Below are 48180 nucleotides of genomic sequence, written 5' to 3'. Positions count from 1 at the left end.
CTGCCGCCCGCGCCGCGTCCGCCGCCCCCGGCGCGGGGCGGCGGCGCGGGCGGGGGCTGAATCGGCCCCCCGCAAGATTCCCCGCGGGCGTGTGGGGGGCGCCCGCCCCGGCCTCCCCGGCCTCTCCTTCACGGCAGACACAGCGGCAACCACGCGGCGAAGCGACAACCAGCTCTACTCGGCCATGTCGACCAGCGCACCGCGCGCGCCGGTGCGAGGCAGCGGCCACGGCTTGACCCCGCCGGAGGTGTCCGTATGACGCACCACCGCGCTGGGTGCGACCGTCCGCGCACCGATCCACGCGAGCAAGTCGGGGATCTGCGATTTGAAGGTGTTCATGTTGTGCCCGGCGTCCGGGATCTTCCACGAGAAGAACCCGATGGGCGGCTGCGCGGCGGTCTTGATCTGGTCGATGGCGAAGCTCTCGTAGCTCTCCTTTTCCCCCGCGATGGCCAGGATCTCCACCGGCGAGGGATGCAGCCGGACATTGACCCGCACGTTGTTCGCGTCGTCGATGTCCTTGCGGCCCTTGAACAGGTTCTTGGTCTCGGCGTCGACCTGCGCCTTGTCGTAACCGCTCACGCTGGCCGCCTGCCCGTACCACTGCGGATGCCGGGTGACCAGATTCATCGCGCAGTAGCCACCGGACGACCAGCCCGCGATCGACCACGCGCGACGCTCGGGATTGAGCCCCAGCTTCTGGATACCCCACTCCCGCAGATCCGCGGTGAGGAAAGTGTCGTTCGCGGTCCCGTCGACCTCGTCGACGCACTCGGTGTCCCGTCCGACCCTCGGCGTCCCCGAGGGGTCCGGGATGATCACCACCGTCGGTGGCAGCGCACGTTTCGCGATCGCGGCGTCGAGCTGGTCGGGCAGCTGGTACGGACCCACCACCACCTCGGGCCCCGACGGGTAGTTCGGGATCCACTCGATGACGGGGAACTTCAGGCCTTTGTAGGTTCCGTCGAAGTACTGCGGCGGGAGATACACCGTGACGTCGCGGGTGACCCCGGTCCGGCGGCCGGTGACCTTCATGTGGACGACCGTGCCCTTGCCTTCACGCGCGCGTGTCGCGCCGGTGTCCCTCAGCTTCTCCAGGTCTTCGCCGTTGTGCGCCGCCTCGGCGTTGGTGCCCTGCGCGGAGTAGACGCCCGTGCCGGTCAGCGCGCCGACCGTCGGGAAGAACCCGCCGATCATGTTGCCGCCCATGGCGGTACTCAGCACGACGAGAACCACCGCGAGCAGGATGGTCGCGCTCCTGCCGAGTCGCTTGCGGCGCCACCGGTCCCAGAACCACGGCACCGCGATGATCGCGAGCACCGTCAGGACGATCACCACGATCAGATTGACCGGTGAGTCCAGTCTGATGCTGCTCAAGTGCATCGAACGCGTGTCCTTCCGGCGAGCCTCCTGCGCGCCCGGATGGCACAGGCCACGCCTCTATACCACGCCCAAGTGACCATTTTCGTTGCGATATCGTGTCCCGGGTCACACGGATGGCCTAGCGTGCGATCCCCCGACTCGTCGTATCAGTGGTCGCTAACATGGGTGAACACGCGGCAGCGAGGGGTTCATCCATGATCGATCACGACGACGCTCTCCGTGCCGTCGAGGGCAGCTTGGACCGGCCGTCCGCGGCCAGGGTGTACGACTACTTCATCGGTGGGGACACCCACTACGCGATCGACCGGGTCTTCGCCGAGAAGGTGCGGGAGCGGGTCCCCCTGATCGGTGACTACTGTCTCACCAGCCGCCAGTTTCTCGGCCGCGCGATCCGCGTCTGCGCCGAGGCAGGGATCCAGCAGTTCGTCGACATCGGTTCGGGCCTGCCGACAGCGGGCAACGTGCACGAAGTGGCCGACGAAGCTCGGCCCGAACGCGACACCCGGGTGCTCTACATCGACAACGAGCCGATCGCGCTCGCCCACTCGACCCTGCTGCTGGCGGACACCGCCGACCCGGAGCGCCACCACGCGATCGCCGCGGACTTCTTCCAGCCGGAGGACCTGTGGGAGCGGGTCAATGCCTCCGACATCATCGACGTGCGCCAGCCGGTCGCGCTGGTGATCAACGCCGTCATGCATTTCGTCAAGGACGAACAGGATCCGGACGCCCTGCTCGCGTTCTACCGCGACCAGCTGGCCCCTGGTTCGCTCCTGGTCCTCTCGCAGATGACCAACGAGAACCCCGCGAACGAGGACGAACGGCAAGCGCTGATCGATCTGCTGGAGTACTACGAGACGACGACCAACCCCGGTTTCCTGCGCACGATGACCGAGTTCGAGCGCTTCTTCGGCGGCTGGCCGATGCTGGACCCCGGCCTCGTCTACGCCCCGGCGTTCCACCCCGACAAGAAGACCGTGTTCGCGCACGCGCCGTCGGAGTCCCGCGTGATCGGCGGCATCGCGCGCAAACCCGCTCTCTGAGACCACCTCACGGCCGGCACATCCACCCGGGCTCAATCCCGGGGTGGACGCCCTGGTCGTCGCGGACGGGCACCGTAGTGATCGACAGACGCTGCGAAAGGGAAGCCCGTGGACACCACGACCAACATCGTGATCGGCCTGATCGTGCTGGCCTGGCTACTGTCGCGCCAGGTACAGAAGCGCCTGGTCCGCGAGGACCGCAAACCGATCGTCCTGCTGATCCTGCTCGTGCTCGGCCTGGTCCAGCTGGGCGTGTTCCTCAAGGTCGGCGCGGCACCCTCGACCGGGGTCGTGCTGCTGCTGGTCGTCAGCTTCCTGTTCGCGGCAGCCTTCGGGGTGATCCGCGCTTACACCGTCCGGCTCTGGCGGAGTGAAGGCCAGCTATGGCGGCAGGGGACCTGGCTGACCGTGGTGCTCTGGCTCGCCGCGATCGGCGTCCACATCGGCCTGGACTTCGTCATCGACGGCGCGGCGACCGCGAAGGGCTTGGGCAGTGCGACGCTGCTGCTGTACGTGGCGATGTCGCTCAGCGCACAGCGACTGGTCGTGCAGTCGCGCGCCAATCGCCTGGTCCGCTCCTGAGCTTCACGACGCCTCGCGCAGCCCCTCCAGCACCGTGTGCACCGCGTCCCGCCCCAGCTCGACTGCGCGGCGCAACACCGCCGGATCGCGCTCCAGCGCGACCACGTCCGGCGAGCCGACCGGCGGCCGGACGGTGAGCAGGCGCTCGTCGGTGGCCAGCATCCGCTCGTCCTCCAGATCCCGGCGGTACTGATCGCGCCACGCGTCGATCGCCCCCGGCGCGTGGCGTCGCAAGAACCGCGGCACGACGACATCCTGAACCCGTGGTGGCGGCAGCGGTGGCTCGTCGGCACGCCGCGTCCGCAGTACGAGAACGTCGGTTGCCCCCTGCGCGAGCGCCGTGCGAAAGGGCAGCGGCTCCGCCACGCCCGCGTCGACGAACCTGCGCCCACCCAGCGCGATGGGTGGACCGGCCAGCACCGGCATCGCCGACGAAGCGGCCAGCGCGATCTTCACCGCGTCGACGTCGGTGAGAAACGGGTGCAGATCGGTGGACTCGCCGGTGTCCGCGTCGGTCGCGAGCGGGTGGAAGGTGACCGGGTTGGCCAGGATCGCCGGGAAGTCCATCGGCTCCAGCACCGAGTAGACCTGGTGCACGAGGTATTCGAGATCGATCACGGACCGCCCGCGCAACGTGTGCAGCGGATTGATGATGCGGCGCATCACCTCGGGGTTCCACCAGGTCCGCACCCCCGTCGCGGACCGGCCACAGAGCAGCCAGGCGCCGTTGAGCGCGCCGGCCGAGGAGCCGTAGACAGCATCGAACGCGGGCGCCAGGCCCAACTCGTCCAGGGCGAGCACCATCCCGCTCGAATAGGTACCCCGGCTGCTGCCGCCCTCGATCGCGACGGCGAGCCGCCGCGAATCCGCCCGTTTCCCCGGAACGCTACCCGTCGCCATCCGTTCGGCGATCAGCTCCAGTACAGGGTGCATCCCTCCATCCTGGTCAACCGCCGCGTCCCGTCGACCCGTTTTGTCTTCGATCGCTCGACCAGGGCGATCAGGGAGAGTGATGTGCGTCCCGTTGCACTGCAACCAGTTGCATATCATGCTGGGGCGATGGCGCTGGAGCACGCGATCCTGGTCTCCCTGTCCGAGCGTTCGGGCTCGGGCTACGAGCTCGCGCGCCGTTTCGAGCGCTCGATCGGGTTGTTCTGGAACGCCACCCACCAGCAGATCTACCGCGTGCTCAAACGCATGGAAGAAGCGGGCTGGGTCGCTGTCGACCTGGTCGAGCAGTCCGGGCGGCCGGACAAGAAGGTGTACACGGTCAGCGCCGCCGGACACGCCGAGCTGGGCCGTTGGCTGGCCGAACCCGACCCGGCGGCAGGCACCCAGGAGCTCGCGGTCAAGATCCGCGGCGCCTCGTTCGGCGACCCCGGCGCGGTCGCGGCCGAACTGACCCGCCACCGCGACACCCACGCCGAGCGGCTCGACGTCTACCGCCAGATCGAGAAACGCGACTTCCCCGACCCAGCCGCGCTGCACGGCAGGTCCCTGCACCAGTACCTCGTACTGCGCGGCGGGATCCGTGTGGAAGAAGGCCAGGTCGAGTGGTTCACCGAGGTCCTCCAAGCCCTGCACCGCGACGCCGGCCACCACACGAAGGGCGCATCATGAGCCAGTACCCGAACCTGCTCGCCCCGCTCGATCTCGGCTTCACCACCCTGCGGAACCGGGTGATCATGGGGTCGATGCACACCGGCCTCGAAGACCGGGCCGCGCACTTCCCCCAGCTCGCGGAGTACTACGCCGAGCGGGCCCGCGGCGGCGTCGGCCTGATCGTGACCGGCGGCTTCGCGCCCAACCGCACCGGCTGGTTGCTGCCGTTCGCCTCGAAGCTGTCCACCCCGGCCGAAGCCAAGGCCCACCGGCAGCTGACCGCGCCGGTGCACGAGGCGGGCGGCAAGATCGCGCTGCAGATCCTGCACGCGGGCCGCTACTCCTACAACCCGTTGAGCGTGTCCGCGTCGAGCATCAAGGCACCGATCAACCCGTTCCGGCCTCGTGCGCTGACCGGGTACGGCGTGCTCCGCCAGATCCGCGCCTTCGCCGACTGCGCCGCCCTTGCTCGCGAAGCTGGCTACGACGGCGTCGAGATCATGGGCTCCGAGGGCTATCTGATCAACCAGTTCCTCGCCGAACGGACCAACAAGCGCACCGACAAGTGGGGCGGCAGCGCCGAGAACCGACGCCGCTTCGCGGTCGAGATCGTGCGCCGCACCCGGGAAAAGGTCGGGCCGGACTTCGTCATCATCTACCGGCTCTCGATGCTCGACCTGGTCGAAGGCGGACAGCGCTGGGAGGATGTCGTCGCGCTCGCGAAGGAGGTCGAGGCCGCGGGCGCGACGATCATCAACACCGGCATCGGCTGGCACGAAGCCAGGGTGCCGACGATCGTGACGTCGGTGCCGCGCGCCGCGTTCACCTGGGTCAGCGGCAAACTGAAACCACATGTCGGCATCCCGGTCGTGACCTCTAACCGGATCAACATGCCCCAGGTCGCCGAGGAGGCACTCGAGAACGGCGACGCCGACCTGGTGTCGATGGCCCGGCCCTTCCTCGCCGACCCCGAATGGATCCACAAGGCCGAAAGCGGCCGAGAGGACGAGATCAACACCTGCATCGCCTGTAACCAGGCCTGCCTGGACCACGCCTTCAAGCGCAAGCTCGTGTCCTGCATGGTCAACCCGCGCGCCGGGCACGAGACGACGCTGCAGCTGCTGCCCACTCGCAAGACCAAGCACGTCGCGGTCGTCGGCGCCGGTCCCGCCGGGCTCGCCGCCGCGACCGCACTGGGCGAGCGGGGGCACACGGTCGAGCTGTTCGAGGCCGACGACGCCATCGGCGGTCAGTTCGCGATCGCGCGGAAGATCCCCGGCAAGGAAGAGTTCGCCGAGACGATCCGGTACTACGCGCGGCGGCTGGAAGTCACCGGGGTGAAGGTGCACCTCGGCACCCGGGCCACCGCGGCGGACCTGCGGGACGGCGGATTCGACGAGGTGGTCCTGGCCACCGGCGTTGCTCCCCGGGTGCCGTCGCTCCCTGGCATCGATCACCCGAAAGTGCTGTCCTATGTGGACGTCGTCAAACACGGCAAGCCGGTCGGCGACCGGGTCGCGGTGATCGGGGCGGGCGGGATCGGCGTGGACGTCAGCGAGTTCCTCACCCATACGGACTCCCCGGCACTCGACCTCGACACCTGGATGGCCGAATGGGGCGTCACGGATCCGGAGCAGGCCGCGGGCGGCCTCGCCAAACCCCGGCCGGAGCCCGCACCGCGCCAGGTCTACCTGCTGCAACGAAAGCAGAGCGCGATCGGCGCGGGCCTCGGCAAGACGTCGGGCTGGGTGCACCGGGCCGCGCTGCGTGCCAAGCGCGTCGAGCAGCTCTCGGGCGTCACCTACGAGCGCATCGACGACACCGGCCTGCACATCACCGTCGATGGGAAACCACGCACGCTGGAGGTCGACACCGTCGTGGTGTGCGCGGGCCAGGAGCCGGTGCGGGATCTGGCGGACGACCTCCGCGCGGCCGGCCTGGCGGTACACCTGATCGGCGGCGCCGACGTCGCGGCGGAACTCGACGCGAAACGCGCGATCGACCAGGGCACCCGGCTCGCCGCGAAGCTCTAGTCGTGTACCACCGTCGTGACGTTGCGTTCATGTGCTGTCACGTGTGTTGCGCGCACTGGCAGGATTGAACGCGTGCGAGACGTATGCGTGATCGGGCTCGGGCTGATCGGTGGGTCGCTGCTCCGCGCGGCGGCCAGGACCGGACGGACTTCGTGGGGAGCGGCGGTGTCCGAAGTGGACGCCGACGCCGCGAGCAGAGCCGGCTACGACGTCACGACCGACATCGAGGCAGCACTGCACCGCGCGGCCGAGCGAGACGCGCTGGTCGTCCTCGCCGTGCCACTGACCGCGATCGAGGACACGCTCCGCCAGGTCGCCCAGCACGCCGCGCACTGCCTGCTCACCGACGTGGTCAGCGTCAAGGCGCCGGTTCTCGACGCCGTACGCCGCAGGACGCCCTACACCCGCTACGTCGGCGGGCATCCGATGGCTGGCACAGCGGAGTCGGGCTGGCTGGCAGGCAACGCGACGCTGTTCGAGGGCGCGGCGTGGGTGGTCGGTGTCGAAGAGGACACCGACCTGGAGGCCTGGGCCGAGGTGACGCAGCTGGTGCTGGATCTCGGCGCGCACGTGGTGCCGCTGCACGCCGAGTCGCACGACGAGGCGGTCGCCCGGATCTCGCACCTGCCGCATCTGTTCGCCGCGATCCTGGCCACCATCGGCGCCCAGGGCGGCCCATTGGCGATGTCGCTGGCGGCGGGTTCGTACACCGACGGCACCCGCGTCGCCGGGTCGAGCCCGGCCCTGGTCAAGGCGATGACCGAAGGGAACCGCGAAGCGCTGCTCCCGATCGTGGACGAGGCGCTCGGCAGGCTCGGCGCCGCCCGTGGCTCCCTGGCGTCGACCGGCGGACTCGCGGTGACGATCAACGCCGGGTACGAGGGGGCGCAAGCGCTTGCGGCCAGCCGCGACGTCGAACGCGCCGGTGTCCGGATCAGCCTCACCGCACCCGACGCCCGTGACGGCCTGGTGGCACTCGGCGAGCGCGGCGGGCGCATCACCGGCATCGACGACGGCTTCGCACTCGGTGAGGTGAGCTAGCGAGCGCTTCGCCGCCGAGCCACGCCGGCCCGGGGCGAAGCGCGGGAAAACTACTGACCCGCGGGCGGCTGCTGCCCGCCGGGCGGCTGCTCGTCCGGCTTGTCACCACCGAACTTGCCGAGGAAGTCCTTGGCCTTCTCGACCCCGCCGTCGATCTTGTCGGCCTGCCCGGAGAACTTGGACTTCGCGAACTCGCCCGCCTTGTCCAAACCCTGTTCGATCTTGTCGCCGTGCTCCTTGAGCGCGTCCTGCGCCTTGTTCTTCAGTTCGTCGAAGTTGACCATCGAAGGCTCCCTTCCAATCCGTCCGCGACGGTCCGGGATTTCCAGGCACTTCCATCCAACAACACTTCGCTTACGTCCGCCTGTGGTAGGGCAGGAACCTGCGGACCAGGCGCAGCGGGGTCCGCTCCACGAGATCCGGCCCACGCACCGCGTCGAAGGCCGAGCCGAGCTGATCCACGACCCCGGACAGCTGGGCGCCGTCAGGCAGCGGCACCGACTCCGGCTCACGCTGTTCCCGCACCGCCGCCGCCAGCTCCGCGAGCGCGGCGGTGATCAGGTCGACATCGCTCTGATCAGGCTCTGGCGCACCCCTCCCGATGGTCACGCCGACCTCGGTCACCGCGTCGGCGACCCGCTCGAGCGCGGCGATCACCGGCCACCACGCCAGCGCCTGCCGTCCGTTCGCCGACGGCTCCACGATGGCTTGCTGGAACGCCGTGCGCACGTCCGCCAGCGCCCGGTAGGCGCTGCGCCGGGCGCGCGAACGAGCCAGCCGCGCTTCACCCGAGGGGGTGAGCGCCAGCGCGGGCCCGACGTAGGTCGCCACGGTGTCGAGCGCGGTCGCGAGCCGTCCGCCGACCTGAGGCCGCCGGCTGCCCGGCCAGAGCAGATAGCCGAAGACCAGGACGATGACACACCCGAGCACAGTGTCCAGGAGACGAGTGAACGCCACCGACCAGTCGCCCTTGTTCGCCAGATCCATCTGCAGAATGATCAGCGGGGTGACGAAGGCGCTCTGGATCCCGTAGTTGCGGACCTTGCCGACGGCGACCCCACCCGCGAACGCCGCGATCAACACCACCAGCACCCAACCGTGCGCCCCCAGCGCCAGCACCACGGCGCCGATGCCGACGCCGGCCACCGTGCCGATGCCGCGCAGTACGGCACGTCCGAAGACGGAACCGAAGTCGGGCTTGAGCACGATGCCCACCGTCAGCGGAATCCAGTACGCCCGCTCGAACGGGACGAGCAGCGCGACGATTTCGGCGACCGCGACGCACAAGGTCAGCCGTAACGCCGCGATCCAGGTCAGCGGCCCCGCCGTGAGCGACCCCATCCATTCCCGCGCCCGCCGGTGCCATGGCACGGGTTCGCGCCGCGTCCGGTCGTCCCCCTTGCCGATGCGCTCCAGCCCGGCATACAAGGCCCCGAGGACCGCGTCGACATCCTCGTCATCCGGTGGCGTCGGCGGCGTGGGCAGCGGCTGCACGGCCAGCACCGAAGCCGCCGCGACGGTGAAGTAGTCGACAACCTCCCTCGGCGCACGCTGCCCGGCGTTGACCATCGCGACCGATGCTTCTACCGCGGGCGTGCTCGCGGAGAGCAGATTAAGCAGTTTCCGGTAGGTGGCGTCGCGGCCGGACAACCAGGACCGGGCCGTGAGCAGCCGGTCGTAGGCGGTGCTCATCGCGGTGGTGAGCTGGTGTCGCGCCATCCTCGACGTCGCTTCGTCGGCCGCCGACAACATCGCGGCCAGTTCGATGTAGACCTGCGCGACGGCATTGCGTTCCGAGCTGGTCGCACGAAACGTCCAGCTGGCCAGCGCGACGACAAGGCTCCACGCCGCACCCGCGCAGAAGTAGCCGAGGTCCAAGCCGATCTGCGCCCCCGTCGCCTGCTGGCCGGTGCCGAGCACGCAGAACACGAACATCATCAGACCGGCGACGGAAGCGTTGCTCCCAGCCGTGCTGATCAGCGCGGAGACCGCCGCGACCAGGATCACCGCGGGAATCGCCAGCCCGGGATTCGCCCCGGTCACCAGCCCGACCAGGTGCCCCGCGATCGCCGCCAGCGTCGCACCGCCGAGACGTCGCGCGCGGTACCGATACGGACCGGCCGATTCGGACAACACCGCGGGCAGCGCGCCGGACGAAAGATAGGCGCCGACAGCGATGTCGCCCACCGCGTAGCCCACACCGATCGGCACGGCCAGCGCGATCACGGCACGGGCGACCATGTTCCACGGCACCGGGACACTCGAGCTGCGCAGGAGCTGAACCAGCCAGTGCGGTGCGGCGAAATCCCGGCGCGGTGTGGTCACGCCCTCATCTTGACCTACTGGGCACCGGCCGGATCCCGTGTTGTGATGTCCGCGAAACCCACCACGGGAGGTCACCATGGCAGCTCGGACGTTTTCCTTCGAGGTCAACCGGACGAGCACCGCTCCGCCGTCCACTCTGTTCAAGCTGGAAACCGACGGCTCCCTGTGGTCGCAATGGGCGCGGCCGCTGGTCCCCCAATCACGCTGGGCTCGTCGTGGCGATCCCGAGCCGGACGGGGTCGGCGCAGTGCGGGAACTCGGCTTGTGGCCGGTGCTGGTCCGGGAAGAAACACTCGAGTACGAACCCGACCGCCGGCACGTCTACACCTTCGCCGGCATGGCGCCGGTCAAGGACTACCGCGCCGAGGTCTTCTTCACCCCGAGCGGAGACGGCGGCACGCACCTACGTTGGACGGGCTCGTTCACCGAGCCGCTCCCGGGCACTGGCCCGGCGCTGCTGACCGCGGTGCGCGGCGTGATCCGGTTGCTTTCCGCCCAACTGGTCAAGGCAGCCGAAAACCGGCACTGAGCTGGGTGCCACCCGACACATTCACTAACCAACTGCAACGTTTGCCCCCTCGCGGGCGTCCTCCTTCCGGGGATACGGATCGCAGATCCGGGAGCTATACCGGAAGATTGGGGACAGACAGTGAGATTTGCGGCGCGCTTGGGGGCGCACTGGCGAGTGGCGGCTGCTGTGGCCACCGTCGTGCTGACTCTGACCGCTTGCTCGACCCCATCGCCGGCTCCGGCGCCCGAACCGCAGCCGAGCGAGCACAACCAAGCTCCCGCCGCCGCACCCGCTCCCGCCTTCACCGCGCCCTACCCGTTCGGCACCGTTCAGCAGAAGGCTCCCCCGGTGGCGAACGGCGCCGTCCCGGTGGTTCGCCGCATCACCACCGACAAGCCCTACGTGTTCATCACCATGGATGACGGTGCGGTCAAGGATCCCGACGCGCAACGGCTCATCCAGAGTTCGGGCACCCACCCGGTGCTGTTCCTGAACCAGAAGTACGTCAAGGGGCATGAGGCGTACTTCAAGGGCATCCTCGACGCCTCGGGCGCGACTCTGGGCGATCACACGGTCGACCACCCGAACCTGCGGGGTAAGCCGTTCGAGTTCCAGCGCAAGGAGATCTGCGACAACGCCGACGACTTCCAGAAGGGCCTCGGCGTTCGGCCGTCACTGTTCCGGCCGCCGTTCGGAAACTACGACGACAACACGTTGCGTGCGGCCGCGACCTGCGGCATGCGCGCCGCGGTCCTGTGGTCGGCGTCGGTCAACGACGGACACGTCCAGTTCCAGGCGGGCACCAACCTCAAGCCCGGCGACATCGTGCTGATGCACTTCCGCAAAACGTTCAAAGAGGACTACAACGCCTTCCTCGAACAGGCCAAAAAGGACGGTCTCACACCCGTCCCGCTCGCCGACTTCCTCGGCTGAGCTCCTCGCTCAGCCCGCGCCGAGGCACAGGAACGGACGGCGCAGCGGGTCCACCGCCGTGGCCTCGGCGAGCGCCAGGGCGGGTGAGGTTCCGGAGGCCAGCCGCCGGTGCAGGTCGGCCATCGCGTCCGCGGCCGCCCGGTCACCGACCCTCGCGACCGCGCCGATCACCGTACGGCTGCCACTGGCCAGGAGCGTCCCCGCGAACCCCAGCGCCTCCTCACCGGGCCGGATATGGCTCATCGCAAGTTCACAAGCGGCCAGCACGACACGCTCCGGCGGGCGCGCCAACCGGGTCGTCTCGTGGGCGAAGAGCGGGCCGTCGACGAGCTCGAGCCTGGAGAACAACGCGTTCGCCGGCTCGTGCGCGCCGTGCGCGACCAGATGGGCCATCCCCGTTCCCTCGAGCGCGGCGAGCACGGTCTCACTGGTCGCGTTCGCGCCGTCCACCAATCGCGCGGCCGGATAGACGTCCCGGAGCTTGCGCACCTCACCCACCGAACCCGGCACGCCGGGACCGCCGGCCAGCAGCACCGGCCCCTGGGTCGACCGCTTGCTCGCACTCACCCACGCCGTGGCCGAGGGCGCGATCGTGACGGGATGCCCGCGCAGCGACGGCAAGGCGCCCCACGGCAGCGCGTACAGCTGGCCGATCGGGACGATCACGAGCTCACGATCACCCAGGGTCTTCGCGAGCGACGCGGAAATCAAGCCGTCCAGCTTGTCCGCGCGACGCCGTGCAGACGCCGCGACGGTCTCCGCCAACGGTGTGGGCAGGTGATCGGGCGCCAGCGCGTCCAGGTCGGCGTGCAACTGCTTCGCCGTCTCGATGATCTCGGCAAGCGGCCCGAGCTTCAGCAGGCGGAAGGTGCCGCGGTCGACGACCAGCGAATACAGCTGGCCGTTGTAGCCGACGAGACTGACCAGCACTCGCTCGCCCAGCTGCTCGACCACTTCGTCCGGCGTGCACACCGGACGAGGTTTGCCCCACTGGCTCGTGTACCAGCCGAGCCTGCTCGCTTCCTGCTGCAACGTCGCGTACCGCTGTTCGAGGGCCTTGACCGGCTCGCCCTCCAACCGGTTGCGCTGGATCGTGCGCTGCACATGCCGCATCTCGGTGATGTGTTTGGCCAGCACCGGGTCCTCGATCACCGGCAGCGGCTCGTAGCGGTAGACCTGGGCCCGCGTGCGTTCCAACCAGGCGAACATCCGCTTGGCTCCCGGAGCGTTGCGACGCGCCCGTCGCAACACGAGCTGCAGGGCGAGCTTGCCCAGCTCCTGACCGTGCACGGCGGTACCGCAGACCAGGTCGAGTCCGCCCATTCGGTCCCTGATCGCCCCCAGCTCACGCAGCCCGGCACGAGCCTGTGCGAGTGCCGAGCGAGGGCGTTCGGTCGCCACCGCCAGCTCGGCGCGGCACAACCGCAGCAGCATCCGGTGGTCGATCGGCGTGGTCTCCCGCGGCTTCGGGACCTGCGCCAGCAGCCGCTCGGCGACGTCGACCTGGTTACGCCTCAAGTAGAGCCGGACAGCGAGCAACCTCGCAGCTGCCGCCTCGTCGCGCATGCCCAGCTCGTTCAGCCGCTCCGCGAGCCCGGCGAACTCGGCTGGTAGCCGCGTCCCTGGCTTCGACCGTTCCGACGCCAGAATCTCCGAAGCGTCCGCGCGCAGCCGGGTCAGCGCGGCGATCTCGGCCCACCGCGCGTTGCCACGGCGCAGAAACCTCCGACGCGCAGCTGACGCGAACTTCCGGGCCAGCGAGTAGTCGTGCTCCAGAATCGCCGCGGCCGCCCTGGCGACCTCGGCCTCAGCGACCTGCTGGATCGAACCCGCGCTACGCAACTGAGGCAGTGCTTCGTCGAGGTGACGGGCAGCCTCTTCGCTCAACCCAGCAGTCAGCAGTGCCCGAGCCTGATCGAGTCGGATGAACGGAAGTGAACCCGGCCCGGCCGCGGCGAAGATCCGCGCCGCCTGCTCGTAGTGATGCAGAGCCTGTGGCACGTCGCCTGCCAGCTGCGCGGAGTCGCCCAACCCCTGTCTCACCTTGGCTTCCAACAGAGTATGACGGTTTTCGACGGCAAGCTTGAGCGCACGTCGGAGGTCGGCGAAAGCGGCCTCGGGATTGTTCATCTGGACGTGGACCATGGACCTGTTGAGCAGATTGCGCGTCAGCAGAAACCCATTGTCGTCGACTTCGGCTTCCAGCGAGGGGAAGATCGCTGCGAAAAGAGCAAGCGACTCTTCCCACCGTCCGGCGCGCATGAGGACGAGCGCACGCTGCAGCTTCACCGTCAGTCGTAAGACACTGCGCGGTTGTCCCGGCGGCAACCGCGACCGCACCTGCTCGGCTGTCTCAAGATGAGCTAGCCCGGCCTCGGTCGAAATGACCTCGGCATCGGCAGACGCCAGGCTGATCAGGATCCGAGCCTGGAGCTCGAGGTGCTCAGGACCAGCCCGGTCGACTCGCACCAACTGGGACAATGCCTTGTTCAGGAGCCGTGCCGCTGGTCCAGGACGCATGTCGGAGGCGACCGCCATCGCGCGACGATGGAGATCAGCCGCTGCTACGACGGCCTTTTCGGCGGAAAGAAGCGACACTGACACGCGCCCAATGGGAGCACACCCCAACCAGAGGCGTAACGCCCGTCCGGGTTTTAGAGAACTACCGTCGGCGTTACGACCGTTCGGCGGCATGACACGTCGCCCAAATGCACCAGGATCTGTGTCGTGCCTTGTGGTACGTCTTCCAGGACGAACCGGCCACCCTCGTCCGCGGTCGTCGACGTGGTTCCGTGTTCGGCGACTCTGACCTCGACCGCGTATTGCCCGGCCGGCACCAGCCACCCGTCGATTCGGTGTCGCTTGCCGATCTTGGTGAGATTGATCATCACGGTCAGATCACTGACGGTGAACGTGATCGTCCCGGTACCGCTGCCGCGCACTCCGGCATGGGCATCCATCCGCTCCCAGCGGGCAACCTCGACATCGAGATCTTCCAGGGCGAGCGCGAACTGGACCCGCTGCACCAGATCGTCCGGTGGCGGGTCCAGTTCATCCAGGAAACGGTCGATGTCGGCGAGCAACATCTCGTCATCCGGAAAGGCCTTCCCCTCCGCCGCACCGATGTCGTTCATCGGCTTCCCCCTTCACTGGCGAGCAGATCGCGCATCGAGTCGAGGCAACGTCCCCTGGTCGGTCCAACACTGCCGCGTGGCATTCGCATCGCCTCCGCGACCAGCTGGTACTCGGCTCGCCCGGCCAGCACTGTCAGCCGGAGCAGCTCCTGGCAACGGTGCGGCAACCGGACGAAGGCGCGCCAAACCCGCCGATCGCGGTCGGCTCGAACAGCTTCGTCCTCGGGTGCCGGCTGAGTACTGGGCATGGATTCGGCCAGCTCGTCGCTCAGCGGCACGGGCTGAGCACGGCGGCCGTACGGATGGGTCGCCTCGCGCCGGGTCGTGGTGATCAGCCACGCCGCCAGCGCCCTGGGGTCGCGCAGCTTGTCCAACTGGCTGAACAGCGCGAGCCACACCGTCTGGACGACATCTTCGGCAACTACCCGGTCCAGCCCGTTCGCCCGGGCAACGTGCCAAACGAGCGGGGTCAGCTCTTCGACCAGCTTGTTCATCGCCTGGCGGTCCCCAGCGCGCGCCGCGTGCATACACGCCGCGTGCAGCTCAGCGCCGGTCAAACCTTCCCATGGCGGGTCTACTTCTGCTGTTCGCACGTCCGTCACCGTAGCTGCCCCACTTCGGAAGTGTCTTCGGGTCGGCGCTGGCCGTATGTCGTGTCCTTCTGGGGGAAGGAGCGTGCTGCTGGCTCTGGGATACATCGATCGCTTACTTATCCGTCTTTCGGCCCAACGCCGGTTGCTGCGAGGCACCGACCGGCGCGGGTGGTGTGGTCCCGCGCCGGTCGATACTTCCTCCTCGGATCCACTCCCCCGCAGATCCCGCCGGGCGTCCCCTCCCCCGAAGGCACGCCCGGCCAGGCGTGTCCGGCAGCCCCCTCGGCTACCGGACGACGCCGGTCTTGTTCAGTTCAGTGGTACCTCAGTTGCTCGGCGGCGTGTGCGGGTCGTACGTGCCGTTGGTCTGCGATCCGCCCCCGCCTCCGCCGGTCTTCGGGTCGGTCGAGACGGGCGGCACGGTCACCGGGACCGGGTTCTCTTCGGAGTTCTTGTCGGTGGGCATTGGGCCCCTCCTTCCCTCACGCCCATTAGGACGCAACGAAGGGCCCGCTAGATACACGCAGCGGAGACTTTTTTGAAGAAAACCCGAAATCTGCGTCAGGTGGGTGACACGGTCAGCCTCGTACCGCCCAGTCCGTCACCCCAAGAACACGCGCTGTCACCGCCCCGAGGTGCTCAGCCCACCGACGATAACCAGTCGGACCGGGGTGAAACCGGTCGTCGGCGAAAGCCGCGGCCTCGAGAAGATCCGGCGACATCGGCGCGTACTCGACCGCAGGCAAAACGGCCAGCTCGGCGGCAGCGGCATCCAGGGCGCCGGAGCGTCTGGCGAGGACACTCCGCAACGGCCTGGGCAGTACGGGAAAGCTCCCCATCGGCGGTACACCGGCCAGCACAATCGGAATGGCCCCCAGCCTCCGCCGAAGCGAGACAACCACTTCCAGCAGATCTCGCCGGTAGCGAGCAGCCGAGTGCAGCTCGATCGTGTCGTTGACCCCAAGCGCGACCACTACCACGTCGGCCGGCTGGACCAACGGCACCAGCTCGTCCCGGACGACGCGGGCGTTCGCGCCCGTCCTGCCCACCGCCTGCCACGCCACGGGACGGCCACCGTCTGCGAGCACGCGAGCAAGCTGCCCCGTCAACGCTTCTTCGTGATTGCCTGCGCCCACACCATCGACGGTCGATTCCCCGACAACGGCGAGCCTGATCGGAACACCCGAACCTGGTACGAACCCACGAGCCGGTCCCGCCGCCCCAGGAAGCCGAGGCGTCGAACGTCGAACCCGGACAGCCTGCGCGACCAGTACCGGTGCGAGCGCGACCGTGGAAAGAATTCGGACAGCGGACATGATCCGACTTTAGACACCCGACCGCGAACGAGCCGGTGACCTGGGCCTCTCCCTGCCACCAGTCCGCGCGTCCGTGTCGGCTAGCTCGGCCCGGCACCTCGCTCGCGGTGCCAGCGGTCGAACATCTCGGTGAGCTCTCTGGTGATGAACGTCAGGAAATCGCGCATCTCGACCAGGCGTTTCCCTGCCGGCGTGTCCGCACCGAGCGCGTCGATCCCCTCCTCCGCGGCGTCCCGCCACATCAGGATCAACCGGTCTCGTTTGAGGAACGTGGCGTACCAGAGGTCGTCGTAGAGGCGATAGTGGTCGCGGCGCTCGCCCGGCTCCCGTTCTTTCCCCACGAGACCGACCTGCTCCAGATAACGGACCGCGCCCGAGATGGCGGCCGGGCTCACGGACAATCGCTCAGCGAGGTCGGCCGCGGTCAGCCTGCCCTCGTCAGTCGTCATCAGGGCAGCGAAGACCCGAGCAGGCATGCGCTGCATACCGATCTGCGCGAGCGTCAAACCCATCTTCTCGACGTAGCGGCGGACGGCGTCCTCGTCTCGCTTGGTGTCAGGCGTCGTCATCGCCCCATCCTCTCTTACCCTCCCCCGCAGATCACCTGATCTAGACATTTTCTTAACTTCACAACTTCATGAATTGAGTGTAGCTTCTGGACCATGGGAAACGCCATATCGATCTCCGGCCTGCACAAGTCGTTCGGCCGGACGAAGGCCCTCGACGGTCTCGATCTGCAGGTACCCGCCGGGGAGGTGCACGGCTTCCTCGGTCCGAACGGTGCCGGGAAGTCGACCACTGTCCGGGTCCTGCTCGGCCTGCTCCACGCAGACTCCGGCGACGTCCGGCTGCTTGACGGCGACCCGTGGAAGGACGCCGCCGCACTGCACCGGCGACTCGCCTACGTCCCTGGAGACGTCAACCTCTGGCCCAACCTCTCCGGGGGCGAGGTCATCGATCTCCTGGGTCGCCTCCGCGGCGGCCTCGACCAGAAACGCCGCGAAGAACTCATTGAACGCTTCGACCTGGATCCCAAGAAGAAGGGGCGCACCTATTCGAAGGGCAACCGGCAGAAGGTCGCGATCGTGGCCGCCCTGGCGTCACGAGTCGACCTGCTGATTCTCGACGAGCCGACCTCAGGCCTCGATCCGCTGATGGAGGCCACCTTCCAATACGCGATCCAGGAGGAGCGCGAGCAAGGACGCACGGTCCTGCTGTCCAGTCACATCCTGGCCGAGGTCGAGGCGCTTTGCGACAAGGTGAGCATCATCCGCAATGGCCGCACCGTCGAGTCCGGCACACTCGCCGACCTCCGGCATCTGACCCGTACGTCCATCACCGCGGAACTCGCCGGGCCACCGAACGGGCTGGCGAACCTGGAGAACGTGCACGACCTCAAGGTCGAAGGCAACCGGGTCCGTTTCGACGTGGAGACCCGCTCTCTCGATGACGCGCTCCGGCACCTCACGCAGGTCGGCGTACGCAGTCTCGTGAGCCAGCCGCCCACGCTCGAAGAGTTGTTCCTGCGTCACTACACGGCGGAAACGAGCGCGAAATGACCGCCACGTTGGATCGCCCCGCCCACTCGGATGCCGTACCAGCCCACGCACTGGCCGGTACCTGGCAGCTCACACGCCTCGCACTGCGACGAGATCGCATCGTCCTGCCGATCTGGATCGTTCTGCTGAGCATCGTGCCTGCCAGCACTGTCAGTACCTACGAGCAGTTCTATCCGACTGCGGCATCGCGAGCCGCTTTGTCAGCGAGCGCCAGCACCAATCCATCGTTCGCCCTCCTCTATGGACCGGCTTTCGACCTGTCCACCGCAGGTGGGTTCATCACCTGGCGCATGGCAGGTTTTCTGTCCGTGCTCATCGGGCTCATGGCCGTTTTCACGGTCACCCGCCACACCCGCGCGGAGGAAGACAGCGGCCGGGCGGAACTCCTCGCGTCAGCTGTCGTCGGCCGCTATGCGGCACTCACGGCGGCGGCTCTCGTTTCGGGTGGCGCGAGCATCTTGATCGGGTTTGTCCAGGCCATCAGCATGGCAGGTGCGAAGCTCCCGGCAGGCGGCTCCATCGCGTTCGGTGCCGCGACCGCGTTAGCGGGTCTGGTGTTCACAGCTGTGACTTCGATTGCCGTCCAACTGGCGGAGTACTCACGGACGGCGAACGGCATCGGCACGGCCTCGGTGGGCATCGCGTTTCTGCTGCGCGCCGCAGGCGATTCGACCACGGACGCCCGCTGGCTGTCCTGGCTATCTCCGATCGGCTGGGCACAGCAATTGCGCCCGTTCGCCGGCGAACGTTGGTGGGTACTGACGTTGCCTATCGCCACCACCTTGCTGGCGGGCACGCTGGGATATCTTCTGTTGCCCCGGCGCGACTTGGGGGTTGGGATACTTCCGCCACGCCCCGGGCCGGCGACAGCAGCAGCCTCCCTGCGCACACCTCTGGCTCTCGCCTGGCGACTGCAGCGAGGGCCGTTGTTCGGCTGGGCAATCGGTACGGCCGTCGGCGGTGCTGTCTTCGGCTCGATCGCCAGCGGAATTGGTGACCTTGTCGGCCAAACCGAACAGACTCGCGCGATCTTCGAACGGTTAGGCGGCTCCTCGGCTCTCGTAAACGCATTCCTCGCTGCTATGGCCGGTATTTTCGGGATGATCGTGTCGCTGTATGGGGTGCAGGCAGCTCTCAGGATGCGGAGCGAGGAGATCTTGAACCGAGTGGAACCACTCCTCGCCACAAAGGTCAGCAGATTACGTTGGGCTGCAAGCCATCTGATCTTCGCATTCTTGGGAACCGCGTCGCTGCTCCTCGTTGCCGGCCTGATGCTCGGTCTGTCGAACGGCTTCCGCAGTGGGGACGTCGGCGGGTCGGTCAGCGACATGATGCTCGCGGTTCTCGTGCAGATTCCCGCCACGTGGGTCATCGCCGCACTGACGGTGTCGATCTTCGGACTGCTTCCGAAGTTCTCCACCGCCGCATGGGCTGTCGGCGGCATAGCACTGCTGATCAGCCTGCTGGGGCCGGTCGTGAACCTGCCACAGGTGCTGCTTGACATCTCTCCCTTCCAGCATCCGCCGAAACTGCCCGGTCAGGCCTTCACCGTCGCGCCGCTGTTGTGGCTGCTGGTGATAGCTGTGGTCGCGCTCGGCGCCGGACTTACGGGCTGGCGCCGCCGCGACGTCGGCTGACAGAAAGGTTGCCGCCGGAGAGGCACCCTGCCCTGCGGACGCGTCTCCGGCAACGACCTTGCCTCACCTTCAGAAGTAGCAGCTTTTCACCGATGACTACAAACTTGACAAATCGCGAGCGGAAGAAATTGGTCACCCTGTTCGCCGACATCCCCAGCTCAGCGCACATGGTCTTGACTTTTTCGCGCCACCTCACCCGATCGTGTAATCGCTCCCAGGGTTGGGACCGCCGTACGTTCGGGGCGTGTCCATTACCTCTTCCCTCTCCTTGAGCGAGCTCAGCAACGACGAGCTCGCAGCTGCGCTGACCGCCTCCGAATCCACTATGTCACGCGAGTACGCGAACAATCTTGCCCTGGTTCGCGAAGCGGACAATCGAAAACTGGCCGCCGCCAAGGGCTATCGAAGTACCACCGCGCTGCTGACGACGGTCGCCCGCGTTTCGGTGGATGAAGCCAGAACACGTGTACGTCTTGCCAGAAGACCACAGGAAACGGTGGAGAATGCCCTTGCGCAGGGCCGAATATCGGCGGCTCATGTCCGGGCGATCCACTACGTCCTGTCGAAAGCGCCGGCGACGATCGCCGACAGCGATCTGGCCGAAGCCGTATCAACCTTGGTAGAACTGGCGGAACAGTCGACGCCGACGATCGTCCGCAAAGCCGGGCATGACCTGGCTGGCTATTGGTCCGTCGACAGCCAACCCGCGGAAGATACCGAGACCGAACTCGCACGTCCGCGTCGAGCGTTTTGTTCACATCGGTTGCTGGACGGCCGCATGAAATTCAACGGCATGTTTGACCGCGAGACCGCCGCACGCCTCGAACTGCTCTTCCAGCAACTGGCCGAGCCAAAGCCACGAGATGAATTCGGACGCGCCGACGAACGCAGCCAGTCCGAACGGGAGGGTGATGCCATCGCTGAGGCTCTCGCACTCGCGGTACGCGTCACCGAGTCGGACCAGGCACGGAGCGAACACACCGTGGCGGTGACCATCCCGTTGGCGGAGCTGGAAAAGCGAGCCGGCGCGGCATTCACCTACGGCGTCGGACACACCACCGCCGCTCAGCTTCGTCGGATTTGCTGCGGTGACGTAAAAGTCGTACCCGCGGTGTTGGGGTCTGACGCCGAGGTACTCGATCTCGGCCGGAGCACACGGCTGGTTACGACAGCTCAGCGTGCGGCCTTAGCCTTACGTGACAAGGGATGTACCCGACCGGGATGCCGTCGCCCGGCGAAGTGGTGTCGCCCCCATTTCATCCTCCATTGGATGGACGGTGGCTCCACCGACTTGGTCAACCTCGCGCTCGTATGCGAGGAACACGAACGCGAACTGCACCACACGGACTGGGAGGTCCGCTTGGTCAATGGCCGCGTCGCGTTCATTCCGCCGCGCTGGCTGGATCCGAAACAGCAGCCTCTCTACAACACTGCACATGAAGTCCAAGTCGCAGCGTGAGCTTCCGAGGACCACGTCAGCGCGAATGAACCTTGTGATCTGCTTCGACGACTAGCTGCGCCTGCGGACCGACAGCACCGCACGCGGGTCCGCCAGGGTGGAGTGCCACAGGCATGACTTCAAGTGCTTGAGGTTTGTCGGTGCCGAATGTCACTGTGACGCGAACCTGCTGCATGGGAAGCCCCGGCACGTCCGCGAATCCGTGGCGGCCGCCGGTCGGCTCCACCTGAGCCGAGCAGACGCTGGCAGGGTCGTTTCCTCCGCAGCTCGGGTGAACCGGCCCGGTCGACTGTGTCAGTTCGACCTGCCTCGTGACGCATTGTCCCTGCCAACAGGTTTCGACGATAGCTCGTGTGATCCCAGGTGCCGCGCCTGCCGAGATGTCCAAGCTGATTCCGGCCGGCGCCCCTATATCCGGACACATCGGTGCATCACCCGAACCGGCTGGGTGACCACAGCCGACAGCGACTGCCACGACAAAGACTGGCCCCACAAGCTTCCGCATACCGAGCAGACGGACCTGGAGTACACGCAGGTTGCATCCAGCGAACTCAGGGGTCGACCATCGCCAAGCGACTGGACGACTTCGTCCGACCCGGGCGCCCGGTGCAGCCGTCGTCGGGCTGTCAACGAGCGGGGAGCACGGTCAGCTCGACGATCCGAGTGGTTGTCCTCGGCGGAAGCCTAGCCTGATGGGTCACCGTCATCGATCCCTGCGAGGCATGAGACAAGCCAACCGCCGAATTGCCGAGCGGCATTTGACTCGCCAGCCATCCAAGATCGGCCGGGATCCACTCAGGCTTCGACTGCGGTGGTCCGCAGACCGTCGATGACGACGTGCAGCAGATGTCGGCTGTCCGGCGAATAGCGCTCCACCGCAAGGCATCCGACGATGAGTGCCCGCAGATCGTCACCGTCGATGTCCGTACGCACAGCTCCGACTGTCTGCGCTCGCTCGAGCAGGGCGTCGAGGGCGGCACGGAAGTCGTCGCCGGCCTCAGCCTTGAAGCCGAGCCCGCTCGACTCGGCCAATGCCTCGCAGATGGCGCGGTTCACCGACGCCTGGCGAATGACACGCTGGAAGTAGTCGAAGAACGCCTCGCCTGGATCATCTGCGGCCAGCAGGGCCCTGGCCTCCTGTGCGAACTGGTCGATGCGCTCCAGGACAACAGCCTGGAAGAGGGCTTCCTTGCTGGGGAAATGCCGGTACACCGTGCCCGCCCCTACGCCCGCGAGACGTGCGATCTCGTCGAGCGGAACAGCGAGGCCCTCCGCGCCGAACGCCTCTTCCGCGGCCGCCAGAACGCGAGCACGGTTACGTCGCGCGTCGGCACGCAGAACAGCTTTTTCCATCGAGGCCTCCTGGTCTCGTTGACAACCGGAACGGGCGTTCCGTATCGTCGGAAGCGGGTGCACCGTTCCGATTCAACACTCTGTCTCCCTGGAGAATTTCCGATGACCCGAACCGTGTCCGAAATCGCTCAGCTTGTCCGTCAGGGCATGGAATCGATCGATGCTTCCCCGATGGCCGAGCTGTTCGCGGAAGATGCCGTCTACGAGTTCCCGTTCAGCTCGGGCGGCATGCCACAGCGATTCGAAGGACGAGACGCCATCATGACAACTCTGGCCGCCGGTGGTGTCCGCGCCCGTCAGCTGGGCCTGGAAAAAGTGCAGGTCGCCACACACCTCACCGACTCGGGCTTCGTCGTCGAGCTCATCGCCGAGGGACGTTCCGTGGATGATGGGACGCCGTATCGCTTCCCGTCGTCGGTCGGCGTCCTGACGGTGGCGGACGGCCAAATCACCCACTATCGCGATTATCCGAACTATGCCGGAGCGGCAGAGGTGATGGGGGCTGGGGCGAAGCCACGGAGCGATGCTCATCAGGTGTTCGACAAATTCCTCACCGCTTCTGTGGAGAACCGCTGGGACGACGTGGCGGATCTCTACGCGGAGGACGTCGTGATCGAGCTGCCCTTCACCATCCCCGGAGTACCGCGGGTGACGCAGGGCCGTGAAGAGCTGCGCGCCAGGTTCAAAGCCGTAGGCGAGGCACGCCGCCTGATCAAGGCCGAGCACGTAGTGGTGCACGAGACCGTCGATCCCGCGGTCATCGTCGCAGAATTCGATCTGCACAACGAAGTCCTGTCGGACGGTTCGACGTTCACTTCGTCTTACGTGATGGTTCTGACCGCCCGCGACGGCCGCATCGTGCGTTCCAGGGACTACACCGACACCGCTGCGGCGATCGAACGGACCGCTGCGTTCAGGGCGTCGCTGTCTGGGTCGTCGGCGGACTGAACAGCCGCTGCAAGGTGCCGGTCGCCTGATCCCACACCCCAGGTACCAACAGCACCGCGAGGACCACGAACACCGGGAAGATCAGTCGTTTCTCGACCTTCTTGCCGGTCCGGAAACGCAACGGGCGTGGCGGCCGGATCTCGTACCAGGTCTCCCCTGCGATCGGAAGCGGGAAGAGGAACGGGCAGCCTGACTCCGTGAGCGCGTCTCCCAGGCAATGGGTGATGCACCCTGCCGCCACCGCAAAACCCAGCCAGCCCGAGATCTCCTGCAGTTGTGCGGCGTGGTCGGGCGGGGCGGTCCAGACCCACCAGGCGACGGCCGCCCCGCTCACCGGCAGCAACCAGTCTCCGAGCGCACCTTCCGCGAGCAGCAGCCCCAGGACCACCACTCCGAAGACCGCCCATGGCCCGCCGGCGGAGGTTCCCGCCGCGGTCGCCGCCCCCAGCCCGGCCGCGAAGAGAACCGTGTGCGAAAGGTGGCGGTGCTTTCCCGTCACGTTCTCGTCGCGCGGCCCCTTCGTCAGGGCGTACGTCGCGGCCGAGACCCGGCGAAGCAACCACGAGATCAGTCCCGTAAGCCATCCCAGCAGACGTGATGCCCTCGCTCCGGGATGGTCGAGGTCGGGCAGCAGGGCGAAACCGGCTGTGGTGGCACCGAAAACCACGGCTTGGTGCAGTGAGCCGGCACCTACGGTGGGCGCAAGCGCCAGCCCTGCGCACCACCCGGTCAGGGCATGCGTGCGCCCCATCATCGTGCTGCCCCCAGGAATCCCGCGTGCCGATCGGTCGCCAGACCGTATCGGGGGATCAGGCGGGCGGTTCCTCCGACACGCTCAGATGGTCGGCGACACCGGTGAGTTCGATCACGCGGCTGACAGCGGGACTCGGCACGACTTCCAGCGCGACGTCCTGCTCACCAGCTTGGCGTTGTGCGTGCAGCACCACGTTCAGCGCGGACGAATCGAAGAAGGTCACCCCGGTCAGATCGGCCACCACGCGTCGCGAGCGCTTCTCCGCGATCAGTCCCGCCAACGCCTCCTGCAGTTGCGGGCTGGTCAGCAGATCGAGTTCGCCGGTGACCACCACCCGAGGCTCGGACGCTCCGGTGTCCAGGGTGATACCGAACCCGGGCGGGGTGGCGTTCTGCTCGGCTGCGGGCATGCAGTTTCTCCTCGTCAGGCGCCGATACTGCGCCGGTACGCGCCTGTGGTCTCAAGCGGCAACCGTGTCACGGTCCCAGACAACTGGAGACCCAACCCTAACCCAGAAGGCGACTGCCCCGACGAGGCCCGCCATACTTTTCGGGCACAACGGCGCCACGGCGATCGGTTGAACGGTTGTTCAGCGGTCGTCAGCGAGCACTCAAAGCCTTCCGCTTTGCCCTGCGTTCACGCAGGAAGAGTTCCCGCCGCTCGATCTCGCCGAGCCCGCCCCAGATCCCGTATGGCTCCTGCACGGCCATCGCGTGCTCCCGGCACTGCGCCAGCACAGGGCACGTGTGACAAATCGCCTTGGCACGTGATTCCCGCCGTTCGCGTGCCGATCCGCGCTCGTTGTCGGTATGAAAGAAGAGGCTGCTGTCCGCCCCCCGGCAGGAACCGCGCAGCTGCCACTCCCACTCTTCCGCGACCACGTTGGGCAGCCGGCTCACGTCAGCCATGTCGTCCCCGCCTTTCCCAGGATCAACTCCTCGACCGGTACATGCCCGCCGGTGCTCCGAATCAAACGCGGGTTTGGTTTGCTCAGAGCACGGGCATTCGGTGTCCGGGGCATCCCCGGACACCTGCTGCCGCCAGCGCGAGCCGGAGAGAGGAAGACACGTGGAGGACGACTACGCCCCGCTCGACCACGAAAACGCCCAGGTCATCGAGGTGCGTACGGCTGCTATCCCGCACGTCGTCCCCACACTGCGGACCGTTGTGGCCGATATCGCGATGCGCCAGGACTTCGACCTCGACGCGGTTGAGGACCTCCGGATGGCCGTCGACGAGGCCTGTTCGCTCCTGCTGCCCGCCGCCAACGACGGACGGCTGACCTGTGTGTTCTCCTGGTCCGACGGGCGCATCGAAGTGACTGTTTCGGTGTTGTCGGAATCACCCGAACAGGGTGAGGAGAACGGGCTGTCCTGGCAGCTGCTCACCGCGCTCGCGACCTCGGCGCACCGGTCTGTCACGCCTGCCGAAGGCGGATATCGCTCCAGCGTCCGGCTGGTCCGGGAGAGTGCGGCGGCCCGCCCGTGACGGATCCGGTCGGGGAGAACGAACTCGACGTCACGCCACTGTTCGCCAAACTGGCCGAGTTGCCGGCGGAGGATCCGGAGCGCGAGGCGATCCGTGACCGCCTGGTCCGTGCCCACCTCGAGCTCGCGCGGAACCTCGCCCGCAAGTTCCGCAACCGCGACGAGGCGATGGACGACCTCGTCCAGATCGCGACGATCGGCCTGATCCACGCCGTGGATCGCTTCGATCCGGCCCAGGGCACCGACTTCCTGGCGTTCGCGGTACCGACGATTTCCGGTGAGCTTCGTCACCACTTCCGCGACAACAGCTGGTCGGTCCGCGTCCCCCGGCGGCTGAAAGAGCTGAGCGCGAGCATCTCCGCCGCCCGGGAGGAACTCACGATCCAGCTGTCGCGAGCGCCGCGCCCCAGTGAGATAGCCACGCACCTCGGCGTGTCGATGGAAGACGTCTACGAAGGCCTGCGAGCCGGCCAGGGCCGGTACGGCGCCTCCCTGGACAACCTGCTGGAAAACTCGGCCCACACCCGCTTCGGCGCCCCTGACGCCAACCTCGGCCAAGCGGAGCTCAGGGAGGCGTTACGCCCCCTGCTGGACGGCCTGGCCGAGCGGGAGCGCAAAATCGTCGCACTGCGCTTCGGGTCGGGAATGAGCCAATCGGATATCGCCCGCCGTGTCGGGGTGTCTCAGATGCAGGTTTCCCGGCTGCTGGCGGCCACACTGAAGAAGCTCCGCTCACGGCTGAACGAAACGGATATCACTGACGACATCTGATTGAACGCCGCTCGCGATGGGTACTTGCCGGGCGAGCACGAGACCCGCTGGGAGGTGTGGGAACGATGACGACGTCTCGGCTGCCCGCCGCCGGGCCCGTCTCGACCGCTGTCGTGTCGCTCCGCCTCCCGGCGGATGTGACCGCTCCGGCCATCGCCCGGCACGCTGTCCGGGACGTGCTGACGGGCCTGGGTGTGCACGGCCAATCGATGGATGACGTGCTGCTCGCGACGTCCGAGCTGGTGACCAACGCCTTCGAACACGGCGAGCACCCGGATCGGCTTGAGCTGCAGTGCACCGGTGAGCGGCTGACGCTGCGGGTGTTCGACTCCGGCAGCGAGGTGCCAAGGCTCAAGGAGCCGTCCCCGAAGGTGGCACGCAGCCGAGGACTCCAGCTGGTCCACGCCCTCGCCGAAGACTGGGGATATGAGCGGCGTCCCGGCGGGAAGATCGTCTGGGCCGTCTTCCTGCTTCCGCTTCACGGTCCTTGACGACCGGAAGCCCGCGCCACCCGAAGCAGGGCTTTCGCCTGCTCGGTATCTTCGATCCTCTCGCGGAACGACTTGCGCTCCAGCGCGTCGACGATCGCGGTGATCATCTCCCCCAGTGAAAAAGGCAGTTCGGCTTCGAGCTGCGCGGTTGCTTCGCTGGTCGCCGCCCATTCGGCGTCCAGGATCGGCACCAGGTCCCTGGCCTTGCCGGTGAGCGACACGATGCGCTGGCGGGCGTCGGCCCCGGAAGCGAGCGTGACCAGCCCGGCGCGGTTCATCTGCGCCACTGTCTGACTCGCCGCGGAGTGGGTGACACCTGTTTCGCGAGCCAGGTCGCGGATGGACAGGGCGCCGTGTGCGGCCAACGCACGCACGACGGGGCTGTATCGCGGTCGGTAGTCGGTCAGCCCGAGGTCGACGAGAAACCTCGCGACGTCGCCGTCGAGCAGCTCGAGCACGTGCCGTAGCCGCGTTCCCAGGCCCATCGAACTCGGGGGTTCGCCCATTCCCACGATCCTAGATCCGTGGTCCTGGCCTGCCATGGACCGCGACCGCGCTTCGCTGTCCGCATGTCGGACAGCGACCCGGTGATCGGCATGATGACGTCATGACCCCTGAGGAGCTTCTGACGACCACCCGCACCGTGCGCAAGCGGCTCGACCTCGAGCGCCCGGTCCCGCCCGAGCTGATCGAACAGGCGCTGACCGCCGCGCTCCAGGCGCCGGCGGGCGGCAACATCCAACGCTGGCACTGGCTGGTCGTGACCGACGCGGCTCAGCGAGCCGCGCTGGGCGAGTTGTACCGGCGAGGCTTCGAGAAGTACCGATCGTCCAAGCAGTTCGCCGGCAAGCAGTACGCGGACGACCCCGAACGTTCGAAGGTGCAGCAGCGCGTCAGCGACAGCGCCGAGTACCTCGCGGAGCGGATGGGCGAGGTCCCGGTGCTACTGGTCCCCTGTATCGAGGCGAGCGAGGGCGAACTGCCGGCGGGGAACCAGGCGCCGCTGTGGGCGTCTCTGCTGCCAGCGGTGTGGAGCTACATGCTCGCCGCGCGCTCGCTCGGCCTCGGTACGGCGTGGACCACGCTGCACCTGACCTACGAGAAGGAGGCCGCGGAAATCCTCGATCTCCCATCGAACGTCCACCAGGCCGCGCTCATCCCGACCGCGTTCTACACCGGCGACTCCTTCAAGCCCGCCGCGAGGGAGCCGCTGTCGAAGTCACTGCACCTGGATCGCTGGTAACGCGAGTGCGAGGGGCATGGGGCGTTCGCGATTCGGCACCGAGCATCAGCCGCCGAACGCCCCCGCCGTCCGTCCAGGTGGCGATCAACCCGCGAGGTAGCTCTCCAACCGGTCCACGAGCTCTTTCGGGCGGCTGAGCAGCACCATGTGGGAGCCGTCGATCTCGTCGGGTTCGACGCCGAGCCGTTCACGGGTGACGCGACGCAGGAACTCCGGCGGGAAGAACCGGTCGTCCCGGCACAACAGCGCCTTGGCCGGGACATCGGGCAGCGCCTCGAGCGGCCATGGCTCGTTCCCCTCGGCGCTGACCTGCGAGCGACCGTGGGCCAGGCACTCGGCGACGAGCGGCTCGGGCACATCGCCGAAGTAGGTCTCGGCCTGGCTCAGACCTTCGGGTCCCACGAACCCCGTGTTGCCCCACCAGTCGCCCGGCTTCTCCCCGGGCGCCGGAACCATCCCGGCGACGAACACGAGCAATCGCGCGGACACCTTCGAACACACCAGTGGCGCGGTGATCCCGCCGTAGGAATGGCCGACGACCACCGGATCGACACGGTCGCCGAGTGCCGCCAGCACGGCGTTCGTGAAATCGATCAGCCCGGCCGACCGGTCTTCGATCGGCAGATCCGGCGCCACGACGTCATGTCCTCGGCGACGCAGCTCCGCCGCGACCAGATGCCAGTCCCAGCCACTGCTGCCGCCACCGTGAATCAGCACGAACGTCGCCATGGCGATCCGCTCCTTCCCCAGGTCCGCAGCCCACCTTGCCGCACCGCGAGACCGGTCAGCAACGGCGCAGCATGTCCTCGAGCGCCGTCTTCTCGCCGGTCGTGACGGTCAAGCCGTAGTAGCGCTTCACCACGATCCAGTCCGTCGCGTAGGTGCACCAGAAGGACACCAGCGGCGGTTTCCACTGGTCCGGGGCCTTGTCGCTCTTCTCCCGGTTGACGCTGTTGGTGACCGCGAACAGCTGCGGCCTGGTCAGGTCGTTCGCGAACTGCTCCCGCTTCTCGTTCGTCCACGACTTCGCGCCGCTGACCCAGGCCTGGCCCAGCGGAACCATGTGGTCGATGTCGAGGTCGCCGGGTTTGGTCCAGGTCTCGCCGTCGTAGACGCTGGTCCAGGTGCCCGCGGTCGGGTTGCAGTCGGCACCGGCCTTGACGTCCTTGCCCGCCCGCTTGAGTACCAGCTCGCGGGTGTTGCAGCTGTTGCCCTGGCTGTCCCAGTGCGGGAACTTCTTCCGGTCGTAGCCGTCCATCGTGCCGCGCTGCGCCACGGTGAGTTCGGCCAGCTGCTTCCGCGCATCACCTGCGCTGGCCGGCGGGGGCGCCGACGACGAGGTTTCGGCCCCGACACCGCGGCCTGCCACCCAGAACGCCACGAGTGCGGCCACCAGCACCGCGGCGACCAGCAGGATCCGCTGGGTCATCGACGGCTTCCAGGTCCGAGACGCCACCATCGGGTCCTTTCACTCACGGTCCGCGACCAGCGAGTATGCCGCCGCGATTCCCGGAAACCGCGCCGACACGACGAGTTGGCGCGAACGTGACCGAGACCACCGAGCGCTCCGGTGTCACGTCCGGCTCCGAATCCCCGACTACCGAGCAGGTCCCGGAGGGAGCGATGCCGATGCCCGATCGGCCCCGGAAGTGGAACAAGCGTTTCGACACCTACCTGCACCGCAAAGCCGCGGAGCGGGGCAACGTGCTGGCCATGGCCGGCTTGGCCGCGATGCTGCGGGAGCAGGGTGAGCTCGCCGAGGCGGAAGCCTGGTACCGCAAAGCGGCGGCGGGCGGCGACCGCGTCTCGATGACCGCGCTCGCCCGCCTGCTTGCCGAGCGTGGAGCCCACGACGAGGCCGAGCGCTGGTACCACGAGTCCGCGGTCGCCGGCGATCCGCACGGAATGCTGCACCTGGGGCGCGCCCACGAGCGACGTCACGAGTTCGAGTCGGCCGAACGCTGGTGGCGCTCGGCCGCCGACGCCGGCGACGTCGACGCCATGGCCGCGCTGGGGCACCTCCTCATCACGCGCGGCCGCCCCACGGAGGCGGATGAGTGGTGCCGGCAGGCAGCCGAAGCCGGCAACACCGGCGCGATGCTGGACCTGGGTGTCCTCCTGCGCGAACAAGGCCGGGCTGCGCAGGCCACCCGCTGGTGGCACCGCGCGCTGGAGGGCGGGGAACTGGCGGCGACGTGCCTGCTCGGCCACCAGGCGGAACGAGTCGGGCGGCCGCAGGAGGCCGAGGACTGGTACCGGCGCGGCGCCGACGGCCGCAACCTGCAGGCGATGGTCCGGCTGGGCTTGTTGCTGCACCGGCGTGGTGATCTCGGGGAAGCCGAGGTCTGGTACCTCGAGGCCGCCGAACAGGGCGACGCGGTGGCGTTCACGAACCTGGGCGTCCTCGCCCGTCATCGCGGCGACGATCAGCAGGCCGCCGCCTGGTACCGGCAGGCGGCCGAGCACGGCAGCGTGCCCGCGCTGACTCACCTGGGATATCTCGCCGAGGCGGGCGGCGATGCCGCGCGGGCCGAAAAGTGGTTCCAGTCGGCGGCCGAATCCGGCGACGTCCAGGGCATGCTCGGCCTGGCCCGCCTGCTGGAGGCACGCGGCGCCGACGCTGCGGCGAGGGCCTGGCTGACCAGGGCGGACAACGCGCGGACGGACAGTGACCGCCGTTGATCGGCACTGCCCCGGTAGGGCTATTGTGTGATGCAGCTCACAGATTTACCGTGTTGCTGGATCCCACCGGCACGACATCGGTTCACCGGACAGACCCACCGGGAGGCGATGGGATGAGGCCACGCGTATTGGTCGCGGCTATCGGCAACATGTTCCTCGGCGACGACGGCTTCGGCCTGGAAGTGCTCAGCGAACTGGCCAGAGCGGACCTGCCCAACTGGGTGCAGATCGCGGACTACGGGATCTGCGGCACGCACCTGGCCGACCTGCTCGGCGACTACGACACCACGATCCTGCTCGACGCCACCCCGCACGGGCGGCCACCCGGTTCCCTGTCCCTGATCGAGGCCGCCTCCGAGGACCTCCCCTCGTCCGCCGCCGTCGACGCACACGGGTTGCACCGCGACGCCGTGTTCCGGCTGCTGCGCCTGCTCGGTGGCGACGCCGGACGGGTGCTGATCATCGGCTGCGAACCGGCCCGCACGACCGGCGGCGTCGGCCTGAGCCCCGAGGTCGCCGCGGCGATACCCGCGGCGGTCGCCGCCGTCACCGAACTCGCCTGGGGCGACGCGTCCGATGGAGCGCAGGCACGTTTCGGAAAGCTGGCCCCCGCCTAGCGACGGCCGCTCGCCCCTGAGTTGTCCACTGTGGACAACTCAGGCGTACGACCCCAACACCGGCAACGAAGAACGCCGGTGATCTGACCCACAGCGGTCCCGTCGATGTCCCCGAACCGCCCCTCTCGCCCAGCGGCCGACGCTTACGATGCCCGGACGCAAAACCGGCTGAACGACGAGGTGGCCCATGATCGGATTCGAGACGGACCTGCAGGATCTCAGGGACGCGAGCAAGGACCTGGGAGCGGCCGCCGACGCCGCGGCCGCGGCGTCGGCGGGTGTGTCCGGCCTCGACGTCCCCACCTCGTCCGGCGCGAGCGGGATCTTCGACATCGCGGGCATGATGCCCACCTACAACGCCTTCGGCCGGACGCTGGGGATGCCGGCGGTGGCCAAGGCCTACAACGAACACCTGCACCTGATCGAGGACCTGATCAAGAGGCTCCACGAGACCACTCTGGACACCAGCCACGCCCTCATGACGGTCGCCGAGCTGTACGAAAAGGCCGACCAGGACGCGAAAACGCGGGTACAGCGGGCTGCCGCGCAGCTGGACGAGAACTGAGAGGGACGGACGTGGACGGCTACTTCGGCGCGCTCGACGCTGAGACGACGTCGGGTGAGGACGGCAACCGGGCAGCACTGCTCGAAGGCATCTCGGACGACTTGCTCGACGGTGCGAACGACGCGCTCGACGCCATCGAGTACCTGCGCTACTCGGACTTCATGGCGATGAAGATGTACGACTGGGACAAGATGCGGCAGGAGGTCGCAGGCGCCTATCGCGAGTTCTCCGACGCGGACATCGATCGAGAGTCGACCAAGGGCCTACAGGAGATGATCAACCAGTTCGACAAGATCTGGAAGACTCTCCAGGCGGACTCCAAGACGAAGCTGGATCAGGCCGAGAAGCGGATGGAGTACTGGCGAGGCGAAGCCGCCAACGCCGTCAAGTCCTACATCAACGACCTGTCCGAAACCTACGCGCGGGTGGAAACCAAGATCACCGTGCTGGAGAGCGACGTGGTCGCGGCCCGCGAAGCGATCGCGACCGCCCGGCAGGACCTGTCCAACCTCGGCTCCGCTTTCAAGGAAACGGCGAAGAAGTTCCAGAAGGACAAGGCGCAGCAGAGCGACGCCGCAGCGTCCAAGGTGCTGGCCGCAGCCTTCGCCGGCGCGGTCACCGGTCTGCTCGCCGTCGCCACCGGCGGCGCGGGCGCCGCAGCGGGCGGGGCCATCTTCACGGCGGCGAACGGCGCGATGGTCGCCGGGAACGTCGCCGGGGCAGCACTCAGCCAGGTCGTCGCCAACAGTGCCGAAGTCAGCGGCGACAACGTGCTCGACATCTACGCGAGCTTCATGGACAACGTCGACAAGATCCGCTCGGGGATGGGCGACACCGCCGACGACCTTGCCAAGCACATCGGAATCGAGTCGCGGGACCTGCCGCAGATCCCGCCGCCACCGGACGTCAGCCCCGGCGACCACTTCGACCCGGGGAACTTCGAAACCGGCCATACCTCACGGCAGACCGAGAAGCGGGTCCGGGACTCCGGCGTCGACATCGCGCCCGACGGAACGGTCAGCAACGGCGGCAACGGCACCGCGGGATCCGTGCGTGAGTGAGGCCGGCCGGGAGGCCGCTCGTCACCTGGAGGAGGCGCGCGAGGCCATGGTGACCGCGTTGAACACGTTGTCGGCGGACGTGACGTCCCCTGGCGGCGCGGTCTCCCTGTCGGTCAACACCGACGGGGTCATGACGCGGCTCCGGCTGTCGGACGCGGTCACCGGGATGTCGGAGGCCGAGATCGCCGACCTCGTGATGCGCACCTACGCCAAGGCGCAGCGGCAATCGGCCGAACGCAGTGCCGAGTTGCTGCGCCCCTTGGGCAACGCGGGTTACCTGACCGACCGGCTGCGCTGGCGGTTGCAGTTCGAGCCCACGATGCAGACGGACGAAGAACCTCCCCGCACCGATCGGCCGCAACGGGTCAAGCAGGAAAGCCGGTACGAGTACTTGAAGGACCGCTCGGACAGCGTGGGGCGCCCGGCCGCGGAGAAGGCGGAAGCCCGGCCGGCGAGCGATGACGAGTGGTACGACAAGGGCATGCGGTTCGACCCGGCCTGGTGACCGGAACGAACCCAGGGACGGCGAGTTCGCGACTTCACGGGCTCGCCGTCCGCTTCCCTGGCGAGGCGGTCTGTCCAAACGGGACCGGCTGTGGCGAGCACCACGACCTTCGCCAAGGGGGCAGAAATAGAGAAAACCGCCTGTTACCAGGCGGTTTTCCCGTTTACTGTCTCAACCAGACGTGCGCCCGAAGGGATTCGAACCCCTGACCTTCTGATCCGTAGTCAGATGCTCTATCCAGCTGAGCTACGGGCGCGTGTTCAGTTGTGCAACCTAGCATCCGGCGAACCAGATACCAGCGGAGGCTCCGGGATTTGAACCCGGGAGGGGGGGTTACCCCCAACCGCATTAGCAGTGCGGCGCCATAGACCAGACTAGGCGAAGCCTCCCAGGCCCGGTGACCACTGCTCAGATAGGTTACACACCCCTCCGAAGGCCTCCAACAGCACCCCCCTCACGCCCGGCGCAACAGCCTGAGCAGGCGCGGAGATCGCCCGCCGAGCCCCTCCGCCTCGAACGCGGCGATGCCGACCCTGGGCAGTTCCCGGACGGCGGGGTAGACGAGATACCGGGGCACCCAGCGAGGCTGGAACTTGGCGTTGAACCGGTAAAGGCTTTCGATCTGGATCCACCGCGAGAAGAAGTGGATGACCTTCGCGGACAGCCGGGCGACCGGACCGGCCCCGATGCGCTGCCCCTGCTCCATCAGCGCCCGGAACGCGGCGAAGTTCAGCGAGACGCTCCGGATACCGCTGCCGCGGACGGCGAGCAGCAGTTCGGAGATCATCAGCTCGTTGACGCCGTTGTCAGCGGTCCGATCGCGACGCATGACGTCCAGCGAAAGGCCGTGCTTGCCCCACGGGACGAACTGCAGCACGCCACGGACGCGACCGCCCTGTTCGGCTGTCACCAGCACCGAACCGCGGTCGCCCATTCGTCCCAGCGCCATCGAGAACCCGCGTTCAGTGTCCGTGCCCCGCCAGTTCGCGGCGAGCACCTCCAGTTCGGCCAGCTCGCCTTCACGCAGGTCCTCGGCGCGCCGGACCAGCACCTTGTACCCGGCCCGTTTGGTCCGCGACGCGGCTTGCCGCACGCCACGCATGATCCGGCCGTCGAGGGTGAAGGTCTCGACATCGACCACCGCCTCGTCGCCGATCTCCAGCACTTCGAGGCCGAATCGGGCCCACACGGTGGCTCCCAGCTCCGACGCGCCCATCGCGGCGGGCACCCAGGCATGCCTGCGGCACACCTCCAGGTACTCCTCGATCGCGCCCGGCCATGCCTCGTGGTCGCCCAGCGGGTCGGCCGAGCAGAGCGCGACCCCGGCGATCACGCGGTAGGTGACGGCCGCCTTGCCGGACTTCGAGAACACCACGAACTTGTCCCGCCGCAACGCGAAGTAGCCCAGCGAATCGCGCTCGCCGTGCGCCTTGAGCAGGTCGGCCAGGCGCCGCACCTCGTCATCGGTCAGCCGAGGGGCCGGTTCGGCGGAGCGCAGCAGGAAGTAGGCCGCGAGCAGGAGAGCGCCGATCCCGAAGAGCAGGCCGATGGCCGCGGACAGGTCCTCCAGCCACATCGCATGGAACACCGCCGACCCGCTCGCGCCGAACAGCGCCAGCAGCGACTGCTCGACCCGGTCACCGAAGGAGAGCGGCTCCAGCACGTTACGCGAGGCGACCGACAGCAGCACCAGGTTGATGACGAACCCGGCGATGTTCAGCTGCAGGAACACCCGCACGGCACGCCACCGGCCGACGACAGGGTCCGGCTTCGCGATGAAGTAGCGGCGGGTCGCCAGCAGCCCGGTGAGCAGGATCACCGACACGATCCCGGCACCGACGACGTGTTTGAGCCCCAGATGCGCCGCGGTGAGCAGCACCGAACCCGCGACCGCGAGCTGCCATGCGCGACGCTTCCGCCGTCGCAGCCCGGCTGCCAGCATCACCAGCAGCACCCCGGACACCAGCGCGACCGTGGCCGCGCCGACCGTCGCCTCCTGCGGCAGCTCCAGCCATTCGGCCAGGTGCCCGCGCAGGTTCCGCCGACCGGCCGGGATCACCACCGACACGATGGCCATCAGCCCGACGATGCGCGTCACCCACGTGATCACCGCGACCGACGTGGTCCCCGCCAGCTGCCAGGTGTTGTGTGCGCGAGTCCCCGTCACCACGCCTGCAACACCGCGCGCGCCGCCATACTTCCCCCATCTACCCCTTGGCCAGCTCCACGAACGGCGTCAATGCCGCCGGATTCGCCAGCGCGTCCTTGCTCACGGCCCGCTCCGGAGCCACGCCGGAGAGGATTCTCTTCACCGGCACCTCACACTTTTTACCGTTCAGTGTGCGAGGGACTTCAGCCACCACGACGAACCGATCGGGTACATGCCGCGGGGAGAGCGCACCGCGCAGCTCCTTCCGCAACGCCGGCTCGACGTCGGACAGCTCCGCGCCCGCGGCGAGCACGAGGAAGCAGAGCAGCTGCCCGTCGTCGCTCCCGGCGGCCGAAGTGTCGACGACCAGCGAATCGGCGACCTGGTCGAACCCCTCCACCACACGATAGAACTCCGCGGTGCCCATGCGGACCCCGCCGCGGTTGAGTGTCGAATCACTCCGGCCGTAGATCACCGCCGAACCGCGGCCGGTGATCCGGATCCAGTCGCCGTGCCGCCACAAGCCGGAGTACATGTCGAAGTACGCCTCGCGCAGCCGCGAGCCGTCGGGGTCGTTCCAGAAGAACACCGGCATCGACGGCATGGGGGGGGGGGGGGGGGGGGCCGCCCCCCCCCCCCCGCCGGGGGGGGGCGCGCCCCCCCCCCCCCCACCCCCCCCCCCCCCCCCCCCCCCCCCCGGGGGCCCCCCCCCCGCCCCACGCCGACACCGCGGCCCCGAGCGCGCGGCACGACAGCTCACCGAGCCAGACCGGGACGTCGGGAGCGCCGGCGACGAACGCCGCGCACAGGTCCGTACCACCGGACACCGAGCAGATCTGCACGCTCTTGCCGACCTCGTCGACGATCCAGCGGAACCCCTCGGTGCTCAGCGGGGCGCCCGTGGAGCCGAGCACGCGCAGCGCGGTCAGGTCGTACCGCCCGGCCGGGTGGATCCCGGCCTTGAGGCAACTCTGGATGAACGGCGCGGAGGTGCCGAAGTAGGTCACGCGATGCTGTTCGGCGAGGTGCCACAGCACGTTCAGGTCCGGGTGTCCGGGACTGCCGTCGAACAGCACGATGGTGGAACCCGCCAGCAGCCCGGAAACGAGGAAGTTCCACATCATCCAGCCGGTGGTGGTGAACCAGAAGAAGCGGTCGCCCGGTCCGAGGTCGCTCTGCAGTACGAGCGCCTTCAGATGCTCGACGATGATCCCGCCGTGGCCGTGCACGATGCCCTTGGGCAGGCCGGTCGTCCCGGAGGAGTAGAGCACCCACAGTGGATGCGCGAACTCGACCGGCTCGAACTCCAGCTCCGCACCGGCGTGTTCGGCGAGCAATGTGTCCCAGTCGAGCGCGCCGTCGAGCCTGCCTTCGCCGGCGTAGTCGACGAGCACGGTGGCGGCGAGCGTCGGAATCTGCTCGCGCAGCCGCGTCACGGTGGACCTGACGTCGAACGACCGTCCGTTGTAGACATAGCCGTTGACCGCGATCAGGACCTTCGGCTCGATCTGGGTGAACCGGTCCGCGATCGCGCGGACACCGAAGTCGGGGGAACAAGACGACCAGATCGCGCCCAGGCTCGCGGCGGCGAGGAACGCGATCAGCGTCTGCGGGCAGTTCGGCGCGAGCGCGACGACCCTGTCGCCCTTGCCGACCCCGAGTTCGCGCAGCGCCGCCCTGGCAGCGGCGACCTTCGCCCGCAGCGCGCCATAGGTCAGCTGCCCGCTGACACCGTCCTCGCGGTGGAAGATCACCGCGAGTTCGTCGTCGCCCTTCGCCGCGCCCGCGACGCCGGGGCTGAGCGCGTGCTCGGCGTAGTTGAGCGTGCCGCCGTCGAACCACTTCGCCGCCGGCATCGCCCCGGACAGGACCTCCCGGGGCTGTTCGTGCCAGCGCACGCCGAGGAACTCGGTGACAGCGGACCAGAACTCCGGTACCTGCCGGACCGAGAACTCCCACAGCGAGGCGTAGTCGTCCACCTCGACGCCCCGTTCGCGGCGCAGCCACTCGCGGAAGGCCTCGATCTTGGTGTCGGACACATGGCTCGGGTCGGGGCGCCAGAGCACTTCTGGGGCGTCTGCGGTGTGTGTCACCCCGCGATGTTAACTCTCGCTAACCGCCCCAACCAGGTCTTCGGCCACGACCCGAAACCGGGCACCGTGGCGCGTTTCGCTCAGCGCAAATGCGCGTCGAACCAATCGAGCGTGCGCTGCCAGGCTTCCGCGGCGGCGGACGGATCGGCGTCGAAGCGGTGGTTGGCGCCGGGGTAGTGCACGACGTTGGTGACGACACCGGCCGACGCGGCGGCCTCCCGCAGCTGTTCGACTTCGGCACCACCCGCCTCGTCGCCGGCGTCGCCGTACATGCCGAGCCACGGGCTGGTGAGCCGTCCGGCGATTTCCATCAACGTGGGCAGTTCCGCGACGCCCTGGCCACCGACGCTCACCGCCGCCCCCAGTCTGCGATGGGACGCGACGACGAGTGCCGCGGTCCCGCCGAGGTCGAAGCCGACGACACCGATGAGATCCGCCTGCACCCCGCGATCGCTGAGCCAGGCGAGCGTGGAGTCGGTGGCATCGAGCAGGTCCTGCTGCGTGAGGTTGTCGCCGTCGAGATGCGGGGTGACGGTGAGCCAGCCTTCGCCGGCGAGGCTCATCACCAGGAGCCGGACACCGTCGGTGACGCCGTCCGCCTCGTGCAGCACCACCAAGCCACCGCGTACCGCGCCGACGGGCTGGGCGAAGGTCAGGCGCAGGGTGCTTCCGTCCGAGCGCGGGTGTTCCACCGTGCTGATCGAGGTCATGTCGCCACTCAAGCACCTCCGGGTGAACAGGGAAACACACTGTGGCAGGCCACCCATGACCAAACCGGCGATAAGACTCTCGCGGGATCGGCGGCCGGAAAGATACGGTGGCGGTGCTGTCCCGCCCGACCCGAGGAGCGCCGAAGATGTCGACCGTCTCACCGCGAGCCGATCTCGAATCGTTGCCGAAGTACGTCCCCGGCCGGACGATCCAAGGCGCGATCAAGCTGGCGAGCAACGAGGTGCCCGGTGGTGCGCTGCCCAGCGTGGCCAAGGCGCTCGCCGAAGCGGCGACGGGCATCAACCGATACCCGGACACCGGCTCGCAGGCGCTGCGTGACCGGCTGGCCAGGGAGCTGGCCGTGCCGGTCGAGCGGATCGCGGTCGGCTGCGGCTCGGTTTCGCTGTGCCAGCAACTGGTCCAGGCGGTGTGCGAGCCCGGCGACGAGGTCATTTTCGGGTGGCGTTCGTTCGAGGCGTACCCGATCGTCACCCAGGTCGCGAACGCGGTCGGCGTGCGGGTGCCGGTGACGTCCGGGCACGCGCTGGACCTGGACGCGATGCTCGCCGCCATCACGCCCAAGACGCGGCTGGTCTTCGTCTGCAACCCGAACAACCCGACCGGGACGGCGTTGCGGCGGGCAGAGCTGGAGCGGTTCATCGACGCGGTTCCCGAGCGCGTCCTCGTGGTACTCGACGAGGCGTACCGCGAATTCGTCACCGACACCGACGTGCCGGACGGGATCGAGTACACCCGGACCCGCGACAACGTCACGGTGCTTCGTACCTTCTCCAAGGCGTATGGCCTGGCAGGTCTGCGCGTCGGCTACGCGGTGGCGCCGGAGCCGATCGCGGACGCACTGCGGCAGGTGTACGTGGCCTTCTCGGTCAACATGCTCGCTCAAGTCGCCGCGCTCGCGTCGCTGGACGCTGCCGACGAACTGATGGCGCGCTGCCGCGAGATCATCGGCGAACGGGACCGGGTCCGCGCGGCGCTGCTCGAAGCGGGCTACGAGGTGCCGGAAACGCAGGCGAACTTCGTCTGGCTGCCGCTCGGCGAGCGTGCGACGGCGTTCGCCGAGCACCTGCTGGACCGGAAGCTGGTCGTGCGTCCCTTCGCGGGCGACGGTGTCCGGGTCACCATCGGAACGCCCGAAGAGAACGCCCTCTTCCTCGACGCCGCCCGGGAATTCGCCCAGTAGCGCAAGGCCTTGTCCCGGCGGCGCCCAAGCCGCCGGGCGGCTTTCGCGCTACTTGACCAGGAGCTGGACCACCGCCGCGATCCCGACGACGACGATCACCCCGCGCAGGACCGTCGGCGACAGCTTGCGGCCGATCTTCGCGCCCAGCTGGCCGCCGATGGTCGACCCGACGGCCAGCAGCCCGACCACCGGCCAGCTGATCGGCGCGGTGAAGGCGTAGATCAGGCCGGCGACGATGTTCACGACGGCGGCGAGCGCGTTCTTGGTGCCGTTGAGCCGCTGCAACGGCTCGGACAGCAGCATGCCCATGACCGCCATCATCATCACGCCCTGCGCGGCGGTGAAGTAGCCGCCGTAGATGCCGATGAGGAACAGCAGGAACATCAGCAGCGGCCCCGGTTTGTGTTCGGTGCCGTTGGCCTCGCGCCGTTTGGCGACCCACTTCGACACCCGCGGCTGGATGATCACCAGCACGACGGCGAGGCCGACCAGGATGGGCACAACGGTCTCGAACGCGTCCTTGGGCAGCGACAGCAACAGGATCGTCCCGCCAATCGCGCCCAGGAATGACGCGACACCGAAGCGGGCAACCTGCGGCCAGTACCCGACGAGTTCGTGCCGATAGCCGATCGCCCCGCTGACCGTGCCCGGTGCGAGGCCGATCGCGTTCGACGTCGTGGCCGTCACCGGCGGGTACCCCAGCGCGACCAGGACGGGGAAGGTCACGAGCGTCCCGGACCCGACGACCGTGTTGATGGTGCCCGCCCAGACGCCCGCGACCAAGATGATCACCGCGTGCCACCACGTCATGAAACGCTCACGTCCGGCACCCTAAGCACGGTGATCGGCTGACGCGATGGAGATGTGTCTGGTCAGACACTCATGGGCGGCGCGTCCGCTCGAACACGCAGAACTCGTTGCCTTCCGGATCGGCGACCACATCCCACGCGATTTCGCCGTCCCGCGCCCTGATCAGCGTCGCACCGACGGCGACCAGCTCCGCTGTGTCGCCGAAGACGTCCAGGTGCATGCGGTTCTTCACGGTCTTGCGTTCGGGCACCGGGTTGAGCCAGATGAGCGGGCCTTTGCCAGCCGGGTCGACGATCGGCACGGGCCAGTCCTGCGGGCGCGTGTCACCGGTGAGCGAGTCCCGCCGGACATAGCCCAGGGCCGCACACCACCAGTCCGCGAGCCGCTGGTGGTCGTTGGCGTCGAGCGCGAGGTCCTTGAAGGTCGCGGGCATGTCCGGATTCAACCAGCACCCTCACGGCAGAGAGAGTGATTTCGGTGCAGGCCTCGGGCGGACCGGTCCATGGGCGGGACCGGTCCGATCCCGTGAGCGTCCGCGACCTGACAGGATGGTGCGGTGGTCGATCCCGGTGAGCCCGGCGTGCACGAGGCACGCTCGGAACAGGTCTGGAGCGCGACCGTCGACCATCTGCGCACCATGATCGACTCCGGGCAGCTCGCTCCCGGCTCCCGGCTGCCCGCCGAGCGCGCGCTGTGCGAGCAGCTCGGAATCAGCCGCGGCTCGCTCCGACAGGCGCTACGCGTCCTCGACTCCATCGGGTACGTCCAGATCCGTGCCGGATCGGGCACCTACGTCCGGGAAGAGGACGGCTCGGGCGACCGGCCGCTGCGCGGCTGGTTTTCCGAGCACGAGCAGCTCGTCGAGAAGCTGTTCGACCTGCGCGCCACGGTCGAACCGACCCTCGCAGAGCGGCTCGCCCACCAGCACACCCCGCGCGTCGTGAGCAAGCTGGAGCACAACGTCGCCGAGATGGAACAGGCCGCCGCCGACGGTGACATGCTCCGTGTGATCGCCACCGACGCCGAGTTCCACCGCGTCATCGCCGGGAACGCGGGCAACGACGACGTCGCCGACCTGCTGCGGTCCGTCCTCTCTCTGGTCGGCGAGGAACGCCGCGCGGCCCTCCGGCTGCCCGGGCAGATCCGCAAGGCCGTCGAGGAGCACCGCGCGATCCTCGACGCCATCCGCCGTTCCGACCCCGCGGCAGCGCGCGCACTCACCCTGAAGCACCTGCTGGACGCCAAGACCTACGCCCATGACTACGCGTCCACGACTTCCCCCTCTCGCTCGAGCTCACCATCGGCCACGGATTCGTCCACAAAGGATTCCTAGACCGTTTTCACCATCCCTCCGTCGATCACGAGATCGGAACCGCTGATGTTCGGCGCCTTCCCGGAGGCGAGGAACACCACCAATGCGCCGATCTCCTCGGGCTCGGTGAACCTGCCGGTCGACGAGCCCATCAGCTCGGGCATCCGTTCGACGAGCTCGCCGATCGGCACCCCGGCCTGGACCGCGAGGTGCCCCCCGACCGAGCCCGGTGCAGTCCAGACCTCGGTGCGGACCGGCCCCGGCGAGATCGTGTTGATCCGGACCCCGCTCGGACCGAACTCCTCGGCCAATGACTTGCCGAGATTGACCAGCGCGGCCTTCGCCGCCGAGTAGTCGAGCACCGCGACACCGGGCAGGCGCGCGTTCACCGAGCCGATGTTCACGACCTGCCCGCGCCGCTCGAGCATGCCCGGCAGGGCGGCCCTGGTGGCCCGGATGGTGCTGAACAGCGTCAGATCCAGCGTTCGCTGCCACTCGTCGTCACTGACACTGAGGAACCCGCCCGGCCGGGTGCCTCCGCCACCGACGTTGTTGACCAGCAGGTCGATCCCGCCCAGCTCGGCCAGCGCGTGCCGGATGAGCCGATCGGGCCCATCCGGGGACGCGAGGTCGACGGAGAGCGCCAGCGGGGTCGCCGCCTTCAGCTCCTCGCTCACCGTGCGGGCACCCGCGACGACGCGGTACCCCGCCGCCACCAGCTCCCGCACCACCGCGAGCCCGATCCCCCTGCTCGCTCCGGTCACCACCGCGTTCTTCATCATTCTCCCTGGTCGACACCATCAAAGCCGTTTGCCGGTGTCCATGCTACAGTAAAACGGTTAGGTGGTGTTGCGATGGCATGGGACTGGCAGATCGAGGCCACCGAGTTCCACCGCGTCCCGGAGCGGTTGGTGCCGGTGTACGACTTCATGAACACGGTCGACGAGCGGACGTTCGGCGGGCGCACGCCGGACGATCGACTGCCGGACTGGCTCCGCGAGCGGGGTGAGTTCTCGGCGGCCGAGCTGCAGTTGGCCGAGCTACTGAGAAAGGCGCTGCGCGGGATGGCGACGGTCAACCGCACCGGCGAACCGAGTGAAGAGACCGCGCACGACCTCGCACGCGCGAGCAGAGACCTGCCCCTGCACGCCGACAGCCGCTTGATGTTGAGCCCCTACCAGGAAGGAGTCACCGGCAACCTCGCCGAGTTGCTCGCCACCGTGGTCCTGACCTCGGCCGACGGCAGCTGGAGCCGGATGAAGACCTGCGCCGCCCCGGACTGCGGCTGGGTGTTCTACGACAAGAGCAAGCCACGCAACGGCCGCTGGTGCTCGACGGCCGGATGTGGGAATCGCGTCAAAACGCGCTCGTACCGCGAGCGGAAGGGAGTACATTCTTCATGAAGTTCTAAAACTTATAACGGGGGTGACCACGATGGAGAAGGTGCACTTCACCGAGGAGAAGGCGACCATGCTCGCCACGCTGTACGGCCGGGCGCTGGACAGCCGGCTCGACAACCCGATTCTGGGCGATCGAGCGGCCGACGAGGCGGTGCGGCAGATCGACTACGACTTCCCGAAGCTGGGTCTCACCGGAGAGCGAGCGGCGTCCGTGGTGTTGCGGGCGAAGCCGATCGACGACTGGTCCGCCGAGTACCTGCGCGAGCATCCGGACGCGGTCGTGGTGCACCTGGGCTGTGGGATGGACACGCGGGTCTACCGGCTCGACCCGCCGCCGACCGTGCAGTGGTTCGACGTCGACTACCCGGAGGTCGTCGAGCTGCGGCGGAAGATCTTCCCCGAGCGGGCGAACTACCGCACCATCGGTTCCTCGGTCACCGACTTCGGCTGGCTCGACCAGGTCCCGTCGGACCGTCCGGCGCTGATCGTCGCCGAAGGGCTGACCATGTACCTGACCCCCGAGGGCGGCGAGGAGCTGCTGCGGCGCCTGGTCGCGAAGTTCCCGTCCGGCGAGCTGATCTGCGACGTCTTCAGCAGGCTGGGAATCAAGCTGCAGAAGATCAACCCGGTGGTCCGCAAGGCGGGGGCGACCCTGTACTGGGGCATCGACGACCCGCGGGAGTTCGAGCGGTTCGGCCTGGATCCGGTGTCCGCACTGGACGCTTCGGAGTGGGCGACACCGGAGGTGATGGCGAAGGTGTCACCGGTCACGAGGATGCAGCTACGGGCGACCAAGTACTTCCCGCTGGTCCGCAAGATGGCCCGGATCGGCCGCTGGCGGTTCTGAACGGATCGCACCGGCACGGTCGCGGCAGGTGACCGGTGAAACGCGCCGGAACGGCGAACCTATCGGCAACGGTGTCGGTGGCTGCGCCTGTCCTCGCCGCGGCGAGGCCGACACCATACGATCAAGCTCGTGCGCAGGAACGCCGAGCTGGGGAGGTTCCGGGTGGTGCTGCGCACCAGCCTGGGTTTCGCGGCGTTGGGCGTCGGTTCGAGCGTCTGCGGGTCGGGCGTGGTGGCGCTGTTGCTGCTCCTGCAGGGGCTGCCGAATGACGTCGGCGACCACGGCTGGGTGCTGGGGCTGACGGCGGCCGGGATCGTGACGCTGTTCCTGCTGGTCGGCACCTTGTGGACCGCGTGGCTCCAGCGGCGCACGGCGGTGTGGTTCGTGCTGGGGCGGCCGCCGACGAAAGCCGAGGCACGGCGCGCGTTGCGGTTGCCGGTCGACATGGCCGTGGTCAGCGGCACCCTGTGGCTGATCGGCACGGTGGTGCTCAGCGTGCTCGCGGGTGTGCTCGGTTCGCTGGCGGACGTCGCCGGGATGGCGCTGACGATCGGGCTCGGCGGGCTGACGACGGTCGGGCTCACCTACCTCGCGGCCGAGTGGGTCGCGCGGCCGGTGATGACCATCGCGCTGGAGGTGACCCCACCGCAGGGGTCGCTGCCGGTCACCGTGCTGACCAGGCTGGTCGTGACCTGGGCACTGGCCAGCGGCGTGCCGTTCGTCGGCGTGCTGGTCGTGGCCACGCCGCCGGACCTCGGCAGCGGTGACCACACCGCGAGCCTGGTGATGCTGTCGGTGATCGGCCTGGTGGTCGGCGCGCTCGGCACCGCGCTGCTGGCGCGGGCGGTCGCGGCGCCGCTGCACCGGCTGCGGATCGCGCTCGACCGGATCGCCAAGGGCAGCACGGACGTCGCGGTCGACGTGGACGATTCGAGCGAGATCGGCATGCTCCAGACGTCGGTCAACGAGCTCGCCGCCGGCCTGCGTGAGCAGGACCGGATGCGAGACCTGTTCGGCAGGCACGTCGGGACGGAGGTCGCCCGGCACGCGCTCGAATACGGCGCTTCGCTGTCCGGTGACGTACGCGAGGTGACGGCACTGTTCGTCGACGTCGTCGATTCGACCTCGCTGGCCTATCACACGCCACCGGAGGAACTGGTCGGCAAGCTGAACCGGCTCTTCGCCAGCGTCGTCGACGCGGTGAACGCACGTGGTGGGCTGGTGAACAAGTTCCAGGGCGACGCGGCGCTGTGTATCTTCGGCGCGCCCACGCGACATGCGGACGCGCCGACGGCGGCGCTGGCGGCGGCGCGCGCCATCCGCGACGCGGTCCGGGACGCCGGGGAACTCGACCTCGGGATCGGGGTGGCGAGCGGGCAGGTGTTCGCGGGGCAGCTCGGCACGAGCAGCCGGCTCGAGTACACGGTCATCGGCGACGCGGTGAACGAGGCCGCGCGGCTGACCGAGCACGCGAAGTCGGTGCCGTCGCGCATCCTGGCGAGCGACGCGGTGATCGGCGCGGCGCTGAACAGCGAGCGGGAGCGTTGGTCGAAGCATGGGGAGACCGTGCTCCGCGGACGTCAGGAGCCCACCGTCACCTGGACCTGCTGACCGCCCCAAGCGGCCGGGACGTACTGCCCCAGTTTTCGGGACAGCCGACCTGATCCGCCGGAGTGCGTCAGCCGGGGACGACCTCCGGCCAGCGCAACAGCGTCGAGCCCCAGGTCAGCCCCGCCCCGAACGCGCTGAGCAACACGCGGTGCCCGGACTCGAGGGTGCCGTCCGCGCAGGCGTCGGCCAGCGCGAGCGGGATCGAGGCCGCGCTGGTGTTCCCGACGCGCTGGATGTTGGCCACCACGGCGTCGACGGGCAGGCCGAGCTGCTTCGCCGTCGACTGCAGGATCCGGATGTTCGCCTGGTGCCCGACGAACCGGTCGACGTCCCCGACCATCCAGCCTGCCCGTTCCAGCACGGCGCGGGAGGACTCCGCCATCCGCGCGCACGCGTGCCGGAACACCGCGGTGCCCTGCATGACGAGGTAGTGGTCCCGCGGGTCGGCCGAGTTCCGGTTCTTCGAACCGCCCGCCTCGACCCACAGCAGCTCAGCAAGCTCGCCCTCGCTGTGCAGGTCGAACGGTCCGAACGCGCCGGGCTCGTCCGGCAGGCCGGCACGCAGCACCACGGCGCCGGCACCGTCGCCGAAGATCGGCACGGTCGTCCGGTCCTCCGGATCCACCAGGGAAGTGAAGGTGTCCGCGCCGATCACGAGCACGCGCCCCGCGATGCCGCCCGCGATCAGTCCGCCACCGGTGGCCAGCGCGTAGACGAAGCCGCTGCAGACAGCGTTGAGGTCGAAGGCCGCGACACCGTCGAGGCCGAGCCGGCTCGCGACCTGGGGCGCGCTGGCCGGGCACAGCTGGTCGGCCGTGGACGTCGCGAGTACGACAGCGTCGACGGCGTCCGAGCCGGCGAGGGCGGCCGAAGCCAGCGCCCGGCGACCCGCGGCGACCGCGAGGTCCACAGTGGACTCACCGGGACCCGCGACCCGTCGCTCGACGATTCCGGTGCGGGTGCGAATCCATTCGTCGGAGGTATCCAGCCGACTGGTGATTTCGTGGTTGTCGAGAACCTTGACGGGCAGCGAGGCGCCGAGCCCGGCCAGTACGGCGGCCCGGCCAGGGGCTTGCGTCGACACTGGGAATCCTCCCGGACGGTGGACAACACGGCAGGCCACTTGTATGTCCTACCCCTCGGTAGACCGGTCAGTTGTGTTCCATGTCACCGGAAATGCCCTGAACGGGTGCATACGGGGCGGCTCACCCACCGGGTGAGCGGCACTAAACACGAGGCGCTTTCGCGGCCTGCCCGGTTAGCCTGAAGCGTGCACTCTCCTGACCTCGACCACCTCGATCTGGCCATCCTCGCCTGCCTTCAAGAAGACTCCCGGACCATCGCCGAAACGATCGGCGCCAAGGTCGGCCTGTCCGCCGCCGCGGTGCAGCGGCGGATCAAGCGGCTACGGGAGTCCGGGGTCATCGAACGCGAAGTGGCAGTGCTGTCGCCGCAGGCGCTCGGGCTGTCGATGACGTTCGTGGTGCTGGTCGAGATGGAGCGGGAGAACCTGGCGGTACTCGACGCGTTCCGCCGGCAGGTGCTCGCCGAGGACCACGTGCAGCAGTGCTACTACGTCACCGGCACGGCCGACTTCGTCCTGGTGGTGACAGCCGAGGACATGGCGGGGTTCGAGACCTTCACCCGCCGGATGTTCTTCGAGAACCCCAACGTGCGGCACTTCACCACCAGCGTCGCGATGGACAGGGTGAAGGTCGGCCTCACCCTGCCGCTGACCGGCGGCACCTGATCGAGCGGGTGTCCACTGTGGTCACCACGGGTATCCGCACGGACGCAAGGGGTATGTGGCCGGTGTTACACCACTGTGGACGGATGCAACCGATCGCGTGAACGTGGCGGTTTCGCCGTCACGAGCGCCGGGCTCGTACATCTCCTTGCCGACAAGTTCGCGCCGCGCGAACCACGAGGAACACCAGGAGTGGCCGTGCACACCGATGCCGTACACCAGAGCCAGTTCGTGTTGCTGAACGAGAGCACCACGCCCGTGTTGTCCCGCCTGTCCTACCGCGCCGACGAGCCGTTCGCGGTAACCGTCTCGTTCCGGACCGAGCGTGGCCGGTGGATCGAGTGGACGTTCGCGCGTGACCTTCTCGTGACCGGGCTGGTCAAGCCGGCGGGTATCGGCGACGTCCGGATCCGCCCTGACCTGTCCGAGGATGACGCGCTGCTGACGCTGGAAATCGAGTCACCGGACGGCTACGCGTCGTTCGAGCTGGAGCGCGAAGACGTCCAGACGTTCCTCGACTCGTCCTACGAACTCGTGCCGCTCGGAATGGAGAGCGAGCACTTCGACGTCGACGGGCTGATCGAGGAGATCAGCAACGTCTGACCCGACCTCCCATTCCCGCGGCGAGGAAAGCGAAGGGCGGGTTTGAGTGCGCTGGAGGCACTCAAACC

51 protein-coding genes, 2 tRNA genes and 1 pseudogene are annotated in these 48180 nt (G+C 68.2%); 28 read left to right on the top strand and 26 right to left on the bottom strand.

Going from position 1 to position 48180, the window contains the following annotated elements; translation table 11 throughout:
• Positions 1-174: 174 nt before the first annotated feature.
• Positions 175-1383: an alpha/beta hydrolase gene (locus ACFWY9_RS16940; RefSeq protein ID WP_378327402.1), complete on the bottom strand. Its 1209-nt coding sequence runs from the start codon at positions 1381-1383 to the stop codon at positions 175-177.
• A 194-nt stretch (positions 1384-1577) separates the two neighbouring features.
• Here ACFWY9_RS16940 and ACFWY9_RS16935 point away from each other — a divergent pair, with 194 nt between their 5' ends.
• Both ACFWY9_RS16935 and ACFWY9_RS16930 read left to right on the top strand, forming a co-directional pair.
• Positions 1578-2426, top strand: coding sequence for an SAM-dependent methyltransferase (locus tag ACFWY9_RS16935; protein ID WP_378327403.1), 849 nt, complete (start codon positions 1578-1580; stop codon positions 2424-2426).
• 108 nt (positions 2427-2534) lie between these two features.
• The gene (locus ACFWY9_RS16930) at positions 2535-3008 is read left to right on the top strand and encodes a hypothetical protein (protein WP_378339218.1); all 474 of its coding nucleotides are present in this window, start codon (positions 2535-2537) and stop codon (positions 3006-3008) included.
• A 3-nt stretch (positions 3009-3011) separates the two neighbouring features.
• Here ACFWY9_RS16930 and ACFWY9_RS16925 read toward each other — a convergent pair whose 3' ends face one another.
• Positions 3012-3941 carry a patatin family protein gene (locus tag ACFWY9_RS16925; RefSeq protein WP_378327405.1) on the bottom strand — a complete coding sequence of 310 codons (930 nt, stop codon included), beginning with the start codon at positions 3939-3941 and terminating at the stop codon, positions 3012-3014.
• Between the two features lie 126 nt (positions 3942-4067).
• Here ACFWY9_RS16925 and ACFWY9_RS16920 point away from each other — a divergent pair, with 126 nt between their 5' ends.
• The 3 genes from ACFWY9_RS16920 to ACFWY9_RS16910 all read left to right on the top strand — a co-directional run bounded on the left by ACFWY9_RS16920 (position 4068) and on the right by ACFWY9_RS16910 (position 7684).
• Positions 4068-4628, top strand: a complete 561-nt coding sequence (locus ACFWY9_RS16920) for a PadR family transcriptional regulator (RefSeq protein ID WP_378327406.1) — start codon at positions 4068-4070, stop codon at positions 4626-4628.
• A complete protein-coding gene (locus tag ACFWY9_RS16915) occupies positions 4625-6643 on the top strand; it encodes an FAD-dependent oxidoreductase (RefSeq protein ID WP_378339217.1) in 2019 nt (672 codons plus the stop codon). The genes ACFWY9_RS16920 and ACFWY9_RS16915 overlap by 4 nt, the downstream gene beginning before the upstream one ends.
• 72 nt (positions 6644-6715) lie before the next feature.
• The gene (locus ACFWY9_RS16910; protein WP_378327408.1) at positions 6716-7684 is read left to right on the top strand and encodes a prephenate dehydrogenase; all 969 of its coding nucleotides are present in this window, start codon (positions 6716-6718) and stop codon (positions 7682-7684) included.
• Positions 7685-7734: 50 nt separating this feature from the next.
• On the opposite strand, the gene ACFWY9_RS16905 is transcribed toward ACFWY9_RS16910, so the two are convergent.
• Positions 7735-7968, bottom strand: coding sequence for an antitoxin (locus ACFWY9_RS16905; RefSeq protein ID WP_378327409.1), 234 nt, complete (start codon positions 7966-7968; stop codon positions 7735-7737).
• A gap of 70 nt (positions 7969-8038) precedes the next feature.
• Positions 8039-10009 (bottom strand): FUSC family protein, encoded by a 1971-nt coding sequence (locus ACFWY9_RS16900; RefSeq protein WP_378327410.1) that lies wholly within the window; start codon positions 10007-10009, stop codon positions 8039-8041.
• Positions 10010-10085: 76 nt separating this feature from the next.
• Here ACFWY9_RS16900 and ACFWY9_RS16895 point away from each other — a divergent pair, with 76 nt between their 5' ends.
• Positions 10086-10538: an SRPBCC family protein gene (locus tag ACFWY9_RS16895; RefSeq protein ID WP_378339216.1), complete on the top strand. Its 453-nt coding sequence runs from the start codon at positions 10086-10088 to the stop codon at positions 10536-10538.
• A gap of 156 nt (positions 10539-10694) precedes the next feature.
• Positions 10695-11453, top strand: a complete 759-nt coding sequence (locus tag ACFWY9_RS16890) for a polysaccharide deacetylase family protein (RefSeq protein ID WP_378339215.1) — start codon at positions 10695-10697, stop codon at positions 11451-11453.
• A gap of 9 nt (positions 11454-11462) precedes the next feature.
• Here ACFWY9_RS16890 and ACFWY9_RS16885 read toward each other — a convergent pair whose 3' ends face one another.
• Positions 11463-13496 (bottom strand): CHAT domain-containing protein, encoded by a 2034-nt coding sequence (locus ACFWY9_RS16885; protein ID WP_378339214.1) that lies wholly within the window; start codon positions 13494-13496, stop codon positions 11463-11465.
• An 18-nt stretch (positions 13497-13514) separates the two neighbouring features.
• On the opposite strand from ACFWY9_RS16885, the gene ACFWY9_RS16880 reads away from it, so the two are divergent.
• A complete protein-coding gene (locus ACFWY9_RS16880) occupies positions 13515-13754 on the top strand; it encodes a hypothetical protein (protein ID WP_378339213.1) in 240 nt (79 codons plus the stop codon).
• Positions 13755-14107: 353 nt separating this feature from the next.
• Here the strand turns inward: ACFWY9_RS16880 and ACFWY9_RS16875 are convergent, their stop codons facing one another.
• From ACFWY9_RS16875 to ACFWY9_RS16855, 5 genes are all read right to left on the bottom strand, one after another.
• The gene (locus ACFWY9_RS16875; protein WP_378327415.1) at positions 14108-14587 is read right to left on the bottom strand and encodes a carboxypeptidase regulatory-like domain-containing protein; all 480 of its coding nucleotides are present in this window, start codon (positions 14585-14587) and stop codon (positions 14108-14110) included.
• Positions 14584-15189, bottom strand: coding sequence for an RNA polymerase sigma factor (locus tag ACFWY9_RS16870; protein WP_378327416.1), 606 nt, complete (start codon positions 15187-15189; stop codon positions 14584-14586). The genes ACFWY9_RS16875 and ACFWY9_RS16870 overlap by 4 nt, the downstream gene beginning before the upstream one ends.
• Before the next feature lie 316 nt (positions 15190-15505).
• Entirely contained in the window at positions 15506-15646 is a 141-nt protein-coding gene (locus ACFWY9_RS16865) for a hypothetical protein (RefSeq protein WP_378327417.1), read from the bottom strand.
• 112 nt (positions 15647-15758) lie between these two features.
• Entirely contained in the window at positions 15759-16496 is a 738-nt protein-coding gene (locus ACFWY9_RS16860; protein WP_378339212.1) for an SGNH/GDSL hydrolase family protein, read from the bottom strand.
• Between the two features lie 80 nt (positions 16497-16576).
• The gene (locus ACFWY9_RS16855; protein ID WP_378327419.1) at positions 16577-17065 is read right to left on the bottom strand and encodes a GbsR/MarR family transcriptional regulator; all 489 of its coding nucleotides are present in this window, start codon (positions 17063-17065) and stop codon (positions 16577-16579) included.
• 93 nt (positions 17066-17158) lie between these two features.
• On the opposite strand from ACFWY9_RS16855, the gene ACFWY9_RS16850 reads away from it, so the two are divergent.
• The 3 genes from ACFWY9_RS16850 to ACFWY9_RS16840 all read left to right on the top strand — a co-directional run bounded on the left by ACFWY9_RS16850 (position 17159) and on the right by ACFWY9_RS16840 (position 21151).
• Positions 17159-18055: an ATP-binding cassette domain-containing protein gene (locus ACFWY9_RS16850; RefSeq protein ID WP_378327420.1), complete on the top strand. Its 897-nt coding sequence runs from the start codon at positions 17159-17161 to the stop codon at positions 18053-18055.
• Positions 18052-19692, top strand: a complete 1641-nt coding sequence (locus tag ACFWY9_RS16845) for an ABC transporter permease (RefSeq protein WP_378327421.1) — start codon at positions 18052-18054, stop codon at positions 19690-19692. The genes ACFWY9_RS16850 and ACFWY9_RS16845 overlap by 4 nt, the downstream gene beginning before the upstream one ends.
• A 244-nt stretch (positions 19693-19936) precedes the next feature.
• Entirely contained in the window at positions 19937-21151 is a 1215-nt protein-coding gene (locus ACFWY9_RS16840) for a DUF222 domain-containing protein (RefSeq protein WP_378339211.1), read from the top strand.
• 795 nt (positions 21152-21946) lie between these two features.
• On the opposite strand, the gene ACFWY9_RS16835 is transcribed toward ACFWY9_RS16840, so the two are convergent.
• A complete protein-coding gene (locus tag ACFWY9_RS16835) occupies positions 21947-22504 on the bottom strand; it encodes a TetR/AcrR family transcriptional regulator (protein ID WP_378339210.1) in 558 nt (185 codons plus the stop codon).
• Between the two features lie 102 nt (positions 22505-22606).
• Between ACFWY9_RS16835 and ACFWY9_RS16830 the strand changes: the two genes are divergently transcribed.
• The gene (locus ACFWY9_RS16830) at positions 22607-23452 is read left to right on the top strand and encodes a nuclear transport factor 2 family protein (RefSeq protein ID WP_378339209.1); all 846 of its coding nucleotides are present in this window, start codon (positions 22607-22609) and stop codon (positions 23450-23452) included.
• Here the strand turns inward: ACFWY9_RS16830 and ACFWY9_RS16825 are convergent.
• The 3 genes from ACFWY9_RS16825 to ACFWY9_RS16815 form a co-directional block, all read right to left on the bottom strand.
• The gene (locus tag ACFWY9_RS16825) at positions 23418-24203 is read right to left on the bottom strand and encodes a metal-dependent hydrolase (protein WP_378339231.1); all 786 of its coding nucleotides are present in this window, start codon (positions 24201-24203) and stop codon (positions 23418-23420) included. The genes ACFWY9_RS16830 and ACFWY9_RS16825 overlap by 35 nt on opposite strands.
• Positions 24204-24261: 58 nt before the next feature.
• Positions 24262-24615, bottom strand: a complete 354-nt coding sequence (locus ACFWY9_RS16820) for an STAS domain-containing protein (protein ID WP_378327425.1) — start codon at positions 24613-24615, stop codon at positions 24262-24264.
• 190 nt (positions 24616-24805) lie between these two features.
• A complete protein-coding gene (locus ACFWY9_RS16815) occupies positions 24806-25114 on the bottom strand; it encodes a WhiB family transcriptional regulator (protein ID WP_378327426.1) in 309 nt (102 codons plus the stop codon).
• Between the two features lie 160 nt (positions 25115-25274).
• On the opposite strand from ACFWY9_RS16815, the gene ACFWY9_RS16810 reads away from it, so the two are divergent.
• The 3 genes from ACFWY9_RS16810 (at position 25275) to ACFWY9_RS16800 (ending at position 26955) form a co-directional block, all read left to right on the top strand.
• Positions 25275-25694, top strand: coding sequence for an ATP-binding protein (locus ACFWY9_RS16810; protein WP_378327427.1), 420 nt, complete (start codon positions 25275-25277; stop codon positions 25692-25694).
• Complete coding sequence (locus ACFWY9_RS16805; protein ID WP_378327428.1) at positions 25691-26464, top strand: SigB/SigF/SigG family RNA polymerase sigma factor; 774 nt, start codon at positions 25691-25693, stop codon at positions 26462-26464. Before ACFWY9_RS16810 ends, ACFWY9_RS16805 begins: the two co-directional genes overlap by 4 nt.
• A gap of 65 nt (positions 26465-26529) precedes the next feature.
• Positions 26530-26955, top strand: coding sequence for an ATP-binding protein (locus tag ACFWY9_RS16800; protein ID WP_378339208.1), 426 nt, complete (start codon positions 26530-26532; stop codon positions 26953-26955).
• Here the strand turns inward: ACFWY9_RS16800 and ACFWY9_RS16795 are convergent.
• Positions 26943-27461, bottom strand: a complete 519-nt coding sequence (locus ACFWY9_RS16795) for a MarR family winged helix-turn-helix transcriptional regulator (RefSeq protein ID WP_378339207.1) — start codon at positions 27459-27461, stop codon at positions 26943-26945. The genes ACFWY9_RS16800 and ACFWY9_RS16795 overlap by 13 nt on opposite strands.
• Before the next feature lie 101 nt (positions 27462-27562).
• Here ACFWY9_RS16795 and ACFWY9_RS16790 point away from each other — a divergent pair, with 101 nt between their 5' ends.
• The gene (locus ACFWY9_RS16790; RefSeq protein ID WP_378339206.1) at positions 27563-28198 is read left to right on the top strand and encodes a nitroreductase family protein; all 636 of its coding nucleotides are present in this window, start codon (positions 27563-27565) and stop codon (positions 28196-28198) included.
• A gap of 84 nt (positions 28199-28282) precedes the next feature.
• Here ACFWY9_RS16790 and ACFWY9_RS16785 read toward each other — a convergent pair whose 3' ends face one another.
• Positions 28283-28927 (bottom strand): alpha/beta fold hydrolase, encoded by a 645-nt coding sequence (locus tag ACFWY9_RS16785; protein ID WP_378339205.1) that lies wholly within the window; start codon positions 28925-28927, stop codon positions 28283-28285.
• Positions 28928-28982: 55 nt separating this feature from the next.
• Positions 28983-29657: an HNH endonuclease family protein gene (locus ACFWY9_RS16780; protein WP_378327433.1), complete on the bottom strand. Its 675-nt coding sequence runs from the start codon at positions 29655-29657 to the stop codon at positions 28983-28985.
• A 170-nt stretch (positions 29658-29827) separates the two neighbouring features.
• On the opposite strand from ACFWY9_RS16780, the gene ACFWY9_RS16775 reads away from it, so the two are divergent.
• The 5 genes from ACFWY9_RS16775 to ACFWY9_RS16755 all read left to right on the top strand — a co-directional run bounded on the left by ACFWY9_RS16775 (position 29828) and on the right by ACFWY9_RS16755 (position 33628).
• Positions 29828-30880 carry a tetratricopeptide repeat protein gene (locus ACFWY9_RS16775; RefSeq protein ID WP_378327434.1) on the top strand — a complete coding sequence of 351 codons (1053 nt, stop codon included), beginning with the start codon at positions 29828-29830 and terminating at the stop codon, positions 30878-30880.
• 113 nt (positions 30881-30993) lie between these two features.
• Positions 30994-31497: a hydrogenase maturation protease gene (locus ACFWY9_RS16770; RefSeq protein ID WP_378327435.1), complete on the top strand. Its 504-nt coding sequence runs from the start codon at positions 30994-30996 to the stop codon at positions 31495-31497.
• A 187-nt stretch (positions 31498-31684) separates the two neighbouring features.
• A complete protein-coding gene (locus ACFWY9_RS16765; RefSeq protein ID WP_378339204.1) occupies positions 31685-32062 on the top strand; it encodes a hypothetical protein in 378 nt (125 codons plus the stop codon).
• An 11-nt stretch (positions 32063-32073) separates the two neighbouring features.
• On the top strand, positions 32074-33123 hold the full coding sequence (locus tag ACFWY9_RS16760; protein ID WP_378339203.1) for a hypothetical protein: 1050 nt from the start codon (positions 32074-32076) through the stop codon (positions 33121-33123).
• Positions 33116-33628 carry a YbaB/EbfC family nucleoid-associated protein gene (locus ACFWY9_RS16755; protein ID WP_378327438.1) on the top strand — a complete coding sequence of 171 codons (513 nt, stop codon included), beginning with the start codon at positions 33116-33118 and terminating at the stop codon, positions 33626-33628. Before ACFWY9_RS16760 ends, ACFWY9_RS16755 begins: the two co-directional genes overlap by 8 nt.
• Before the next feature lie 182 nt (positions 33629-33810).
• Here ACFWY9_RS16755 and ACFWY9_RS16750 read toward each other — a convergent pair.
• The 5 genes and pseudogenes from ACFWY9_RS16750 to ACFWY9_RS16730 all read right to left on the bottom strand — a co-directional run bounded on the left by ACFWY9_RS16750 (position 33811) and on the right by ACFWY9_RS16730 (position 38580).
• Positions 33811-33884: transfer RNA gene (locus ACFWY9_RS16750), tRNA-Arg, on the bottom strand.
• 43 nt (positions 33885-33927) lie between these two features.
• Positions 33928-34017: transfer RNA gene (locus ACFWY9_RS16745), tRNA-Ser, on the bottom strand.
• A gap of 65 nt (positions 34018-34082) precedes the next feature.
• Positions 34083-35798 (bottom strand): phosphatidylglycerol lysyltransferase domain-containing protein, encoded by a 1716-nt coding sequence (locus ACFWY9_RS16740; protein ID WP_378339202.1) that lies wholly within the window; start codon positions 35796-35798, stop codon positions 34083-34085.
• Positions 35799-35841: 43 nt separating this feature from the next.
• A pseudogene (locus ACFWY9_RS16735) lies at positions 35842-37870 on the bottom strand (acetoacetate--CoA ligase); the annotation flags it as partial.
• Positions 37871-37950: 80 nt separating this feature from the next.
• Positions 37951-38580, bottom strand: a complete 630-nt coding sequence (locus ACFWY9_RS16730; protein ID WP_378327441.1) for a dienelactone hydrolase family protein — start codon at positions 38578-38580, stop codon at positions 37951-37953.
• A 146-nt stretch (positions 38581-38726) separates the two neighbouring features.
• Here ACFWY9_RS16730 and hisC point away from each other — a divergent pair, with 146 nt between their 5' ends.
• Positions 38727-39782, top strand: a complete 1056-nt coding sequence (gene hisC / locus ACFWY9_RS16725) for a histidinol-phosphate transaminase (RefSeq protein WP_378327442.1) — start codon at positions 38727-38729, stop codon at positions 39780-39782.
• A 48-nt stretch (positions 39783-39830) separates the two neighbouring features.
• Here hisC and ACFWY9_RS16720 read toward each other — a convergent pair whose 3' ends face one another.
• Positions 39831-40592, bottom strand: coding sequence for a sulfite exporter TauE/SafE family protein (locus ACFWY9_RS16720; RefSeq protein WP_378339201.1), 762 nt, complete (start codon positions 40590-40592; stop codon positions 39831-39833).
• Positions 40593-40662: 70 nt separating this feature from the next.
• Positions 40663-41025 (bottom strand): VOC family protein, encoded by a 363-nt coding sequence (locus ACFWY9_RS16715; protein WP_378327444.1) that lies wholly within the window; start codon positions 41023-41025, stop codon positions 40663-40665.
• Positions 41026-41148: 123 nt separating this feature from the next.
• Here ACFWY9_RS16715 and ACFWY9_RS16710 point away from each other — a divergent pair, with 123 nt between their 5' ends.
• On the top strand, positions 41149-41925 hold the full coding sequence (locus tag ACFWY9_RS16710) for a FadR/GntR family transcriptional regulator (protein ID WP_378327445.1): 777 nt from the start codon (positions 41149-41151) through the stop codon (positions 41923-41925).
• Here ACFWY9_RS16710 and ACFWY9_RS16705 read toward each other — a convergent pair.
• Positions 41922-42683, bottom strand: a complete 762-nt coding sequence (locus tag ACFWY9_RS16705; RefSeq protein WP_378339200.1) for an SDR family NAD(P)-dependent oxidoreductase — start codon at positions 42681-42683, stop codon at positions 41922-41924. The two genes, ACFWY9_RS16710 and ACFWY9_RS16705, sit on opposite strands and share 4 nt — an antisense overlap.
• Before the next feature lie 75 nt (positions 42684-42758).
• Here ACFWY9_RS16705 and ACFWY9_RS16700 point away from each other — a divergent pair, with 75 nt between their 5' ends.
• From ACFWY9_RS16700 to ACFWY9_RS16690, 3 genes are all read left to right on the top strand, one after another.
• The gene (locus tag ACFWY9_RS16700) at positions 42759-43307 is read left to right on the top strand and encodes a CGNR zinc finger domain-containing protein (protein ID WP_378339199.1); all 549 of its coding nucleotides are present in this window, start codon (positions 42759-42761) and stop codon (positions 43305-43307) included.
• A gap of 31 nt (positions 43308-43338) precedes the next feature.
• Positions 43339-44151 carry a class I SAM-dependent methyltransferase gene (locus ACFWY9_RS16695; RefSeq protein ID WP_378339198.1) on the top strand — a complete coding sequence of 271 codons (813 nt, stop codon included), beginning with the start codon at positions 43339-43341 and terminating at the stop codon, positions 44149-44151.
• A 129-nt stretch (positions 44152-44280) separates the two neighbouring features.
• A complete protein-coding gene (locus ACFWY9_RS16690; protein ID WP_378327449.1) occupies positions 44281-45762 on the top strand; it encodes an adenylate/guanylate cyclase domain-containing protein in 1482 nt (493 codons plus the stop codon).
• Between the two features lie 67 nt (positions 45763-45829).
• Here the strand turns inward: ACFWY9_RS16690 and ACFWY9_RS16685 are convergent, their stop codons facing one another.
• Positions 45830-46846, bottom strand: a complete 1017-nt coding sequence (locus ACFWY9_RS16685; protein ID WP_378327450.1) for a beta-ketoacyl-ACP synthase III — start codon at positions 46844-46846, stop codon at positions 45830-45832.
• Positions 46847-47032: 186 nt separating this feature from the next.
• Here ACFWY9_RS16685 and ACFWY9_RS16680 point away from each other — a divergent pair, with 186 nt between their 5' ends.
• Positions 47033-47512, top strand: a complete 480-nt coding sequence (locus tag ACFWY9_RS16680; protein WP_378327451.1) for an Lrp/AsnC family transcriptional regulator — start codon at positions 47033-47035, stop codon at positions 47510-47512.
• Between the two features lie 195 nt (positions 47513-47707).
• On the top strand, positions 47708-48112 hold the full coding sequence (locus tag ACFWY9_RS16675) for an SsgA family sporulation/cell division regulator (protein ID WP_378327452.1): 405 nt from the start codon (positions 47708-47710) through the stop codon (positions 48110-48112).
• The last annotated feature ends 68 nt before the right edge of the window (positions 48113-48180 follow it).

This window comes from Amycolatopsis sp. NPDC059027 (genome assembly GCF_042739735.1).
In the GTDB taxonomy this organism is placed as follows: domain Bacteria; phylum Actinomycetota; class Actinomycetes; order Mycobacteriales; family Pseudonocardiaceae; genus Amycolatopsis.
The sequence above is the reverse complement of the archived record's forward strand: the minus strand, read 5'-3'. Positions and strand labels throughout refer to the sequence as shown.

Excerpts from the sequence above, each read along its gene's own strand:
- ACFWY9_RS16940 (WP_378327402.1), bottom strand. The coding sequence starts at position 1,383 with ATGCACTTGAGCAGCATCAGACTGGACTCACCGGTCAATCTGATCGTG.
- ACFWY9_RS16935 (WP_378327403.1), top strand. The coding sequence starts at position 1,578 with ATGATCGATCACGACGACGCTCTCCGTGCCGTCGAGGGCAGCTTGGAC.
- ACFWY9_RS16925 (WP_378327405.1), bottom strand. The coding sequence starts at position 3,941 with ATGCACCCTGTACTGGAGCTGATCGCCGAACGGATGGCGACGGGTAGC.
- ACFWY9_RS16920 (WP_378327406.1), top strand. The coding sequence starts at position 4,068 with ATGGCGCTGGAGCACGCGATCCTGGTCTCCCTGTCCGAGCGTTCGGGC.
- ACFWY9_RS16915 (WP_378339217.1), top strand. The coding sequence starts at position 4,625 with ATGAGCCAGTACCCGAACCTGCTCGCCCCGCTCGATCTCGGCTTCACC.
- ACFWY9_RS16905 (WP_378327409.1), bottom strand. The coding sequence starts at position 7,968 with ATGGTCAACTTCGACGAACTGAAGAACAAGGCGCAGGACGCGCTCAAG.
- ACFWY9_RS16895 (WP_378339216.1), top strand. The coding sequence starts at position 10,086 with ATGGCAGCTCGGACGTTTTCCTTCGAGGTCAACCGGACGAGCACCGCT.
- ACFWY9_RS16880 (WP_378339213.1), top strand. The coding sequence starts at position 13,515 with ATGACGGTTTTCGACGGCAAGCTTGAGCGCACGTCGGAGGTCGGCGAA.
- ACFWY9_RS16875 (WP_378327415.1), bottom strand. The coding sequence starts at position 14,587 with ATGAACGACATCGGTGCGGCGGAGGGGAAGGCCTTTCCGGATGACGAG.
- ACFWY9_RS16865 (WP_378327417.1), bottom strand. The coding sequence starts at position 15,646 with ATGCCCACCGACAAGAACTCCGAAGAGAACCCGGTCCCGGTGACCGTG.
- ACFWY9_RS16860 (WP_378339212.1), bottom strand. The coding sequence starts at position 16,496 with ATGTCCGCTGTCCGAATTCTTTCCACGGTCGCGCTCGCACCGGTACTG.
- ACFWY9_RS16855 (WP_378327419.1), bottom strand. The coding sequence starts at position 17,065 with ATGACGACGCCTGACACCAAGCGAGACGAGGACGCCGTCCGCCGCTAC.
- ACFWY9_RS16850 (WP_378327420.1), top strand. The coding sequence starts at position 17,159 with ATGGGAAACGCCATATCGATCTCCGGCCTGCACAAGTCGTTCGGCCGG.
- ACFWY9_RS16845 (WP_378327421.1), top strand. The coding sequence starts at position 18,052 with ATGACCGCCACGTTGGATCGCCCCGCCCACTCGGATGCCGTACCAGCC.
- ACFWY9_RS16835 (WP_378339210.1), bottom strand. The coding sequence starts at position 22,504 with ATGGAAAAAGCTGTTCTGCGTGCCGACGCGCGACGTAACCGTGCTCGC.
- ACFWY9_RS16830 (WP_378339209.1), top strand. The coding sequence starts at position 22,607 with ATGACCCGAACCGTGTCCGAAATCGCTCAGCTTGTCCGTCAGGGCATG.
- ACFWY9_RS16825 (WP_378339231.1), bottom strand. The coding sequence starts at position 24,203 with ATGGGGCGCACGCATGCCCTGACCGGGTGGTGCGCAGGGCTGGCGCTT.
- ACFWY9_RS16820 (WP_378327425.1), bottom strand. The coding sequence starts at position 24,615 with ATGCCCGCAGCCGAGCAGAACGCCACCCCGCCCGGGTTCGGTATCACC.
- ACFWY9_RS16815 (WP_378327426.1), bottom strand. The coding sequence starts at position 25,114 with ATGGCTGACGTGAGCCGGCTGCCCAACGTGGTCGCGGAAGAGTGGGAG.
- ACFWY9_RS16800 (WP_378339208.1), top strand. The coding sequence starts at position 26,530 with ATGACGACGTCTCGGCTGCCCGCCGCCGGGCCCGTCTCGACCGCTGTC.
- ACFWY9_RS16795 (WP_378339207.1), bottom strand. The coding sequence starts at position 27,461 with ATGGGCGAACCCCCGAGTTCGATGGGCCTGGGAACGCGGCTACGGCAC.
- ACFWY9_RS16790 (WP_378339206.1), top strand. The coding sequence starts at position 27,563 with ATGACCCCTGAGGAGCTTCTGACGACCACCCGCACCGTGCGCAAGCGG.
- ACFWY9_RS16785 (WP_378339205.1), bottom strand. The coding sequence starts at position 28,927 with ATGGCGACGTTCGTGCTGATTCACGGTGGCGGCAGCAGTGGCTGGGAC.
- ACFWY9_RS16780 (WP_378327433.1), bottom strand. The coding sequence starts at position 29,657 with ATGGTGGCGTCTCGGACCTGGAAGCCGTCGATGACCCAGCGGATCCTG.
- ACFWY9_RS16775 (WP_378327434.1), top strand. The coding sequence starts at position 29,828 with ATGCCCGATCGGCCCCGGAAGTGGAACAAGCGTTTCGACACCTACCTG.
- ACFWY9_RS16770 (WP_378327435.1), top strand. The coding sequence starts at position 30,994 with ATGAGGCCACGCGTATTGGTCGCGGCTATCGGCAACATGTTCCTCGGC.
- ACFWY9_RS16765 (WP_378339204.1), top strand. The coding sequence starts at position 31,685 with ATGATCGGATTCGAGACGGACCTGCAGGATCTCAGGGACGCGAGCAAG.
- ACFWY9_RS16730 (WP_378327441.1), bottom strand. The coding sequence starts at position 38,580 with ATGACCTCGATCAGCACGGTGGAACACCCGCGCTCGGACGGAAGCACC.
- hisC (WP_378327442.1), top strand. The coding sequence starts at position 38,727 with ATGTCGACCGTCTCACCGCGAGCCGATCTCGAATCGTTGCCGAAGTAC.
- ACFWY9_RS16720 (WP_378339201.1), bottom strand. The coding sequence starts at position 40,592 with ATGACGTGGTGGCACGCGGTGATCATCTTGGTCGCGGGCGTCTGGGCG.
- ACFWY9_RS16715 (WP_378327444.1), bottom strand. The coding sequence starts at position 41,025 with ATGCCCGCGACCTTCAAGGACCTCGCGCTCGACGCCAACGACCACCAG.
- ACFWY9_RS16705 (WP_378339200.1), bottom strand. The coding sequence starts at position 42,683 with ATGAAGAACGCGGTGGTGACCGGAGCGAGCAGGGGGATCGGGCTCGCG.
- ACFWY9_RS16700 (WP_378339199.1), top strand. The coding sequence starts at position 42,759 with ATGGCATGGGACTGGCAGATCGAGGCCACCGAGTTCCACCGCGTCCCG.
- ACFWY9_RS16695 (WP_378339198.1), top strand. The coding sequence starts at position 43,339 with ATGGAGAAGGTGCACTTCACCGAGGAGAAGGCGACCATGCTCGCCACG.